Here is a 55,114-nt window from a genome sequence, read left to right as displayed (position 1 = left end):
TGCTGATTCCGCTTGTGGCTGCTGTCGGCGCGGGCCTGTGGGGCAGCTGGGCCAACAGAACCCGCAGGGCCCGGAGCGACGGCCCCGAGCTCGACGGCTACGCGCGCTTCCGCGCGGCCATGGAGAAGTCCCACACCGGTCCGTGACCCGGGAGGCGGCCCTGACAGTGCTCCGACACGCCCGTCCCGTACTGTCGTGACATGCCACGCCGCACCGCGACGATGCTCGCCTCCACCCTGATGCTGATCGCGCTGCTGTGCGCGGGAGTCCTCATCCGCGTGCCGTACGCGGAGATGTCCCCGGGGCCGACGGTGAACACGCTGGGGGACCACGACGGCGAGCCGGTGCTGCAGATCGCCGGGCGCAGGACGTACCCGACGGACGGGCACCTCAACATGACGACCGTCCGCGTCACCAGCGCCGACTACCGGATGAACCTCGTCGAGGCGGTCTACGGCTGGCTCGCGCACGACAACAAGGTCGTCCCGCACGACACCCTCTACCCGGACGGCAAGACCGAGGAGGAGTCGACCCAGGAGAACGCCGAGGAGTTCAGCCAGTCCCAGGAGAGCGCCAAGGTCGCCGCCCTGAAGGAACTCGGCGTCAAGGTGGCCTCGTGGGTGATCGTCTCCACCGTGGTGAAGGACTCCCCGGCCGAGGGCAGGCTGCACGCCGGTGACGTGATCAAGGCCGTCGACGGTACGGAGGTGAAGGCCCCCGGCGACGTGGCGGAACTGGTGACCGAGCACAAGCCCGGCGAAGACGTCGTCTTCACGATCGTGCCCGCGAAGGAGCAGGCCGCCGCCGAGAAGGAGAAGCGGGACCCGGTGCGCACGGAGAAGGTCACGATCACCACCACGACCTCCGACGACGCCGGGGAGAAGCGCGCGATCGTCGGCATCTCGGCCGGCACGGACCACACCTTCCCGTTCACCATCGACATCAAGCTCGCCGACGTCGGCGGCCCGAGCGCCGGCCTGATGTTCGCGCTCGGCATCTACGACAAGCTCACCCCGGGCTCCCTCACCGGCGGCTCGTTCGTCGCCGGCACCGGCACCATCGACGACGACGGCGCCATCGGCCCGATCGGCGGCATCGAGATGAAGACCGTCGGCGCGCGCAGCAAGGGCGCCCAGTACTTCCTGACGCCCGCCGACAACTGCGCGGCCGCGGCGCAGGACACCCCCGAGGGCCTCACGCTGGTCAAGGTCGACACCATCGACGACGCACTCGGCGCCCTGAAGGACATCCGCGCCGGCGACACCGCCGACCTGCCGAAGTGCACGGCCAAGGGCTGATCGGCGGACCCTGCCGGTACGGCGCCGGGGACGCCCTCGCCAGGAGGGCGCCCCCGGCGCCGTAAACCGGGGACGCGGACGTGCACCCGGCGGCGTTTTCGCAATCCCTCAGTCCGCGAAGGTGGCGGCCAAGGCCTCCGCGAGGCCAGGTACCAGCTCGGAGCCGGTGAGGACCTCCGTCGGGGAGTCCTTCTCGCGCAGCCGCAGGGCCGCGTCGCGGGCGCCGTCGCGCAGGACGGCGACGGTCATGCGGACCTCCTGGCGCTCGGGGTGCCGGGCGACCCACTTGGCGAGCGCGGCCTCGTCCAGATCGTCCGGGACCTGGGCCTCGGCGGTCGGTGGCAGCATCAGGCGCTCCACCGTGAGCGCGCAGCCGGCCACCGCCTCGGGCCAGGCGATGGTGCCGAGGAACTCGTCGAGCGGCTTGTCCGTTGGGATTTCGTCCTGCTCGATCGGGGTGAGACCGGCGGCGTCCGGCTCGTCACCCAGGCCGAGCTGCGCCGCCAGCGAGGGTTCCTGGGCCCGCAGCTGCGCGGTGTCTACGAGGGCGAAAAGGCGTGCGGGCTGGTCCCAGCCGAGGCCGGAGGCGTACTCGTCGATCTCGAGCACGGCCCGGGTGAGCGGGTTCGCCGCCATGGGTGTGTTGGACATGGTCACAATCCTGCCTCGTTCGCACCCGGAAGCGGGAACCGAGTAAAGCGTGAGTAAGTTGCATAGGTGAGGGCCTACGATCACGGGGCCCAAGGACGGCCCACGAAAACGGGGGCCTGACAGACAAACAGCGATTTTTCGAGGTGCCACCTTGGCTTTCCAGATGCCGGACCGCGGCGGAGGCCCGACGGGGCCACGGATCAGAGTGGGCCGCCCGTCCCGGCGTGTCCGGACACTGCTCATGACACTGGGTGTCCTTGCCGTGCTCGCCATGGCGTTCACCATGTTCGCGGGCTTCTGGACGGACTGGCTCTGGTACCGGTCGGTGAAGTACTCGTCCGTCTTCACCACCACACTGTTGACCAAGATCGGCCTCTTCTTCGTCTTCGGCCTGCTGATGGCCGTCGCCGTCGGGGTCAACATCTGGCTGGCCCACCGGCTCCGCCCGCCGCTGAGCGCGATGTCGATGGAGCAGCAGAGCCTCGACCGCTACCGGATGGGCATCGCGCCGTACAAGAAGTGGCTGCTGTTCGCGATCACAGCCCTGGTGGGCTTGATCGCGGGCGCGTCCGCGTCCGGTCAGTGGCGCACCTGGCTGATGTGGGTCAACGGCGTGCCGTTCGGGCAGAAGGACCCCCAGTTCCAGCTGGACGTCGCGTTCTACGCCTTCGACCTGCCCTGGTACCGGTTCATGCTCGGCTTCGGCTTCGCCGCCGCGATCCTCTCCCTGATCGCCGCCGCGCTCACGCACTACCTGTACGGCGGGCTGCGCGTCACCAGCCCCGGCGCGCGCGCCACGGCGGCCGCGACCGGCCATCTGTCGGTGCTCATCGGGATCTTCGTCGCCCTGAAGGCGGTCGCCTACTGGCTCGACCGCTACGGCCTGGCGGTCAAGTCCAGCGACTTCAAGGCGACGGACAACTGGACGGGCCTGCGGTACGTCGACGCCAACGCCTACCTGCCGGCCAAGACGATCCTGTTCTGCATCGCGGTCATCTGCGCCCTGCTGTTCTTCTCGACGATCTGGCGGCGCACCTGGCAGCTGCCGCTGATCGGCTTCGGCCTGATGGTGCTGTCGGCGATCCTGATCGGCGGGCTGTACCCGGCGATCGTGCAGAAGTTCCAGGTCCAGCCGAACGAGCAGGCCAAGGAAGCCCCGTACGTCGAGAAGAACCTCGCGGCGACGCGTGAGGCGTACGGCATCGACGGGACCCAGGTCAGCGACTACTCGGGCACGGCCAACACCAAGGACGCCAGCAAGCTGCGGGACGACGTGGACTCCACGGCGAGCATCCGCATCATGGACCCGAACATCATCTCGCCGACCTTCCAGCAGCTCCAGCAGATGCGGAAGTACTACGCGTTCCCGACCAACCTGGACGTCGACCGCTACACCATGGGCGGCACCGAGCAGGACACGGTCATCGGTCTGCGCGAGCTGAACTACGCGGGCATCGACAAGAAGAACTGGATCAACAACCACTTCCGCTACACCCACGGCTACGGCGCGGTCGCCGCGAAGGGCACCGCCGTGGACTCCGAGGGCCGCCCGGTCTTCACCGAGTCCGACCTGCCGTCCAAGGGGCAGCTCGGCCAGTACGAGCAGCGGATCTACTACGGCGAGAAGACCAACACGTACTCGATCGTCGGCGGTCCCCAGAAGGAGATCGACTACTCCGACGACAGCGGTGAGAAGACCTACAGCTACGAGGGCAAGGGGGGCGTCGATCTCGAGAACCCGATGAACCGCGCCGCCTACGCGGTCGCGCTCAACGAGCCGCAGATCCTGTACTCCGGCGCCATCGGCGACGGTTCGCGGATCCTGTACAACCGCACGCCCAAGGAGCGTGTCGAGGCGGTCGCCCCGTGGCTGACCATCGACGGCGACGCCTACCCGGCGGTGGTCAACAACAGGATCGAGTGGATCGTCGACGCGTACACGACGACGAACGGATACCCCTACGCCTCGCGTACGACCCTCGGCGACACCACCGCCGACTCGCTCACCGCGACCAACGACCAGCGTGCCGTCGTGGCCCAGCAGAACCAGGTCAACTACATCCGCAACTCGGTGAAGGCGACCGTCGACGCGTACACCGGCGACGTCAAGCTCTACCAGTGGGACTCCCAGGACCCGGTCCTGAAGACCTGGATGAAGGCGTTCCCCGGCACGGTCGAGCCCAAGAGCGAGATCTCGCGCGACCTGATGGACCATCTCCGGTACCCGCAGGATCTGTTCAAGGTGCAGCGAGAGCTGCTGACCCGCTACCACGTGAAGGACGCCGACACCTTCCTCAGCGGCAGTGAGGTGTGGCAGGTGCCGGACGACCCGACCAACAAGTCGGGCGACGCGGTGCCGCCGTACTACCTGAGCATGAGGATGCCCGACCAGAAGGCCCAGGCGTTCTCGCTGACGACGACCTTCACGCCCAACGGCCGGGACAACCTCAGCGCGTTCATGGCGGTCGACGCCGAGGCGGGCAAGAGTGACTACGGCAAGATCAGGATCCTGAAGCTGCCGACGAGCACGACGGTCAACGGACCCAAGCAGGTGCAGAGCCAGTTCAACTCCGAACAGGACATCGCCGAGTCCATCCGGCTGCTGCGAGGCGGCGACTCGGAGGTGGAGTACGGCAACCTGCTGACGGTGCCGCTGGACGGCGGACTGCTGTACGTGGAGCCGGTGTACGTACGCGGTGGCGGACTCCAGTACCCGCTGCTGCGCAAGGTGCTGGTGAGTTACGGCGGCAACACGGCGTTCGAGGACACCCTCGACGAGGCGCTCAACAAGGTGTTCGGGGCGGAGGGTTCGACGCCGCCGCCCGAGGACACCGGTGAGGGCGACGGCGACACCGCGACACCGCCACCGCCGACGAGCGACAACCCGACCGTCCAGGAGGCCCTCAACGACGCCCAGAAGGCCTTCGAGGCCGGCCAGGAGGCCCTGACGAAGGGTGACTGGGAGGCGTACGGCCGGGCCCAGGAGGACCTTGAGGCGGCGCTGCGACGGGCCGAGGAGGCCCAGTCGAGGGCCGGCGACGCCGGCGGTGGCGGCGCTGCCGGTGGCACCAGCAGCCCCAGCCCCAGCAGTCCGACCAGCCCGAGTCCGAGCGGCAGTCCGCAGGGCAGTTGATCGAAAAGCTCCTCCCGCGTCGTGATACGGTTGCAGAACAACGACGCGGGGTGGAGCAGCTCGGTAGCTCGCTGGGCTCATAACCCAGAGGTCGCAGGTTCAAATCCTGTCCCCGCTACTGAAGTCGACGTGACGTCGGCCATCGCGAAGGCCCGGATCCATTGAGGATCCGGGCCTTCGTGGTGTGCGAACGCATGTGCCGACATGCCATATCGCCGTGCCGCCGTGGGGAGTTGGTGGATCTGTGTTTGACTTATCTCTCTGTGGGCATGTCGACAAAACGCTGAAGTGACCTCACTGGCTGCGGTATACGAGGTGTACCCAGGTTGCAGGTGGTGCGACGATGGACGTTATGGGGGACAAGGCAACTCTGTGCGAGACAGGGCGATTTGTGCAGCCCGCCGGCCAGGAGGAGACCCGGGACGAAACGGGCGAGGCGGTCGAGGAGGCGCGGCAGCGGCTCGCCGCCGAGGCCGGTGACGTCGAGGCGATGAGCGTCCTCGGGGCCATGCTGCTGCGCCGTGGTGATCTCGACGGAGCGGAACCCCACCTGCGCGCCGCGACCGCCGGGGGCGACCGCGCCGCGGCGAACAACCTGGGCGTCCTGCTGCACCAGCGGGGGTACGCCGACGAGGCCGCCGGATGGTGGCGGATCGCCGCCGTCGCCGGCAGCGCGGCCGCCGCGCACGCGCTCGGACGGCATCACCGGGAGCGCGGTGACGAGCCGGCCGCCGAGTACTGGCTGCTGCAGTCCGCCGAGCAGGGGCACGTCCTCGGGGCGTACGCGCTGGCCGATCTGCTGGAACACCGGGGGGACCCCGGCGCGGAGCGGTGGATGCGGGCGGCCGCCGAGCGGGGCCACCGGGAGGCGGCGTACCGGCTCGCCCGCACGCTTGATCGCAGAGCGTTGCGCGCAGGCGGGAGGGGGGCTGACAACGGTGTCGGTGCCGGTGACGGAGCTGCTCCGGCAGCTTCCGCGAACGCGGCGGAGGAGGAGGCCGAGCAGTGGTACCGGCAGGCCGCCGCACGCGGGCACCGGCGTGCCGCGCTGCATCTGGGGGCGATCCTGGAGAAGCGCGGGGAGCTGAAGGAGGCCGGGCGCTGGTATCTGACCTCCGCCAAGGACGGCGAGCCGCGCGCCGCCTGTGCGCTCGGGTTCCTGCTGCGGGACGCGGGGGACGAGGAGAGCGCCGCCGTGTGGTGGCTGCGGGCCGCGCAGGACGGTGACGGCAACGCGGCGAACGCGCTGGGAGCGCTGCACGCCGAGCGTGGCGAGACGCAGACCGCCGAGCGCTGGTACCGGGCAGCCCTGGACGCCGGCGACGTCAACGGCGCCTACAACCTCGGGCTGCTCTGCGCGGAGCAGGGGCGCACCACGCAGGCCGAGCAGTGGTACCGGCGTGCGGCGTACGCCGGGCATCGGGAGGCGGCGAACGCGCTGGCGATCCTGCTGCTCCAGGGCGGCGACGAGACCGGGGCGGAGCCCTGGTTCTCCAAGGCCGCGGAGGTGGGGAGCGTCGATGCCGCCTTCAACCTGGGGATCCTGCACGCGGGGCGGGGCGAGGACGCGGCCGCGCTGCGCTGGTACGAGCGGGCCGCGGCCGCCGGGCACATCGAGGCGGCGTTGCAGGTCGGGATGGCACGGCTGCGGAACGGGGACGAGCGCGAGGCGGAGCGGCATCTGCGGTGCGCGGCGGGGGGTGGCAGCGCGGAGGCGGCGTACCGGCTCGCGGCCGTGCTCGACGCCCGGCGGCCGCCGGTGTCGCCCCATGAGCTCGGGGAGCCGGCACACGACAAGACCGAGTGCGAGGAGTGGTACGAGCGGGCGGCGGCGCAGGGGCATCGGCGGGCGCAGGTGCGGGTCGGGATGCTGGCGGCCGCGCGGGGCGATGTCGTCGAGGCGGCTCGCTGGTACCGGGAGGCGGCCGAGGCGGGGTCGCGGAACGGGGCGTTCAACCTGGGTCTGCTGCTGGCCCGGGAGGGGAGCGAGCCGGAGGCGGCGGTGTGGTGGACGCGGGCGGCCGACGCGGGGCACGGGCGGGCGGCGTTGCGGCTCGCCCTCGTCTACGCGCGTCGGGGCGAGCTGGCCGAAGGGCAGCGCTGGGCCGACCGCGCGGTGTCCCTGGGGCCCCGGGAGGTCGCCGAGCGGGCGGCGCGGCTGCGGGACGCGCTGCGGGAGGAGCTGTCGGCCTGACGCGGGGCAAGGCGCGCGTCGGGCGGGGTGCGGCCTGGTGCTGCCTGTGCACGGTTCCCTGGGCACGGTGACCGGTGCACGGTTAAGTGATTTGCTTCTGTCCGCGTCCTTGACGTAACGTTGCATTCACCGACGCGGGGTGGAGCAGCTCGGTAGCTCGCTGGGCTCATAACCCAGAGGTCGCAGGTTCAAATCCTGTCCCCGCTACTGAAGGCCGAAGGCCGGAGTCCAGCCACTGGACTCCGGCCTTCGGTGTTTGCGCAAGCACCCGCGCCGCCCAGCACCCGAACCGCCCAGCACCCGAGCCGCCCCACCGCCGCACCGCACGGCGCGCAGCAGTCAGCCCCCGGCGGCCAGGAAGGCGCCAGGGGCTGTCCGGAAGGTGGAAGCGAAGGGTCGCGGAGCTACGCCGCCGCGCAGTTCGGGCACACGCCGCGGTACGTCACCTCGACGTCCGAGACCTTGAAGCCGAAGCGCTCCGAGTCGGGGAGGTCGGCCAGCGGGTTGCCCGTGGGGTGGACGTCGCGGATCGCGCCGCACCGGGCGCAGACCAGGTGGTGATGCGGCCGACGCGCGTTCGGGTCGTACCGCTTGGCGCGCTTGTCCGTGCTGACCTCGAGCACCTCACCGAGGGAGACCAGCTCGCCCAGCGTGTTGTAGACGGTCGCCCGGGAGATCTCGGGCAGCTTGGCGACAGCCCTGGCGTGCACCTCGTCGGCGGTCATATGGACGTGTTCGCCGTCGAGGACCTCGGCCACCACACGCCGCTGCGCGGTCATCCGCCATCCGCGTCCGCGCAGCCGTTCCAGAAGGTCACTCATGAGAACCAGCCTAGCAGCAAAGGAACAATTTCCGAACAGGTGTGACTTTGGAGCTCTGCTTGACTTAGACAAAGTCCATTGTAGGATCGAGTCGGCTCCGGCCGAAGGACAGGAAGCCGGCCGACGAGCAGGAACACGCGAAGAATGACCCAGGAGGCGCACGTGACGCAGGGACCGCTTACGACGGAGGCCGGTGCCCCGGTCGCGGACAACCAGAACAGCGAGACCGCGGGCGTGGGCGGCCCCGTGCTCGTCCAGGACCAGCTCCTGCTGGAGAAGCTGGCCCACTTCAACCGTGAGCGCATCCCGGAGCGTGTGGTGCACGCCCGCGGTGCCGGCGCCTACGGCACCTTCACCGTGACCGCCGACGTCACCCCGTACACAAGGGCCAAGTTCCTCTCCGAGGCCGGCAAGCAGACCGAGGTCTTCCTGCGCTTCTCCACGGTGGCGGGCAACCTGGGCGCGGCCGACGCGGTCCGTGACCCGCGCGGCTTCTCGCTGAAGTTCTACACCGAGGAGGGCAACTACGACCTGGTCGGCAACAACACCCCGGTGTTCTTCGTCAGGGACGCCATCAAGTTCCCGGACTTCATCCACACCCAGAAGCGCGACCCGTACACCGGCTCGCAGGAGGCGGACAACGTCTGGGACTTCTGGGGCCTGTCTCCCGAATCCACGCACCAGGTGACCTGGCTGTTCGGCGACCGTGGCATCCCCGCCTCGTACCGGCACATGGACGGCTTCGGTTCGCACACCTTCCAGTGGAACAACGAGGCCGGTGAGGTCTTCTGGGTCAAGTACCACTTCAAGACCGACCAGGGGATCAAGAACCTCACCGCCGAGGAGGCCGAGATCCTCGCGGGCAAGGACCCCGACTCCCACCAGCGCGACCTGCGCGAGTCCATCGAGCGGGGCGACTTCCCGTCCTGGAGCGTGGGCGTGCAGATCATGCCGGCGGCCGACGCTGCGACGTACCGCTTCAACCCGTTCGACCTGACCAAGGTCTGGCCGCACGCGGACTACCCGGTCATCGAGATCGGCAAGCTGGAGCTCAACCGCAACCCGCAGAACGTCTTCGCCGAGGTCGAGCAGTCGATCTTCAGCCCCGCCCATTTCGTGCCGGGCATCGGCCCGTCCCCGGACAAGATGCTGCAGGGCCGTCTCTTCGCGTACGGCGACGCCCACCGCTACCGCGTCGGCATCAACGCCGACCACCTGCCGGTGAACCGTCCGCACGCCGCCGAGGCGCGCACCCACTCCCGTGACGGCTTCCTGTACGACGGCCGCCACGGCGGCGCGAAGAACTACGAGCCGAACAGCTTCGGGGGCCCGGCGCAGACCGGCCGTGCGCTGTGGCAGCCGTTCGGCGGATTCGCCGGCGGCACGGGCAGCCACCCGACCCCGGTGCACGCCGAGGACGACGACTTCGTCCAGGCGGGCAACCTCTACCGGCTGATGTCGGCGGACGAGCAGGAGCGTCTGATCGGCAACCTGGCCGGCGCCATCTCGGGCGTCTCGCGCGACGAGATCGCCGCACGCGCGATCAACAATTTCCGACAGGCGGACCCCGACTTCGGCAAGCGGCTGGAGGCCGCGGTCCAGGCCCTGCGCGGCTGACACAACCAGCACTGGACCGCTTGCCGGGAGGACGGGCCGGCCCCCTGAACGAGGGGGCCGGCCCGTCCGTGCGCGGGCGTGCCCGTTCGCTCAGGCGGGCACCCGCTGCCGTATCGGTGCCCAGCAGCGGATGATGTCGCGGACCGAGACGATGCCGGCGGGTTCGCCGCCGTCCAGGACGATGAGGTGCCGGAAGCCGCCGTGCGCCATGGCGCTGGCCGCCTCCTCCAGGGTCCAGGTCGGGGCCGCGAACACCACGTCGGTGGTCGTGTGGTCGTGGGCGTGCTCGGTGTCGGGGTTCTGGCCGAGCCCTACGGAGTTCAGGATGTCGCGCTCGGTGAGGATGCCGATGCCGCCGGCGTCGGGGTCGTGGACGACGGCCGCGCCGACCCGGCGGGCGGACATCAGCGCGGCGGCCTGGCGCAGGGTGTGGGTGGGGCCGATGGTGAGGACGACTGTGCTCATGGCGTCACGTACGAGCATGGATGGAGCCACCTCCTGAAGTGTCCCCGCAGCTTGTTCATCGTTTCACAAATTCACAAGTGGGGGGACTCTCAGAGTGACAGGTAAAGCACGGGTCAACAAGTAGGCGTTCAGTAACGCTGGTTGAGGTACGACAGCAGCTCGTCGTGGAGTACGCCGTTCGACGCGGCCGCGTTGCCGCTGTGCGGGCCGTGGCGGCCGTCCAGACCGGTGAAGGTGCCGCCCGCCTCGGTGACGATGATCGCGTTGGCCGCCATGTCCCACAGGGACAGCTCCGGCTCGGCGCACATGTCGACGGACCCTTCGGCGACCATCATGTACGGCCAGAAGTCGCCGTACGCGCGCGTGCGCCACACCTCGCGGCCGAGGTCCAGGAAGCCGTTGAGGCGGCCCTGCTCCTCCCAGCCGGAGAGGGAGGAGTAGGCGAAGGATGCGTCCGAGAGCTTGGAGACGCGCGAGACCTGCAGCCGGCTCGCGGAGGTGAGGCTGCGCCCGCTGAAGGCGCCGTTGCCCTTCGCGGCCCACCAGCGGCGGCCGAGCGCCGGGGCGGAGACAAGACCTACGACGGGCTGGTAGCCGCCCTCCGAGGCCTCCATCAGGGAGATCAGCGTCGCCCAGACGGGGACGCCGCGTACGTAGTTCTTGGTGCCGTCGATGGGGTCGATGACCCAGCGGCGGGGTCCCGTGCCCTCGACGCCGTACTCCTCGCCGAGGATCGCGTCGCGTGGGCGGGCGCGCTGGAGGTGGCCCCGGATGAGCTCCTCGGCGGCCCGGTCGGCCTCGGAGACCGGCGTCATGTCGGGCTTGGTTTCGACCAGGAGGTCGAGGGCCTTGAAGCGATCCGTCGTCGCGGCGTCGGCGGCGTCGGCGAGGACGTGGGCCAGACGCAGGTCGTCGAGATAGTCGGGCATGTGAGGAACGGTATCCGCCGTGGTCCTTACGGGGCTACAGGGGGCCGTGGCGGCGCGTTGCGCGGCGCCGGGCGGGGCGCCGCGCGAGCCCTGGCGACCTGCGCGAACCCTTGACAGTGCTTCGGTACGCGTCAAATCTGGGCGCAGAGTCCGTCCCCCCAGGGAGGCGACGATGCCCGCTGCCCGGGAATCTCTGCTGGACGCCGCCTTCACGGCGCTCGCACGGCGGCCCTGGGCCGCCGTGCGGATGGTGGACGTGGCCGCGGCGGCCGGGGTGTCCCGGCAGACCCTGTACAACGAGTTCGGCAGCAAGGAGGGGCTCGCCAGGGCCCTGGTGCGCAGGGAGGCCGACGCCTACCTCGCCGGCGTCGAACGGGCACTGACCGCCCAGTGCGACCCCCGCGACCGGCTGACGGCGGCCGCCGAGTGGACCATCTCGGCCGCCCGCGGCAACGCCCTGGTGCGCGCCATGCTCACCGGCTGCTGGGGCGAGTGGCTGCCCTCACCCATGCTGTCGGCGGTGCCGTCCTCCTGCGCGGTTCCGGCGCAACGGCGGGCGGACCGGCCCCTGCCCTCGCCCGGCGACTTCGTGGCCCTCGTCCGCGACCGTGCCGTGGCGGTGCTGGCCGGACCGGGCGTGCCCCAGGCGGACGCCGCCGAACTGGCCCGCTCCTGCGAGCTGGTCGTCCGGCTCGCGCTGTCCTGCGTGGCCGCGCCTCCAGGTGAAGGCGGCGTCGTGGACCTGGTGCGCGCTCAGTGCGCCTCGATTCACCTCAGTGCGCCGAGCCGGACAGCTGCAGGCCGATGACGCCGATGATGACCAGGCTGATCGAGACGATCTTCAGCGTGGAGACGAGGTCGCCCAGGAAGACCATGCCGTAGATGGCCGTCCCGGCCGCGCCGATGCCGGTCCACACCGCGTAGGCGGGACCCACGTCGAGTCTGCGCAACGCGAGCGTCAGCAGACCGAAGCTGCCGAGCGCGAAGACGGCGAACGCGATCGTCGGCCAGAGTCTGGTGAAGCCGTGCGACAGCTTCAGGCAGACCGCGAAGCCGGTTTCGAGCAACCCGGCCACGATGACCAGCAGCCACGCCATGTGCTGTCCTCCCCGTTTCTTCACGAACTGTGACGGCTTGCAGGCGTCTGTCAGGGTTGGCATCCGGCTTTTGCGATTATGCCCTTACCGAAGCCGACGGTGGACAAACCCCGTATGAAGAGAAACAGCGGGGCGGTCAGTCTCCTTCCGTCTGCTCCCGCGTCGCCAGCAGCCGCCGTAGCGAGTACAGCCGGTCGGCGTCGGCGTGGCCCTCGGTGACCCACTGGTCCAGCGCGCAGTCCGGCTCGTCGTGACTGCACGCGCGCGGGCAGCCCTCCGTGCCGGGCTCCAGGTCGGGGAAGGCGTGGATGACCCGGGACGGGTCGACGTGCGCGAGCCCGAACGACCGTACGCCCGGCGTGTCGATCACCCAGCCGTCCGTGTCCTTCAGCGGCAGGGCGAGCGCCGACGTGGTGGTGTGCCGGCCACGCCCGGTCACCGCGTTCACATGCCCCGTCAGCCGCCGCCGCTCCTCGGGCACCAGCGCGTTCACCAGGGTCGTCTTGCCGACGCCGGAGTGCCCGACGAACGCCGTGACCCTGCCCTCCAGCTGCTCGAACACCCGCTCCGCCGCGTCGCCGTTCTCCAGTTCCTCGCGGCTGGTGACGACGTACGGGATGTCGAGGTCGCCGTACAGCTCCAGGAGTTTGTCGGGCGGGGCCAGGTCCGACTTGGTCAGCACCAGGAGCGGTTCCAGGCCGCCGTCGTAGGAAGCCACCAGGCAGCGGTCGATCAGGCGCGGGCGTGGCTCGGGGTCGGCGAGGGCGGTGACGATGGCGAGCTGGTCGGCGTTGGCGACGACCACGCGCTCGTAGGGGTCGTCGTCGTCCGCGGTGCGGCGCAGCACCGAGGTGCGCTCCGCGATCCGCACGATCCGCGCGAGCGTGTCCTTCTTGCCGGACAGATCGCCGACGAGGGCCACCCGGTCGCCGACCACCGCCGCCTTGCGGCCCAGCTCACGGGCCTTCATGGCCATGACCACGGTGTCGCCGACGAGGCAGGTCAGGCGCCCCCGGTCGACGGTGAGGACCATGCCCTCGGCCGCGTCCTCGTGCTTGGGGCGGATGTGCGTACGCGGCCGGTTGCCCTTGCGGTTGGGGCGGGAGCGGATGTCGTCCTCGTCGGTGTGCTTGCCGTAGCGGCGCATGGCGTGACCCCTAGGCCCCGAGCATCCCGGTCCACAGCTCGGGGAAGTCCGGCAGGGTCTTCGCCGTCGTCGCCACGTTCTCGATCTGCACACCCTCCACCGCGAGGCCGATGATCGCGCCGGCGGTCGCCATGCGATGGTCCTCGTAGGTGTGGAAGATCCCGCCGTGCAGGCGGCGGGGGCGGATGTGCAGGCCGTCGGCGGTCTCGGTGACGTCACCGCCGAGTGCGTTGATCTCCTTGGTGAGCGCGGCCAGGCGGTCCGTCTCGTGCAGCCGCAGATGCGCGACGCCGCGCAGCGTCGAGGGCGAGTCGGCGAGGGCGGCGACCGCCGCGACGCCGGGGGTGAGTTCGCCGACGTCTCCGAGGTCCACGTCGATGCCCCGGATCCCGCCCGATCCGGTGAACACCAGGCCGTAATCGGTCAGTTCACAGGAACCGCCCATTTCGGTGAAGATCTCCCGCAGCCGGTCGCCGGGCTGGGTGGTGCGGGACGGCCAGTCCGGGATCAGCACCTTGCCGCCGGTGACCAGGGCCGCCGCCAGGAACGGCTGGGCGTTGGACAGGTCCGGCTCGATCGTCAGGTCCCGGCCGAGCAGGGCGCCCGGCGTGACCCGCCAGACGTTCGGCTCGCCACCCGACTCCGGGGTGTCGACCTGCGCGCCGACCGCGCGGAGCATGTCGACCGTCATCCGGATGTGCGGTACGGACGGCAGCGTGGAGCCGGTGTGGCGGACCTCCACGCCCTGGTTGTAGCGCGGGCCGGAGAGCAGCAGGGCGCTCACGAACTGGGAGGACGACGAGGCGTCGATCTCGACCGGGCCGCCGTCCAGCGCGCCCCCGCCGTGCACGGTCAGCGGCAGTGTGCCGCGCCCGTCGTCGTCGATCCGGGCACCGAGCACGCGCAGCGCGTCGATGACGCCGTTCAGGGGGCGCTCGTACGACCTCGGGTCGCCGTCGAAGCGGATCGGGCCGTCGGCGAGCGCGGCGACCGGCGGCAGGAAGCGCATCACCGTGCCGGCGTTGCCGACGTCGACGGTGGCCGGGCCGCGCAGGCCGGCTGGGAGCACCCGCCACGCCTCGCCCGTGCCGTCGGGCCCCACGCCCTCCTCGATGCCGACGCCCATCGCCCGCAGGGCACCGGCCATCAGGAGCGTGTCGCGGGAACGCAGCGGACGGCGCAGCCAGCCGGGCTCGGAGGCGAGGGCCGCGAGCACCAGGGCGCGGTTGGTGACCGACTTGGATCCGGGCACATGGACCGTCGCGTCGACGGCTCCGCTCGCGTGCGGGGCGGGCCAGAGGGAGGTGTCTGCGGGGTTCTGCGCCATGGGCCCCACTCTAGTGCCGCAACAGGCAACGTTCGCCCCGTCGCGACGCCCTGCACGCCCTCTCGCCGCACCGGCCGGAAGCCCGAGTACATCCAGTACGAGGGCTTCCGGCCGGCACGCCGACAGGACGCACCGGACGCCGCTCCTCAACGGTCGAACGTCGCCTGCCGCGGCACTAGTGGGCGGCGGTGGTTCGGGTGCGGGTGCGTTGTGGCTGGTCGGGCTCTTCCCGGCGCGCCGGTGTGCGCGCTCACACCTCCAGGAGCCAGCGCCCGCCACCGATCAGCGAGCTCAGCGACACCGCGTGGAAGAAGAAGAGCCACAGCCCGGCCGGCACGTGCGTCAGCCGCGACAGCTGGTCCGCGTCCGAGTCGCCCGCGCCGCCCCGGCGTCGCTTCGCCTGGAGCTCGAACGCCGGACGCACTCCGCCGAGCAGCAGGAACCACACCACCACGTAGGCGAACGCCGCCTGAACCTGGGGCCCGGCAAGCCAGGAGACCAGGAGGAAGGCGCCGCCGGCGAGGAACACGGTGAGCACGCCGTAGGCGTTGCGGATCATCACCAGCATCGCCAGCAGCAGGGCCGTCGCCACCCACAGCAGCAGGGTGATGTGCCCGGAGGCGAGCAGTGCCGCGCCGCCGAGGCCGAGCAGCGGGGGAGCGGTGTACCCGGCGGCCGCCGTGAGGATCATGCCGATGCCGTACGGCTTGCCCCGGCTGACGGTGAGGCCGCTGGTGTCGGAGTGCAGGCGTATGCCGGTCAGGGTGCGGCCGGTGCACAGCGCGATCAGGCCGTGGCCGCCCTCGTGGGCGATGGTGATGGCGTTGCGGGCGACGCGCCACAGCCCGTGCGGGGCGACGACGGCGAGCGCGGCGGCCAGGGTGGCGAGGACGACCCACAGGTCGGGGTCGGGCTGGCTGCCGATGAGTTCGTCCCAGAGTGATGTGGCTGTCGTGCTGTCCATGTTTCCGGGGCGCTCCCTGTCTTCGGCGGCGGTCTGGCAGTGTGGCACGTATGTGCGGACGGTATGCAGCCAGTCGTAGGCCCGAGGATCTCGCAGGAATCTTCGAGGTCGAGAAGTGGGAGCCGGAGGAGTCTCTGGAGCCCGATTTCAACGTGGCGCCGACCAAGGAGGTCTACGCCGTCCTCGACCGTCCCCTGAAAGACGCGGCCGACCCGCGACCGGTTCGGCAGCTGCGCAAGCTGAAGTGGGGCCTCGTCCCGTCCTGGGCCAAGACGCCCGAGGGCGCCGCCCGGATGATCAACGCGCGTGCCGAGACCGTGCACGAGAAGCCCGCGTACCGCCGCGCCTTCGCCGCCCGGCGCTGCATCCTGCCCGCCGACGGCTACTACGAGTGGGTCACCGGAGCGCAGGAGCGGGACCTGGAGGTCGAGGGCAGGAAGAAGCGGCCGCGCAAGCAGCCGTACTTCGTGCTGCCCGCCGACGGCTCCGTCTTCGCGATGGCGGGGCTGTACGAGTTCTGGCGGGACCGGACGCTGCCCGACGACCATCCGCGGGCCTGGTGGGTCACCTGCTCGGTGATCACCACCGAGGCCGAGAGCAGCGAGCTGGCGGTGGCCCCCGCCGAGGGTCCCTGCACGCTGGCCGACATCCACCCCCGGATGCCGCTGATGCTCACCCCCGACCGCTGGGACGCCTGGCTCGACCCGTCCCGCACCGACCCCGACGACCTGCGTGAGCTGCTCGCGCCGCCCCCGCCCGGCCTGATGCGCGCCTACCCGGTGACCACGGCCGTGTCCAACGTCCGCAACAACGGCCCGGAGCTGCTGAAGGAGCTGGAGGGACCGGTGGAGGGCACACTCTTCTGATGTGAGCGCAGATGTGACCGACGTGACCCCTGACGCCGTCGAGACGGTCGAGACCGAGGCGGGCACCGCCCGCGTCACCTGGCACCGGGCGAAGAAGGCCCGGCTCGTTGTGGCCGTCGGCCACGGCGCGGGCGGCGGCATCGAGGCCCGCGACCTGCTGGCACTGGCGGGGGCCCTGCCCCGGCACGGCGTGAGCGTGGCACGGGTGGAGCAGCCCTGGCGGGTCGCCGGGAGGAAGCTGGCGCCGGCGCCGAAGACGCTGGACTCCGGCTGGCGCGGCCTCTGGCCCGCGCTCGCGGCGCCGGGGCTCCCGGTCGTGTCGGGCGGGCGCAGCGCCGGAGCCCGGGTCGCCTGCCGCACGGCGACGGAGCTGGGCGCGGCGGCGGTCCTCGCCCTCGGCTTTCCGCTGCACCCGCCGGGCAGGCCCGAGAGGTCCCGCGCCGCGGAACTGCTCGGCGCGGGGGTGCCCACCCTCGTCGTACAGGGCGGTAACGACCCCTTCGGCAGGCCTGCGGAGTTCCCCGAAGGGGACTACGAGCTGGTCGAGGTGCCGTACGGCGATCATGGCTTCGCCGTGCCGAAAAGGGCGGAGATCGGCCAGGACGAGGCTGTCGCGATCATCACGGACGCGGTGGTGGAGTGGGCCGGGTCCCTGGGGTGAGGTGCCGGGAATGCCGGGGACCTGGCCACTGTTGAGGCGGACAGAAGCGCTGATGACCAGCACCGACGTCGTAGGAGAGGAAGTCCGCCGCATGGGTTCGACCTTCTGCCCGAGCCGCAGCAGCCGCACTGACCTGGACTGGACGGTGCTGCACGCGGCCAAGACCGCCCCCATTCGAGCGGCGGCGGGTGCGGATCGTCGTCTATCCTCCGATTCTGGTGGGACCGGGTTCGGCCCCGCCCAGATCGCTGAGGAGGTGGGTCCGGTCACCGGTAACGACGCAGGGACCGACAACGGCCAGGCGGAGCTGTCCGAGGGCCGGGGCAACAGCGCGGAGACGGACTCGCAGCGCAGTGCGCGCTTCGAGCGGGACGCGCTCGAATTCCTCGACCAGATGTACTCGGCGGCGCTGCGCATGACGCGCAATCCCGCCGATGCCGAGGACCTGGTGCAGGAGACGTACGCCAAGGCGTACGCGTCCTTCCACCAGTTCCGTGAGGGCACCAACCTCAAGGCCTGGCTGTATCGGATCCTCACGAACACGTTCATCAACTCGTACCGCAAGAAGCAGCGCGAACCTCAGCGCAGCGCGGCCGAGGAGATCGAGGACTGGCAGCTCGCCCGCGCCGAGTCGCACATGTCGACGGGTCTGCGCTCCGCCGAGTCGCAGGCGCTCGACCACCTGCCCGACTCGGACGTGAAGGAGGCGCTGCAGGCCATCCCCGAGGAATTCCGCATCGCCGTGTATCTCGCGGACGTCGAGGGCTTTGCGTACAAGGAGATCGCGGACATCATGGGGACACCCATCGGTACGGTGATGTCCCGGCTTCACCGGGGCCGCCGTCAGCTGCGCGGCATGCTCGAGGACTACGCCCGTGAGCGTGGGCTGGTCCCGGCCGGTGCCGGAGAGTCGAACGAAGCGAAAGGCTCGGGCTCATGAGCTGCGGAGAGCCGCACGAGACGGACTGCAGTGAGGTACTCGACCACCTGTACGAGTTCCTCGACAGCGAGATGCCGGACCTCGATCGCGAGAAGTTTCAGCAGCACTTCGAGGAGTGCTCGCCGTGCCTGGAGAAGTACGGCCTGGAGCAGGCCGTGAAGAAGCTGGTCAAGCGGTGCTGCGGCCATGACGACGTGCCCACCGACCTGCGCGCCAAGGTGATGGGGCGGATCGACCTGATCCGCTCCGGGCAGGCCGTGCCCGAGCACGACGTGACGGCCGCTCCGCAGGAGTCCTGACTCCGCGGCTCCGCAGCGGGTACGAGCTCCTCGTCACCCGAATGCATTAATCCGCCGGCCGCCGGCCCCCGCCCCCTCCCCGCCGCCCTAGGCTCCGGACCCTGGGACAGGCACGGGACCGGGGAGGGCGTTCATGGAGGCGGTTCCGGCACGGGCACGCGGGTACGTGGCCTGTGCCGTACTCGGCGCGCTGCTGTGCCTGCTGCCGCTGCCCTCGCTCCGTACGCCCTGGTGGGCGATGACGCTGCTCGCCGTCCTCCACGCCGGCGGGGAGTGGCTCGCCCGCAGGCGCTTTCCGGGCACCTTCTACCCGGTCCTGCTCGCCGCGGTCTTCCTGCTGCCTCCGCCCGCCGCCGCGCTGGTCGCGCTGCCGGGCGCGCTGATGGCGCCCGTCGAGCGGCGGCCCGTACGGCTCCGGCGGATCTGGCGGGCGGCCGAGCTGGCGCTGACCGTGTGGGCGGCGGGGCGGGTTTTCGGGACGCTGGGCGGGCGCGATGCCGTGGTGACGCCCGACGTTCCCCACGCCCTCGGGCCCGCCGCGGCCGCGGTGCTGACCTTCTGCGCGGTGCAGACCCTGCTCGACGGCGGGATCCTCGTCGTCGCCGAACGGGTGTCGCCACGGCGGGCCTGGCGCGGCCTGTTCCCGCGGTCGCTGGCACCGGTCGGCGTGCACGGCCTCGCCGGGCTGATGATGGCCGTGCTGTGGCGCAGCCCGTACGGGCCCGTGGCCGCGCTGCTCGTGCTGCTGCCGATGGGCGTCTCGTGGTGGGCCTTCGCCCAGTACCACCGGGAGCGGGGGGCCCACCAGGCGACCATCCGGGCGCTGGTGCAGGCCGTCGACATCAAGGACGAGTACACCCGCGGGCACAGTGAGCGGGTCGGCCAGGCCTCCATGCTGATCGCGCGCGAGCTGGGCATGGACGACGAGCGGGTCGAGGTGCTGCGGTTCGCCGGGATCCTGCACGACGTGGGAAAGCTCGGGGTGCCCACCCGGCTGCTGCGCAAGGAGGGGCCCCTGACGCCCGAGGAGCGGCGGGTGATCGAACTCCACCCGGAGTACGGGCACGAGATGGTGCGGGGGATCTCCTTCCTCGGCGAGGCCCGGGCCGCCGTACTGCACCATCACGAGCGGCTGGACGGCAGCGGCTACCCCTACGGGCTCGTGGGGACGCAGATCCCCGAGTCCGCGCGGGTGGTCGCGGTGGCCGACGCGTTCGACGCGATGACGTCCACCCGGTCCTACAGCAGGGCCCGGCCCGTCTCCGTGGCCCTGGAGGAGCTCGAGCGGTGCGCGGGGCGGCAGTTCGACCCGGTGATGGTCGACGCGCTGGTACGGGCCGTACGGCGGTCCGGGTGGAACCCCGTCGTCACCGCCGGCGGCGTGCCGTCCCGCCGGGTTCCCCCGCCGCACCCGCCCGTCTCCAGCGGGTCGGGAGCACACCGTTGACCCGCGCCCGAACCCTCCTCCTGATCCGCTGCTCGGCCGCGCTCCTCGCCTCCGCGTCCCTCGGCTTCACCCTGTGGACCGGACTCGAACAGCGCGGCGTCGCCCTGGCCTTCGGTGCGCTCGTCGCCCTCGGGGAGCTGGCCCGCTGGACGGGCCCGCGGGTCAGGGAGGCCGCGCCGCTCGGCGCCGCCGGGGCACTGTCGTACGCGCTGCTCGGGGAGGTCGCCGGGCGGACCAGCGCCCACGGCGCCGCCCAGGTGGTGAGCGTCGTGCTCGCCGCCTCGCTGGCCGGGTGCGTGCCGAACATCGCGCGGGGCGGCGAGCACGTGCTCGACCATCTCGCCCGGCGGGTGCTCACCGTCGGGTTCGCCGCCGTGTGCTTCCAGCCGCTCTACAACCGCGGCACGTTCACGGACTGGAGCGGGCCCGCCTACGCACTGCTGCTCGTGGCGCTGCTCACCCTCACCGCGCTGTGCGACGCCCTGCTCGCCGCCGCCCTCGCGTACTCCCGCACCGGGTGGCCGTTCGGGCCGCTGCTGCGGGACGAGCTGCACCGCATGCTCGGCATCGGGTCGGCGGTGTGCGCCACGGGAGCCGTGATGGCGCTCGGGGTCGCGGTCGTCGGACTGTGGGCGCTGCCCGTGTTCTGTCTGCCGCTGCTGCTGGCACAGGTCTCCCTGCGCCGGTACGCCGCCGTCCGCACGACGTACCGGCAGACCATCGCCTCCCTCGCCCGCGCCACCGAGATAGCGGGGTACACCCCCGCCGGGCACGCCCGCCGGGTCGCAGCGCTCAGCCGGGCCGTCGGGCGGGATCTCGGGCTGACCGGGCCGGAGCTCACCGTGCTGGAGTACGCGGCGCTGATGCACGACATCGGGCAGCTGAGCCTGGTCGACCCGGTGCCGGGCGGCGCCACGGCCGGACTGCCCGGCGCCGAGCAGCGGCGGATCGCGCTCCTGGGCGGCGCGGTCGTACGGCAGACCGGCGTGGACGCCGAGGTCGCCGTGGTGGTCGAGCGGCAGGCGGATCCCTACCCCGAGCAGCCGCCGGCAGCCCGGATCGTGCGGGCGGTCAACGCCTACGAGGAGAAGGTCCGGGACGCGGGTCCCGGCGGGCCCCTGACCGCGCTGGAGGAGCTGCGGCTCGGGGCCGCGGGGGACTACGCTCCCGAGGTCGTCGAGGCGCTGGCCCGGGTGCTGTCGAGGGAGGGTCTGACCCTGCCCTCGGCTGGGTAACCCATGGGTAATGAGCGCCCCTCCAGCCGCACGTGGTTGGATGCCAAGGAGAGGGTGTCCGGGGGCACAGGCCAGCCCACTCCACGGAACTGGCAGGCGGGAATCGTGAGGATCTTCGGCAAGGGACGGCACCGGCCCTCCGCCTCTTGGCGGCAGGCCACCGACAGGGCGTTCACGCTCATCGGGGACGGTCGTTACGAGGACGCGGGCGCGTTGCTGACGCGGGCCGCCGATCTGGAGCCCTGGCTGTCGGAGTCGTGGTTCAACCTGGCCCTGCTGCACAAGTTCCGGCACGACTGGGAACAGGCCCGGGCCGCCGGACTGCGGGCCGTCGCCCTGCTCGACCGGGAGGCCGGCGCACCCGACTGGTGGAACGTCGGCATCGCCGCGACCGCCCTGCAGGACTGGCCGCTGGCCCGGCGCGCCTGGCAGGCCTACGGGCTGCGCGTGCCCGGCGGCGCCACGGACTCCGGCGAGCCGGCCGGCATGGACCTGGGCAGCGCGGCCGTACGGCTGTCGCCCGAGGGTGAGGCCGAGGTCGTGTGGGGGCGGCGGCTGGATCCGGCGCGGATCGAGGTGCTGTCCATCCCGCTGCCGTCGTCGGGGCGGCGCTGGGGCGAGGTCGTCCTGCACGACGGGGTGCCGCACGGGGAGCGGACCACCGCCGCCGGGCACTCCTATCCCGTGTTCGACGAGATCGAGCTGTGGGCGCCGTCGCCCGTGCCGACCTGGGTGGTCCTCCTGGAGGCCGCGACCGAGGCCGACCGGGACGCCCTGGAGCAGCTCGCCGCCGACGCCGGGTTCGCCGCGGAGGACTGGTCGTCCTCGGTGCGGCTGCTGTGCCGGCTGTGCTCGGAGTCACGGATGCCGGCGGACGAGGGGGACGGGGAGCACCTGGATCCCCACGACCACAGCGAGCCGGGGCATCCGGGGCCGCTCGGTCACCGCACGGACGGACAGCTGTGGGTTCCGGAGCGGGAGTGTGGCGTTGCCGCCCCGGCCTCGTTGGTGCGGGGGTTGCTGGACGGGTGGGTTGCCGACAGTCCGGATTCGCGGGATTGGCGGGACCTGGAGGAGGTCTGCTGAAGCCCGTTGCCGGCTGCGGGTTCGCCGCGGTTGATCGCGCAGTTCCCCGCGGCCCTCAGGGGGCGCTGCCCTTTACCCTGTATCAGCATCAGCCAGATTTTCCGAGGAAGGCGTACGTCGGTCATGGCCCAGCAGGACACCGATCAGCAGCACGCGGGCGTGCTCCCCGTGGACGACGAAGGCTTCGTCGTCGACAGCGAGGAGTGCGAGGAGCGGGAGGCGGCCTGGCGTGAGCGGGGCACCTCGCGGCCGATCACCGTGGTCGGCAACCCGGTGCTGCACAAGGAGTGCAAGGACGTCACCGACTTCGGTGAGGAGCTCCAGCAACTGGTCGCCGACATGTTCGCCAGCCAGCGCACCGCCGAGGGCGTGGGCCTGGCCGCCAACCAGATCGGCGTCGATCTGAAGGTGTTCGTCTACGACTGCCCGGACGACGAGGGCGTCCGGCACGTCGGCGTGGTGTGCAACCCCGAGGTCGTCGAACTGCCCGCCGAGAAGCGCCGGCTCGACGACAGCAACGAGGGCTGCCTGTCGGTGCCGACGGCGTACATGCCGCTGGCCCGCCCGGACTACGCCGAGGTGCTAGGGCAGGACGAGCGGGGCAACCCGGTCAAGGTCCGCGGCACCGGATACTTCGCTCGGTGTTTGCAGCACGAGACCGACCATCTCTACGGCTACCTCTACATCGACCGGCTCTCCAAGCGCGAACGTAAGGACGCGCTGCGGCAGATGGCCGAGAACGAGCCCCGCTACCCCGTGGTCGCCAACGACTGACACCTCATCCTTCTCCCGCGCACGGCGCCTGCTCAGGTTCCCCGGCCTGACCAGGCGCCGTTCGTCTGTCCGTCGCACCTTCGATCGCCTGTGCGTCCCGAGTGATCCAGAACCAGTCAGGCTCCAGGAGAATCTCGGCACTGTGGGGTAGTGAATGAAGCAAATCCGTTCCCAGAACGGTCAGTTGTGGTGCTGAATGGGAAGTGCGGGGTTACGCAACGGCGCACGCCCGGCACAGCGGGAGGGGCGTGCCCGACTGGCGGCTGAGAGGGGTTTGTTCGTGCCTGCTTTCCCACACAGCACCACAGCGAGCGCGACCGCGATCGCGGTTCCACCGTCGCTGTCTCTTCCGGTGATCGAGGCGGCGTTTCCCAGGCAATTGCACCCGTATTGGCCCAGGCTCCAGGAGAAGACCCGTACCTGGCTCCTGGAAAAACGGCTCATGCCGGCGGACAAGATTGAAGAATATGCCGACGGCCTGTGCTACACCGATCTCATGGCGGGGTACTACATAGGTGCCCCCGACGACGTCCTGCAGGCGATAGCGGACTACAGCGCGTGGTTCTTCGTCTGGGACGACCGGCACGACCGTGACATCGTCCACCACCGCCCCGTGGCCTGGCGCCGGCTCCGGGCCCGGCTGCACGAGGCGCTCGACTCCCCCGAGAAGCATCTGCACCACCAGGATGCGCTGGTGGCGGGGTTCGCGGACAGTGTGCTGCGTCTGTTCTCGTTCCTGCCCCGTACCTGGAACGAGCGGTTCGCCCGGCACTTCCACACGGTGATCGAGGCGTACGACCGGGAATTCCGCAACCGCACCGAGGGAATCGTCCCGAGCGTGGAGGAATACCTGGCGCTACGCCGGCTCACCTTCGCCCACTGGATATGGACCGATCTGCTGGAGCCGAGCGCCGGACAGGAACTTCCGGATGCCGTGCGGAAGAACCCGGCCTATCGGCGGGCGGCGCTGCTGAGTCAGGAATTCGCCGCCTGGTACAACGACCTCTGTTCACTGCCCAAGGAAATCGCGGGCGACGAGGTGCACAACCTCGGAATCAGTCTCATCACCCATGAGGGGCTGAGTCTGGAAGAGGCGGTCGTCGAAATGCGGCGGCGCATCGAGGAATGCATTGCTGAATTCCTGGACGTCGAGCGGGAGGCGTTGGGGTATGCGGACGCTCTCGCCGACGGCACGGTACGCGGAAAGGAACTGAGCGCCGCCGTGCGCGCCTGCCTGGGGAACATGCGGAACTGGTTCAGTTCCGTCTACTGGTTCCACCACGAGTCCGGCCGCTACATGGTCGACAGCTGGGACGACCGGTCCACGCCCCCGTACGTCAACAACGAAACGGCAGGTGAGAAATGACCGTCGAGTCCGTACAGCCCACTGCCCCGAACCGGGGGCAGGGGCCGGAACTGCGTGAACCGCCCTTCGCGGGCGGCGGGGTCCCGCTTCTCGGGCACGGCTGGAAGCTGGCGCGCGACCCCCTGGCCTTCATGTCCCAGCTGCGCGATCACGGGGACGTGGTCCGCCTGCGGCTCGGCCCCAAGACGGTGTACGCCGTCACCACGCCGGCACTCACCGGCGCCCTGGCGCTCAGCCCCGACTACAAGATCGACGGCCCGCTGTGGGAGTCCCTGGAGGGCCTGCTCGGCAAGGAGGGCGTGGCCACCGCCAACGGCCCCCGGCACCGGCGGCAACGCCGCACCATCCAGCCCGCGTTCCGGCTCGGCGCGATCCCCGCCTACGCGGCGGTCATGGAGGAGGAGGCGCACGGACTCACCACCCGCTGGCGGCCCGGCGAGACCATCGACTGCACCTCGGAGTCCTTCCGGGTCGCCGTGCGCATTGCGGCCCGCTGCCTGCTGCGCGGCGAGTACATGGACGAGCGCGCGGAGCGGCTGTGCGCCGCCCTCGCCACCGTGTTCCGCGGTATGTACCAGCGGATGGTGATCCCGCTCGGACCGCTGTACCGTCTGCCGCTGCCCGCCAACCGTGAATTCAACCGGGCACTGGCCGATTTGCATCTCCTGGTCGACGAGATCGTGGCCGAACGCCGGGCAAGCGGTCAAAAGCCGGACGATTTGCTGACGGCATTGCTGGAGGCGAAGGACGAGAATGGCGAGCCCATCGGGGAACAGGAGATCCACGACCAGGTGGTCGCGATACTCACCCCGGGAAGCGAAACCGTGGCTTCCACGATCATGTGGCTGCTCCAGGTGCTCGCCGAACATCCGGAACACGCCGACCGCATCCGGGACGAAGCAGAATCCGTCACCGGCGGCCGGCCCGTCGCATTCGAGGACGTCCGGAAGCTCACGCACACGAACAATGTCGTCGTGGAGGCGATGCGTTTGCGCCCCGCCGTGTGGATACTGACCCGGCGGGCGGTCACCGACACGGAACTCGGCGGCTATCGCATTCCGGCCGGGGCGGACATCATCTACAGTCCGTACGCGATACAGCGCGATGCGCGATCGTATCCGGACAACCTGGAGTTCGACCCGGACCGGTGGCTTCCCGAACGCGTCAAGGACGTGCCGAAATATGCCATGAGTCCGTTCAGCGTGGGTAATCGCAAGTGCCCGAGCGACCACTTCTCGATGGCCCAGCTGACGCTGATCACGGCGGCGGTGGCGACGAAGTACCGCTTCGAGCAGGTGCCGGGGTCGAACGACGCCACCCGGGTGGGCATCACGCTCCGTCCGCACAAGCTGCTGCTCACGCCGGTGCCGAGGTGAGCGTCGCGCGTGCGGTCAGGCGGCCTGTGGGCCCCTGAACGTGCGCCGGTAGGCGTGGGGGGTGGTCCCGAGCGCGCGGACGAACTGGTGACGCAGCGCCGCCGCGTTGCCGAACCCCGTCCGGCCGGCGATCGCGTCCACCGTCTCGTCCGTCGCTTCCAGCAACCGCTGGGCCAGCAGCACCCGTTGGCGCAGGATCCAGCGGTACGGAGTGGTCCCCGTCTCCTGCTGGAAGCGGCGGGCGAAGGTGCGCGGCGACATCAGGGCGCGGGCGGCGAGCTGCTCGACGGTGACCTCCTGGTCGAGGTTGCGCTCCATCCACACCAGCACCTCGGCGACCGCGTCGCCCTCGGAGCGGGGCAGCGGGCGCTCGATGTACTGGGCCTGGCCGCCGTCCCGGTGCGGCGGCACCACCATCCGCCGGGCGATCCTGTTGGCCACCTCCGGCCCCTGCTCCTTGCGCACGATGTGCAGGCAGGCGTCGATGCCCGCGGCCGTACCGGCGGAGGTGATCACCGGGTCCTCGTCGACGTACAGCACGTCGGGCTCGACGACGGCCCGGGGATACTGCCGCTCCAGCTCGTCTGCGTGCCGCCAGTGCACGGCGCACCGCCGTCCGTCCAGCAGCCCGGCGGCGCCCAGCACGAAGACCCCGGAGCACACGCTGAGCACACGTGCGCCCCGGTCGACGCCCCGGCGCAGGGCGTCGAGCAGGTCGGGCGGGAAGGTCCGCGTCTCGTAGCGGGAGCCGGCCGGCACGGCGATCAGGTCGGCCGTCTCCAGGCGGTCCAGACCGTGCTCGACCTGCATGGAGAAGCCGGCGTTCGACCGCAGCCGGGGCCCCTCGGCGGAGGTGACCGCGAAGTCGTACACCGGCAGTCCGTCGTCGCTCCGGTCGATGCCGAAGACCTCGCATACGACGCCGAGCTCGAAGGGGTTCACACCGTCGACGAGGACGGCGGCCACGTTCTGGAGCATGTGCCCAGTGTGCCCCAGCGGTGGCAGTAAATCGAGGGTCTACGGCAGTCCTGCCACTGTCGGTAAGGAGTATCCGGCGTGAGAGTGGTGTCCATGAACGCGAACCAGATCGAAGCCCTCATCGGAATGCTGGCCGTGGCCGGACTCTTCGCGGTCATGGTCCTCCCCGCCCTCCTCGGCATCGCGCACGAGCGACGCGTCGGCCGGGAGATCAGGGAGGCCCAGGACCGCTTCGGGGAGAAGGAGGATCAGAAGTCCTCGTCCAGGTCGACCGTGCCCTCCACGGCGACCTGGTACGCGGAGGGACGCCGCTCGAAGAAGTTGGTCAGCTCCTGAACCCCCTGCAGCTCCATGAAGGAGAAGGGGTTCTCGGAGCCGTGGACCGGGGCGAAGCCGAGGCGCGTCAGGCGCTGGTCGGCGACGCACTCCAGGTACTGCCGCATCGAGTCGGTGTTCATGCCCGGGAGGCCGTCACCACAGAGGTCGCGCGCGAACTGCAGCTCGGCCTCGACGGCCTCCCGCAGCATGTCGGTGACCTGCTGCTGGAGCTGGTCGTCGAAGAGGTCCGGCTCCTCCTTGCGGACGGTGTCCACCACGTCGAACGCGAAGCTCATGTGCATGGTCTCGTCGCGGAACACCCAGTTGGTGCCCGTCGCCAGGCCGTGCAGCAGACCCCGGCTGCGGAACCAGTAGACGTACGCGAAGGCGCCGTAGAAGAACAGGCCCTCGATGCACGCGGCGAAGCAGATGAGGTTGAGCAGGAAGCGGCGGCGGTCGGCCTTGGACTCCAGGCGGTCCAGCTTCTCGACCTCATTGATCCACTTGAAGCAGAACTCGGCCTTCTCGCGGATGGACGGGATGCTCTCGACGGCGTCGAAGGCCGCCGCCCGGTCCTCCGGGTCGGGGAGGTAGGTGTCCAGCAGGGTCAGATAGAACTGGACGTGCACCGCCTCCTCGAACAGCTGGCGGCTCAGGTAGAGCCGTGCCTCGGGGGAGTTGATGTGCTTGTAGAGCGTCAGCACCAGGTTGTTCGCCACGATCGAGTCGCCCGTCGCGAAGAACGCCACGAGACGGCCGATCAGGTGCTGCTCCTCCGGCGAGAGCTTCGCGAGGTCGGCGACGTCCGAGTGGAGGTCGACCTCCTCCACGGTCCAGGTGTTCTTGATGGCGTCCCGGTAGCGCTCGTAGAAGTCCGGGTAGCGCATCGGACGCAGAGTCAGCTCGAAGCCGGGGTCGAGAAGGTTCTGGGAACGGGTGGACATTACTGGCAGGCCTCGCAGGACTCGGGGTTTTCCAGGGAGCAGGCGACCGCTTCGGGATCGGGCGTCGCCTGTACGGGGATGGTGGCTCGCTCTTGTGCCTGGGCCGCGCGGGCGATCCGGGTCGCCGGGCGCGAGCGCAGGTAGTACGTCGTCTTCAGGCCCGACTTCCAGGCGTAGGCGTACATCGAGGAGAGCTTGCCGATGGTCGGCGTCTCCAGGAAGAGGTTCAGCGACTGGGCCTGGTCGAGGTACGGGGTCCGCGCGGCCGCCATGTCGATGAGCCCGCGCTGCGGGATCTCCCAGGCCGTGCGGTAGAGCCGCCGCACGTCCTCGGGGATCCAGGCGAACTCCTGCACCGAGCCGTTGGCCTCGCGCAGCGCCTCACGGGTGCGCGCGTCCCAGACGCCGAGCGCCTTCAGCTCCCGCACCAGGTAGGAGTTGACCTGGAGGAACTCGCCGGACAGCGTCTCACGCTTGAAGAGGTTCGAGACCTGCGGCTCGATGCACTCGTACACACCGGCGATCGAGGCGATCGTCGCGGTGGGCGCGATGGCCAGCAGCAGGGAGTTGCGCATGCCGACCGCGGCGATCCGCTCGCGCAGGGCGGCCCAGCGCTCCGGCCAGGCAGGCTCGACGCCGTAGTGGTCGGGGTGGAGCACACCGCGGGCGGCGCGGGTCCTGTCCCACGCCGGCAGCGGCCCGTTGCGCTCGGCGAGGTCGGCGGACGCCTCGTACGCGGCGAGCATGACGCGCTCGGCGATGCGGGTGGAGAGGGCCTTCGCCTCGGGTGAGTCGAACGGCAGGCGCAGCTTGAAGAAGACGTCCTGCAGGCCCATCGCGCCGAGGCCGACCGGACGCCACCGGGAGTTGGAGCGGCCCGCCTCCTCGGTCGGGTAGAAGTTGATGTCGACCACGCGGTCGAGGAAGGTGACGGCGGTGCGGACGGTCGCGTCCAGCCGCTCCCAGTCGATGCCGTCGCCCACGACGAACGCGCCCAGGTTGACCGAGCCCAGGTTGCACACGGCCGTCTCCCCGTCGCTCGTGACCTCCAGGATCTCCGTGCAGAGGTTCGAGGAGTGGACGACGTGGCCGGGCTCGGCGGTCTGGTTGGCGGTGCGGTTGGCGGCGTCCTTGAAGGTCATCCAGCCGTTGCCGGTCTGCGCGAGGGTGCGCATCATCCGGCCGTACAGCTCGCGGGCGGGCAGCGCCTTCTTCGCCAGGCCCTTCTCCTCGGCCTCGCGGTACGCGGCGTCGAACTCCTCGCCCCACAGGTCGACCAGCTCGGGCACGTCCGACGGCGAGAACAGCGACCACGGGGCGTCCGCGTTCACCCGGCGCATGAACTCGTCCGGGATCCAGTGCGCGAGGTTGAGGTTGTGCGTACGGCGGGCGTCCTCACCGGTGTTGTCCCGCAGCTCCAGGAACTCCTCGATGTCGGAGTGCCAGGTCTCCAGGTAGACCGCGGCCGCGCCCTTGCGCCGGCCGCCCTGGTTCACGGCGGCGACCGAGGCGTCCAGCGTCTTCAGGAACGGGACGATGCCGTTGGAGTGGCCGTTGGTGCCGCGGATCAGCGAACCACGGGAACGGATCCGGGAGTACGACAGCCCGATGCCCCCGGCGTGCTTGGAGAGCCGGGCGACCTGGTGGTAGCGGTCGTAGATGGAGTCCAGCTCGTCCAGGGGGGAGTCCAGGAGGTAGCAGGACGACATCTGGGGGTGGCGGGTGCCGGAGTTGAAGAGGGTCGGGGAGGAGGGGAGGTAGTCCAGACGGCTCATGAGCCCGTAGAGCGCGGCGACTTCGTCCACCGACCGGGGGGTGTCGTCCTCGGCGAGGCCGGCGGCGACGCGCAGCATGAAGTGCTGGGGCGTCTCGACGACCTTGCGGGTGATCGGGTGCCGGAGCAGATAGCGGCTGTGCAGCGTGCGCAGGCCGAAGTAGCCGAAGCGGTCGTCGCCGGCCGGGTCGATCAGGGCGTTCAGACGGTCGGCGTGCAGGCGTACGAAGTCGGCCGTGCGGTCGGCGATGAGGCCTTCCCGGTGCCCCACGGCGACGGACTCCGTGAAGGTCGTGACGCCCTGGGAGGCGGCCTCCGCGGCGATGGAGACGGTCAGCAGCCGGGCGGCGAGCCGGGAGTAGGCGGGGTCCTCGGAGATCAGGCCGGCGGCGGCCTCCGTGGCCAGCTCACGCAGTTCGCTCTCGTCGGCCCGCGCGGAGCGGCCGCGCAGCGCGGCGGCGGCGACCCGGCCGGGGTCGGCGTCGGGGAGGTCGGCGGTCAGCTCGGCCAGGGTCCGCAGCAGCGCGGTTTTTGGACCGTCGGATTCCACTTCCACCGTTGTCGCTTCGGCCGGTGCGGCTGGCGCGATGGTCACGTGGGGCTCTCCCTCGCTCGGCACAGGGGCCTCGCCGAGGGCAGGGGGCAGCACACGAGCGCACGGGGCGTCGCGTCCACCGGCCCATTCCACGAGACCCGGACGTCAGGACACCCGGACCGGACGGCCGGGCGCACTGTCGGCAGGTCCTCGGACTGAACAGGCGTGCGCGCCCTGTTCAGGGCGGGTGCACGCAAGTACACCGTTGCGGGACAGTTCCGGATTCGCACCGGATTCCCCTGCGGCGACAGCGAGCATGAGCATACATCTAGTGCCGGGCGCCGAAGGCACCCCCATATGTTGTGTCGCCGACAACTTCAGAGCGTCAACTGGTAGGTGAGGAGCGTGATGTCGTCAAGGTGCGCGAGAGGGTTCCAGTCGCGCTCCGGAGTGCGCACGAAGCCCAGACGTTCGTAGATGCGGTGGGCTGTGTGCATGGTGCGCTGGGTGGAGAGGACGATGCCGGTGCAGCCGTCCGTGGTGCGTGCGCGGTCGATGCAGGCGCGCACGAGGGCCTCGCCCACGCCCCGGCCGCGGGCCTCCCGGGCGACGGCGAGCATACGGATCTCGGCCTCCGCGGGGCGGGCCACGTCGGCCATGGGGCCGCCGGACGGGACGAAGGTCACGCCGCCGAGGACGCGGCCGTTGTCTGCGGCCACCAGGACTTCGGCTGCGGCGGCTCGCTTGGCGACGTTTCTGAGTTCGCCGAGGTATTCGTCACTCTCGCCGAAGTCGAGCAGGCCGTCCTGGAGGTAGGCCTGGGCCGTGATGTCGCCGAGGGGGGCGTGGTCGGTGGGCAGTGCGGGGCGGATGACGAAGTCCATGGGGGGGAGTGTGCACGACAGCGGGCCGCCGTTGTGCTTGATGCCGGCGGCCCGCTGCGGGTGGTGGGGTGGCTGGTCGCGCCACGCGGCGGCGCCGCGTGGCGATACGGCCCCGCGCCCCTTGCGGGCGTTGTCTCGCGTTCTCTAGTGACCTGCCCCCGCGGTCGCCGGCGGCAGTTCCACCTGGACGCCCGGGTCGCCCGCGTCCGCCGTGTAGTCCCCGGGCTTGGTCTCGTCGACGCCCTCGGGGGCCTTCACGGCCTTCAGGACGAAGGTGAGGACCACCGTGACCACCAGGTTCAGGACGAACGCCGTGAGGCCGATGTAGCCGATCTCCCCGATGCCGGGGATCTCCGCCGACGAGCCGCCGAAGTGCTTCTGCGTCGGGGAGGCGACGCCGTACGCGGCGACCGTGCCGTAGATCATGCCGACCGCCCAGCCGGCCAGCAGGGCCCAGCGGTGGAACCAGCGCGTGAACAGGCCGCCGACCAGTGCGGGCATGGTCTGGAGGATCCAGATGCCGCCCAGCAGCTGGAAGTTGATGGCGACCGTCTTGTCCATGCCCAGGACGAACACGAGGGCGCCGACCTTCACCAGCAGCGACACCAGCTTGGAGACCTTGGTCTCCTGCGCGGGTGTGGCGTCCGGCTTGAGGAAGTCCCTGTAGATGTTGCGGGTGAAGAGGTTGGCCGCCGCGATCGACATGATGGCCGCCGGGACCAGCGCGCCGATGCCGATCGCCGCGAACGCGACGCCGGTGAACCAGTCCGGGAACATGTTCTCGAAGAGCTGGGGGATCGCCAGCTGGCCGTTCTCCACCTTGACGCCGGCCGCGATCGCCATGAAGCCCAGCAGACCCAGCAGACCCAGCATCAGCGAGTACAGCGGCAGGATCGTGGAGTTGCGGCGGATCACGTCCCGGCTGCGGCTGGAGAGCACGGCCGTGACGCTGTGCGGGTACATGAACAGCGCGAGTGCCGAGCCCAGTGCCAGCGTGGCGTACGTCCACTGCGAGGCGGCGTTCGGCACGAGCCCGCCCGCGCCGGCCGCCTCGTACTTGTCGCTCGCCGCGCTGAAGATGTCGTCGAAGCCGCCCAGCTTGATGGGGATGTAGATGATGGCGACGGCGATGACGATGTAGATCAGCGCGTCCTTGACGAACGCGATCAGGGCCGGCGCCCGCAGACCGGACGAGTACGTGTACGCGGCCAGTACGCCGAAGGCGATCAGCAGCGGCAGGTCCTTGATGAACCAGTTGGTGTCCTCGCCGCCGCCGATGCCCATCACGTCCAGCACGGCCTGGATGCCGACCAGCTGGAGCGCGATGTACGGCATGGTCGCGAGGATGCCGGTGACCGCCACCGCCAGGGACAGGCCCTTGGAACCGAAGCGGCCGCGGACGAAGTCGGAGGTGGTGACGTAACCGTGCTTGTGCGATACCGACCACAGGCGTGGCAGGAAGGCGAACATCAGCGGGTAGATGAGGATCGTGTACGGGACGGCGAAGAAGCCGGCCGCGCCCGCCGCGTAGATCGCCGCCGGCACGGCGACGAAGGTGTAGGCCGTGTAGAGGTCGCCGCCGAGCAGGAACCAGGTGATCCAGGTGCCGAACGACCGGCCGCCCAGGCCCCATTCGTCGAGGCTGTGCTCGTTCTCGGCCTTGCGCCAGCGCGAGGCCAGGAAGCCCATCACCGTGACGGCGAGGAAGAAGAGGAGGAAGACGGCGAGTGCGACGCCGTTCACGCCGTCCTTCATGCCCCGGCACCTCCCTGGGCCTTGCGGGCGCGCTGGTCACGCTGCCACAGCCAGTACGCGATCATGGTGAGGCCGGTGGAGATCACGACCCAGGCCATCTGGTACCAGTAGAAGAACGGGATCCCGATGAACGTCGGGTCCGTCTTCGCGTACGAGCTCACCCAGAGCATGGACACGAACGGTGCTATCAGGCAGAGGGCGACGACAACGCGCACAGGCGTCACCACCGGCCCTCTGGTCACATCTGGGGCTTTAGACATCGAACGGCTCCGTCCCCTCGCTGATCACCTGGTGTAACGCGCAGGCAATCTAGGTCACGGTGTCCCGTCACCGGAAGCCCTTGTTCAGATACCGGTACCTCAGCAGCGGCGAAAAGCCCTGCCGTGGGTCGTTTTCCCGCCGGTCCGTCCGCATCCGCTCGAACTCCCGCCGGGTGGGCACCTCGGCGTCGGGGTGGTCCGTGCGGACATACGCGACATGGCGGTCGTAGGCCGACTCGTCGGTCAGCTCACGGACGTACCGGCGACCCCGCCGGTCACCCGGCGCAGAGCAGTGCCGACGGTGGCACGGCGGACCTCCTCCTTCTCCTCCCGCGTGGCGATCAGGCCGGCCGGTGCCACGAGCTTCGACGCGACGTACGGCGCCTCGCTGGGCGTGGAGACGGAAGGACCGTGGGGCAGGTGGTGTGACCTGCGCCGTGCCGCGGGCAGGATCACGCCTCGGGCCGCCTGAGCCGGGCCACGAACTTGTAGCGGTCGCCGCGGTAGACCGAGCGCACCCACTCCACCGGCTTGCCCTCGCGGTCCAGCGAGTGCCGGGACAGCATCAGCATCGGCAGGCCGACGTCGGTGCCGAGCAGGCCGGCCTCCCTGGGGGTGGCCAGCGAGGTCTCGATGGTCTCCTCGGCCTCCGCGAGGTGGACGTCGTACACCTCGGCGAGGGCGGTGTAGAGGGACGTGTACTTGACGAGGCTGCGGCGCAGGGCCGGGAAGCGCTTGGCGCTCAGGTGGGTGGTCTCGATGGCCATCGGCTCTCCGTTGGCCATGCGCAGCCGCTCGATGCGCAGGACCCGGCCGCCGGGGGTGATGTCGAGCAGTTCGGCGAGCCGGTCGTCCGCGGTGATGTAGCCGATGTCCAGCAGCTGCGAGGTGGGTTCGAGGCCCTGGGCGCGCATGTCCTCGGTGTACGAGGTGAGTTGCAGGGCCTGCGAGACCTTCGGTTTGGCGACGAACGTGCCCTTGCCCTGGATCCGCTCCAGCCGGCCCTCGACCACCAGCTCCTGAAGGGCCTGGCGCACGGTCGTGCGGGAGGTGTCGAACTCCGCGGCCAGTGTGCGCTCGGGCGGGACCGGCGTGCCGGGCGGCAGGGTCTCCGTCATGTCGAGCAGATGCTTCTTCAGGCGGTAGTACTTGGGCACGCGTGCGGTGCGGACGGGCGTCCCGTTCTCGTTCTCCGCACTGCTGACCTCAGTGCTCATGCTCCGCCTTCCCGGCTCACGTACCGACCCGACCGACGTCCGCCGGTCGCGGCTCACATCGTGGCACGACCGCGCGCGAGAGGCTCCCCGCACGCTCCGTGATCCCCCCTGTATACCGTCGGCGGCCTCGATGGTCTAGTCCACGAAGGTCATGTGGTCTACCCCGCAGTGGGTGGAGGAGTCGTGGTTTTCGAGGGGTTCTTACTTAAAGGTTCCTGCATATGTAGGTCCCATAACGGCTGGTCGGGCCGTACACGAGACCCTTGACACGCCCTATGGTCTGGGCCAAGCTCCCCGGTACTGGTCTACACCATTGGTCCAGGTCCCGGCCCCAGGGCGGTACGTCAGTCACCGCGGGGACGAGGGGGGTTTGTGGCATCCCTGAGGAGGGTGGCGTGAAGCGCAAGCTGATATCCGCGATCGGTGTCGCGGCGATGATGGTCTCCATTGCGGCGTGCGGCGGCGACAAGGGCGACGAGGGCGAGGGCAAGGCCGGGGCGGACGGCTACGCGGGCCAGACGCTCACGGTCTGGGTGATGGACGGTTCCTCGCCGGACCAGTGGCAGAAGGACGTAGCCGCCGCCTTCGAGGCGAAGACCAAGGCCAAGGTCAAGTTCGAGATCCAGCAGTGGAACGGCATCCAGCAGAAGCTGACCACCGCCCTGTCCGAGGAGAACCCGCCGGACGTCTTCGAGATCGGCAACACCCAGACGCCGGCCTACGCCAAGACCGGCGGACTCGCCGACCTCGCCGACCTCAAGTCCGAGATCGGCGGCGAGTGGACCGAGTCGCTGAACAACTCCTCGGTGTTCGACGGCAAGCAGTACGCGGCGCCCTGGTACTTCGCCAACCGTGTCGTCCTCTACAACAAGAAGATCTGGGCCGACGCCGGCCTCAAGGACACTCCCAAGACCCGCGACGAGTTCTACGACGCGCTGAAGACGATCGGCGACAAGACCGACGCCGAGCCGATCTACCTGCCCGGCCAGAACTGGTACCACTTCGTCGGCCTGGTGGTCGGCGAGGGCGGCGAGCTGGTCAAGAAGGACGGGGACAAGTACGTCTCCAACCTCGGCGACCCGAAGGTCGCCGCCGCCGCGGAGACCTACAAGAAGTTCCAGGCCCTCTCCAAGGCGCCCAAGGACAAGGACGAGGCCACCCCGCAGCAGGGCGAGGTCTTCGGCAAGGGCAACGTGGGCGCGTTCATCGGCATGGGCTGGGAAGCCGGCATCGCGATCGAGGCCAACCCGGAGATCGAGAAGGAGATCGGCTACTTCACGATCCCCGGTGCCACGGCCGACAAGCCCGAGGGCGTCTTCCTCGGCGGCTCCAACCTCGCGGTCGCCGCGGGCAGCAAGAAGCAGGAGCTGGCCAAGGAGTTCCTGAAGATCGCCCTGAGCGACGAGCACGAGGGCCGGCTGGCCAAGCTCAACGGCGTCATCCCCAACAAGGAGTCGCTGCAGACCAACCTCAAGGGCAACGCCGCCGCCGAGGCCGCCGCGCCCGCCGCAGCGGGCGGCGGCACCACGCCGCTGATCCCGGAGTGGGCCGCGGTCGAGAACGCGCCCAACCCGATCAAGACCTACCTGACCGCCGTGCTGAACGGCAAGACGCCGGCCGAGGCCGCCAAGCAGGTCGAGGACGAGTTCAACAAGCGCCTGGCGCAGCAGCAGTAACGAGTGCTCCAGCCGGGGCGGAGGCAGGCCGAAGCGGCAGGCCCCCGCCCCGGCGATCGTAGGCAGGTCGAGAAGAGAGATCGCGAGCATGACCGTGCAGACCGAACGGCCGCCCTCCGGTCCGGTGCAGATCCGCAAGCCGGACGGCGGGTCACCACCCGGGCCCACGTGGCGCGGCGGTGCCCTCGCCCCGTATCTGCTGCTGCTGCCGGCCTGCGCGGCCACCGTGCTGCTGCTCGGCTGGCCGCTGCTGAAGGACGTCCTGCTGTCCTTCCAGAACCTCAACATGGCGCAGCTGATCCAGCACGTCACCGAGTGGAACGGCATCGACAACTACAAGGAGACCCTCACCGGAGGGGACTTCTGGCGGGTCACCCTGCGCTCGATCCTGTTCACGGCGGTGAACGTCGCCCTGATCATGCTCTTCGGTGCCCTGGTCGGACTGCTGCTCGCCCGCCTCGGCAAGCGGATGCGCGTCACGCTGATGATCGGGCTGGTGCTGGCCTGGGCGATGCCGGTGGTCGCCGCGACCACCGTCTACCAGTGGCTGTTCGCCCAGCGCTTCGGCGTCGTCAACTGGGTGCTGGACAAGCTGGGCTGGCACTCCATGGCCGACTACAGCTGGACCAGCAGCCAGATGTCGACGTTCTTCGTCGTCACCGTGCTGATCGTCTGGATGTCGATCCCCTTCGTCGCGCTCAACCTCTACGCGGCGACCACCACCGTCCCGGACGAGCTGTACGAGGCCGCGGCACTCGACGGGGCCGGCGGCTGGCGGATCTTCACCACCGTCACGTTCCCGTTCCTGCGCCCGTTCCTGTACGCCACCACGTTCCTGGAGATCATCTGGGTCTTCAAGGCGTTCGTGCAGGTCTACGCCTTCAACGGCGGCGGTCCCGACCGGATGACGGAGATCCTGCCCGTCTACGCCTACATCGAGGGCGTGGGCAACCAGCACTACGGAATGGGCGCGGCGATCGCCGTCCTGACCATCCTGATCCTGCTCGCTCTGACCGCGTACTACCTGCGGATCGTGCTCAAGCAAGAGGAGGACGAGCTGTGAAGCGCTCGCTCTTCGGCCGCCTGTGGCCCAACGTCACGGCCGTCGTCCTGTTCGTCGGCTTCGTCTTCCCCGTGTACTGGATGTTCGCCACGGCGTTCAAGCCGACCGGCGACATCATCTCGGAGAGCCCGGTGTGGTTCCCGACCGACATCACCTTCGAGCACTTCAAGACCGCGACCGACGCCGACAACTTCTGGACGTTCGTCACCAACTCGCTGGTCGTCACCGTGCTCGCGGTCGTCTTCTCGCTGCTCATCGCGCTCGCCGGGGCGTTCGCCCTGGCCCGGATGCGGTTCAAGGGCCGGCGCGGCTTCATCGTCGGCTTCATGATGGCGCAGATGGCGCCGTGGGAAGTCATGGTCATCGCGATCTACATGATCGTGCGGGACGCGTCGATGCTGAACAGCCTGGTTCCGCTGACGCTCTTCTACACGATGATGATCCTGCCCTTCACCATCCTGACGCTGCGCGGCTTCGTCGCCGCGGTGCCGCGGGAGCTGGAGGAGTCGGCGATGGTCGACGGCTGCACCCGCGGCCAGGCCTTCCGCAAGGTCATCTTCCCGCTGCTCGCGCCCGGCCTGATGGCCACCTCGATGTTCGGCTTCATCACCGCCTGGAACGAGCTCCCCCTCGTGCTGGTCGTCAACAAGGAGGCCGGGGCACAGACGCTGCCGCTGTGGCTCACCAGCTTCCAGACCGTCTTCGGCAACGACTGGGGCGCGACGATGGCGGCCTCCTCGCTGTTCGCGATTCCGATTCTGATCCTCTTCGTCTTCCTGCAGCGCAAGGCGGTCAGTGGTCTGACCGCCGGCGCGGTGAAGGGATAACACCCTCGATGACCACATTCGCCAGCGACACCGACACACTGACGCGTGACGCGCTGACGGTCCTCCAGCCCGGCTTCACCGGCACGGCCGCCCCCGACTGGCTGCTGCGCCGGCTCGGCGAGGGCCTCGCCTCCGTCGGCCTGTTCGGCCGCAACATCGCCACACCCGAGCAACTGACCACCCTGACAGCCCAGTTGCGCGCGGAACGGGAAGACGTCCTGGTCGCCATCGACGAGGAGGGCGGCGACGTCACCCGCCTGGAGGTGCGGACCGGATCCTCCTTCCCCGGCAACCACGCGCTCGGCGCGGTGGACGACGTGGAACTCACCAGGGAGGTGGCCGCCGAACTGGGCCGCCGCCTCGCCGCCTGCGGGGTCAACTTCAACTGGGCCCCGTCGGCGGACGTGAACTCCAACCCCGGCAACCCCGTCATCGGCGTCCGGTCCTTCGGCGCCGACCCGGCGCTGGTCGCCCGGCACACCGCGGCGTACGTCACCGGACTCCAGTCGGCGGGCGTGGCGGCCTGCACGAAGCACTTCCCCGGCCACGGCGACACCACCGTCGACTCCCACCACGCCGTCCCCCGCATCGACGCGGACCCGGCCGTGCTCGGCGGACGCGAACTGGCCCCGTTCCGCGCCGCGATCGCCGCGGGCTCGCGGGCGGTGATGAGCGCCCACATCCTCGTCCCCGCACTGGACCCGGACCGTCCGGCGACACTGTCGGGCAAGGTGCTCACGGACCTGCTGCGCGGCGACCTCGGCTACGACGGCCTGATCGTCACCGACGGCATGGAGATGCAGGCCATCTCCGCCACGTACGGCATCGAACGCGGCAGCGTCCTGGCCGTCGCGGCGGGCGCCGACGCCATCTGCGTGGGCGGCGGCCTGGCCGACGACGAGACGGTACGGCGCCTGCGGGACGCCCTGGTGGCGGCGGTGCGCGCCGGGGAGCTCCCCGAGGAGCGGCTGGCGGACGCGGCGGAACGGGTCCGCAGGCTCGCGGGCTGGTCGGCGTCGGCGTCGGGTGCTCGGTCCACGGGGCGGGCCGGGGCGGACGGCGAGGTGGGCCTGCGTGCGGCCCGGCGCGCGCTGAAGGTCACCGCCACGGAGGCCTTCACGCCGCTCACCGCGCCTCCCTACGTCGCCGCCCTCACTCCCGTCGCCAACATCGCCGTGGGCGACGAGACCCCGTGGGGCGTGACGGCGGAGCTGGCCGCCCTGCTGCCGGGCACGGAAGCGGGCACGTTCGCCGGGCAGGTCGCGGGCGGCGCCGCCCTCGCGGCGGCGGGGGAGCGCCGCATCGTGGCGGTGGTCCGCGACGAGCACCGGCATCCGTGGATGGCCGCGGCCCTCGACACGCTCCTGCGTGCCCGCCCGGACACGATCGTGGTCGAGATGGGCGTTCCCCAGGCGGCGCCCCGGGGTGCCCTGCACATCGCGACCTACGGCGCGGCCCGGGTGTGCGGGCAGGCGGCCGCGGAGGTCATCGCCGGGGTGTGACCGAGGTGCGCGGCACTCCTCCTTTGGACGTCACCTTCCCGGGAGAGGAGGATCGGAGAGGGGGGAGATTCGCACCAGGGCCGTGCCCGGAGGTGACGCCGCGATGACACACACCAACCAACCCCCACGCCACTCCGCCGGCGCCTTCGGCACGAGAGGGGCACCGTGGGCGCTCAGCGCCTCCGACGTGGCGATTCTTCTGTTGCGGCTGGCGGTGGGCCTGATCCTGGCGGGGCACGGTGCGCAGAAGCTGTTCGGCTGGTTCGGCGGGGCGGGGCTCGACGCCACGGCGAAGGGCTTCGCCCAGCAGGGGTACGAGCCGGGCACCTTCTTCGCCGCCCTCGCGGGTGTGTCCGAACTCCTCGGCGGTCTGGGGCTGGCGGTCGGGCTGCTCACCCCGCTGGCCGCGGCGGCCGCGGTCGGGGTGATGTTCAACGCCATGACCGTGGCGCCCCAGTTCAGCCTGTGGCCCGACGGGCCTCCGGCGTTCGCCTACCCCATGCTCATCGCTCTCGCCGCGCTCACCATCGCCGCGGTGGGCCCCGGCCGCCTCTCTCTCGACGTCCTCTTCCCCTGGCGGGACGGCGGCTGGGTCCCGTTCGGCATCGCGCTGGGCCTGGGGGTGCTGGCGGGAGCACTGGTCCTGGCTCTGTGAGCACCGGAGGGCCGGCCCGGGCCGGGCCAGGGCCGGTCTGCGTTTGCCGTCCGCCGGCCCTCCGGACGACGAGGCGATGGCCGGGAGGACCCGGGTCTCCTAGATCCCCTGCCACTGCGGCTTGTTGGCGTACGTGTGCCGGAAGTAGTCCGCCAGCTTCAGCTTGGACGCGGCGGCCTCGTCGACCACCACCGTGGCATGCGGATGCAACTGCAACGCCGACGCCGGGCACACGGCCGCGACAGGTCCCTCCACCGTCGCCGCGACCGCGTCCGCCTTGCCCTCACCCGTCGCCAGCAGCACCAGGTGCCGCGCCTCCAGGATGGTCCCGATGCCCTGCGTGATGACGTGGTGCGGCACCTGGTCGATCTCGCCGCCGAAGAACCGCGCGTTGTCGACACGCGTCTGCTCGGTCAGCGTCTTGATCCGGGTACGCGAGGCCAGCGAGGAGCACGGCTCGTTGAAGCCGATGTGCCCGTCGGTCCCGATCCCCAGCAACTGCAGATCCACGCCACCGGCCCCGGTCAGCGCCGCGTCGTACGCCGCGCACGCGCCCGTGATGTCGTCGGCCGTGCCGTTCGGGCCCATGAACGCGTCCATCCCGATCCCGAGCGGCTCCAGCACCTCGCGCCGCAGCACCGACCGGTACGACTCCGGATGCTCGGCCGGCAGTCCCACGTACTCGTCGAGCTGCGCTATCCGGGCCCGGGAGGTGTCCACCGCGCCGGACCGCACCTTTGCCGCCAGCGCCTGGTAGACGGGCAGCGGCGTCGAGCCGGTGGCCACGCCGAGCAGGGCGCCGGGCTTGCGCCTGAGCAGCTGCGCCATGGCCTCGGCGATCAGCTCGCCGCCCGCCTCGGCGTCGGGAACGATGACAACTTCCACGCTGGGCCTGCCGATCTGGAGAGGGGGGACTCGAGGGGCACCCCGGAAGGGGTCATGTGGTTTAGACCAATCTAACAGAGAGGGCTGACGCTTCCCAGGTGAGGACAAGCCCCTGGGAAGCGTCCTTCGGGGAGGCGTGAGCCGCTGTGGGGGCGTGCAATGGTGCCGAGCGCCACGCACGCCGGCGTTCAGCACCGCGGCCGACGCAGCCGACGCCGACGCAGAGGAACCCCACATGCCCGCCACGCCTCACTACCCTCACGACCCCCACGCCCCCCACAACGAGGTCCCCGGCCGGATCATGGCGCGTGAGATGCGGGAGCAGCCCGCGGTACTGCGCCGGATCCTGGACAAGGGCGCCCCCGCCATTCGCCGGGTGGCCGAGGACATCGCCGCCCGCGCCCCCCGCTTCGTCCTGCTGGCCGCCCGCGGCACCTCCGACAACGCCGCCCTCTACGCCAAGTACCTCCTGGAAGTCCGCCTCGGCCTGCCCTGCGGCCTCACCTCCATGTCCACCGTCACGGCCTACGGCGCCCGTCCCGACCTCACCGACGTCCTCGTCGTCACCGTCAGCCAGTCCGGCGGCTCCCCGGACCTGGTCGCCTCCACGCGGGCCGCCCGCGAGGCCGGCGCGATCACCCTCGCCGTGACCAACAACCCGGACTCCGCGCTGGCCGGCGTGGCCGAGTACCACATCGACATCCTGGCGGGACCGGAGAAGGCGCTCCCCGCGACCAAGACCTACACGGCCTCCCTCCTCGCCCTCTATCTGTTCGTCGAGGGCCTGCGCGGCGGCGACGGCGCCCCGGCCCAGATGCTGCCGGGCCTCGCCGGGGACCTGCTCGCCCGGCACGACGAGGTCCGCACCCTGGCGGCCCGCTACCGCTTCGCCGAGCGCATGGTGATCACCGCCCGCGGCTTCGGCTACCCCACGGCCAAGGAGGCCGCTCTGAAGCTGATGGAGACCAGCTACATCCCGGCCCTGTCCTACTCCGGCGCCGACCTGTTGCACGGCCCGCTCGCCATGGTCGACAACGTCTCGCCGGTCATCGCGGTCGTCACCGACGGCAAGGGCGGGGAGGCCCTGCAGCCCGTCCTCGACCGGCTGCGCGGGCGGGGCGCCGACCTGGTCGTGATCGGGCCCGCCGGTGAGGTCGGGCGTGCCAGTGCCGGCTTCGTGCTGCCCACGGAGAACGTCGCCGAGGAGGTCCAGCCCGTCCTGGAGATCATCCCCCTCCAGCTCCTGGCGTACGAGGTCACGATCGCCCGTGGCCAGGACCCGGACGCTCCCCGGGCGCTGGCCAAGGTGACGGAGACGCGCTGAGTCGTCGCCGTCGCCGTCGCCGTCGCCCGCCGCACCGCCGCACCGGTCAAGGGCGTGTCCCCGCGGGGGCGCGCGACGGCGCGAGCCGCGCGGAACCGGGGCTCTCGCGGAAATTGCCATGGCCATCTGGCCCCGCAGCTGAGCCGGGCGGGTTAGGCTGCGAAGCGCCAACAACACACAGCCTCCGACAACAAGCCGCCTTGACGCATGGACACGCGTAGTGGTCTAGTCCACAATGCGGGGAGGCGACGCAGAAACGAACGAAGAGCCTCCGTCTTCCCCGCACAGGAAGGCGGACCGAGGAACCGGTGCTCTCTGCCCTGACTGCCCCGGCTCCTCATCCTTCGGCCGACAGGGACCGCACACCCCGTGGCCGATGCTGCTCCGGGCTGCGGTGCCGGGAGGGTTGAGGGTCCCTCCCAGGCGCCGCGGCCCGCGGGTGTTCTCAGCCCCGCACAGGCACTTTTAGGACCTGCACAAACCGCCGGGTACGCTCGCAGACGTGCCCTCCATGAACGAACTGGTCCGCCAGCACACCGCCCTCGACGACTCCGACCTCGAGTGGCTCCACCTGCTGGTCTCGGAGTGGCAGCTGCTGTCCGACCTCTCCTTCGCCGACCTGGTCCTGTGGGTACCCACCCGCGACGGCACACGCTATGTCTCCGTGGCCCAGATGCGGCCCAACACCGGCCCCACCTCCTACCAGGACGACATGGTCGGGCACCTCGTCCCGCGCGGCCGCCGCCCCATGCTGGACGCGGCGCTCGACGAGGGCCGGATCGTGCGTGAGGGCGACCCGGAGTGGCGCGAGGAGGTCCCGGTCCGCGTCGAGTCCATTCCGGTACGGCGGGACGGCCGCGTCCTCGGTGTCATCGCCCGCAACACCAACCTCCTGACCGTGCGCACCCCGAGCCGTCTGGAGCTGACGTACCTCCAGAGCGCCTCGGACCTGGCGCAGATGATCGCCGCCGGCGCCTTCCCGTTCGCGAACCAGCAAGTGGACATGGACGCCTCGCCCCGCGTCGGCGACGGCCTGATCCGGCTCGACGCGGACGGCATCGTCCAGTACGCCTCCCCGAACGCCCTCTCCGCCTACCACCGCATGGGCCTCGCCGCCGACCTCCTCGGCCACCACCTCGGCCGTACGACCGCCGAACTCGCCCCGAGCCGGGGCCCCGTGGACGAGGCGCTGGCCAAGGTGGCCAGCGGCTGGGCGCCCCGCGAGTTCGAGATCGAGGCCCACGACGGGGTCATCCAGTTCAGGGCCATCCCGCTCAAACCCAAGGGCACCCGTATCGGTTCCCTCGTCCTGCTCCGGGACGTCACCGAACTGCGCCGCCGTGAGCGGGAGTTGATCACCAAGGACGCCACCATCCGGGAGATCCACCACCGGGTGAAGAACAACCTCCAGACGGTGGCCGCCCTGCTGCGCCTCCAGGCCCGGCGCATCGAGTCCGAGCGCGGCCGCGCGGCCCTGGAGGAAGCGGTCCGCCGGGTCGGCTCGATCGCGATCGTGCACGAGACGCTGTCTCAGAACCTGGACGAGCGTGTGGAGTTCGACGAGATCGCCGACCGGGTGCTGGCGATGGTCGCCGAGATCTCGCCCGGCAAGGTCGCCGGCCGGCGCACCGGCCGCTTCGGCATCCTCGACGCCGAGGTCGCCACCCCGCTGTCGATGGTGCTCACCGAGGTGCTGCAGAACGCGCTGGAGCACGGCTTCCGCGAGGGCGACACCGGCACGGTGGAGGTGTCGGCGGTGCGCGGCGGCACGACGAAGGAGACCCGCCTGCTGGTCACCGTGCAGGACGACGGGGTCGGCCTGCCCGAGGGCTTCGACCCGCACACCTCGGGCAATCTCGGCCTGCAGATCGTACGGACGCTGGTGGAGGGCGAGTTGGGCGGTGCGTTCGACATGGTCCCGGGGCCGGAGCGGGGCACCCAGGTCATCCTGGACATCCCGGTACGCGCGCAGAAGTGACCGGCCGCCGCGGGCGAGCAGGCGGGACGGCCGGGCCGGTTCTCCTGGGTCCGATCCACCCGGCACAGCAAAAAGCCCCGGACCTGGAGGTCCGGGGCCAGTCGCTCGCTGCGTAAGCGCATCGGGGGTACTGCGCGCTGCGGCTCGGGAGCGGGAGATGCGTACTCGCTGTACGCGCCGCCAAGCTCAGGCTGTCAGCGGGGTGGGTATGTCAGGCGGAGGCCTGACGAGCCCGGTTGCGGGCGGCGCGGCGCTTCATGGCACGGCGCTCGTCCTCGCTGAGACCACCCCAGACGCCGGAGTCCTGACCGGACTCGAGCGCCCACTGCAGACACTGCTCAATCACAGGGCAGCGACGGCAGACGGCCTTGGCTTCCTCGATCTGCAGCAGCGCAGGACCGGTGTTGCCGATGGGGAAGAAGAGCTCGGGGTCTTCCTCGCGGCAAACGGCGTTGTGACGCCAGTCCATGGCTGCTACCTCTCCTTGGTATTACGTGAAGTTGCTTGTGAATGTGAACGCTTTCACGAATCCCTCAACAAGTGAAGGGCCGACCGCCGAGTCTTCCTCGGCGTGGTCCTTGGCTGGAGAGGGGTTCCGGTGATCTGTGGAGGCCGGTGTTGCGGGCCGTCCCGATCGCCACGTAGAGACTCGCAAACCTCGGCGGCGGATACAACCCCTTCCGGAAAGTTTTTTTGGATTCCTCGGTGTCGACTAGGTCACAGCCGTACTTCCATGGGGTGGATCCTGGCCTAAACGTTCGAGTGAAAGGACTTTAGCCCCTTCTGCTCACACAATCACACGCAGTGCACGACGTACGCCTGTGAACGTCACGCTGGTACGCAGCCCCAGGTGGTCACCGTCCATCTGAAGGGGGAGCGGCGCCTTCGAATGCAAGGTGAACTCACTCAGATCGTGCAAGGAGAGGGCGTGCTTGCCATGGGGTCCGCGCTCGGGGGACGAAGTGAGCAACTGGGTGCCATACCGGGCAACCGAGGCCGTGGACATCCGGCTGAGGCCGAACACATCCAGCCCCGTGTCGAACGAGGCTCTGGGTGAGGCGTACATCGGGCGGTTCCCGAGGAACGTCCAGGGGGCGGTGTTCGACGCTATGCACAGAAGCAGCTCCGACACCGCGTCCTCGCCCGGCCGCTCCATCGTGATCGTGCCCTGCCGGCGGCTCGGCTCGCCCACCAACTGGCGCAGCACCTGGCGGACGTAGAGCGCGTGCGTCGACTTCCTGCCACGCTCGCGCTGCTGCTCGACGCGGCCGACCACGCCGGCGTCGAAGCCGAGTCCGGCGTTGAAGGTGAACCAGCGGGAGGGCACCGCCTCGTCCTCGGTACCCGGCGTGCCCGAGGTCAGTCCGAGTCCGACGGTGCGCTCGCTGCCCTCGCGCAGCGCGTCCAGCAGGGCGCCGGTCGCCTCGACCGCGTCGTTGGGCAGGCCCAGGGCGCGCGCGAAGACGTTGGTGGAACCGCCGGGCACCACGGCGAGGCCGGGGACATGCCCCGGGGCGGGGCCGTCGTGCAGCAGGCCGTTGACGACCTCGTTGACCGTGCCGTCACCGCCGAGCGCGACCACGAGGTCGATGTCGTCGCTCTCCGCCGCCTGCCGGCCAAGGTCGCGCGCGTGCCCGCGGTACTCGGTGGTGACCGCCTCCAGTTTCATCTCGCTCGCCAGCGCATGAATGAGGACATCGCGCGTACGTGCGCTTGTGGTGGTTGCCGCCGGATTGACCACGAGAAGTGCACGCATGCCTCGCAGGGTACCTACTGGGTGGTACCGGGCACAGGCCGGGCCGGGGATCCGGCGGAGATCACGGCGTGAGCCCTGTGCACGGGGCCGACCGGATCCGTGCACGGCCGACCCGGAATCGTGCACAGGGCGTGCCCCGGGGCCTTCCGGGGCGCCGCAGGGGCGAGGGCTACCCTTCAGGGGTGAGCTCTCAGCAGAACCCCACCCCCGCTTCCGAGGCCGCCGCAGAGGCCGGCCGCCGTCCCGTCCGGCTGACCGTCGCGGCGGCGCTGGTCGCGCTGGAGGGGCTCGCGCTGGTGGCCGGCGGCGCGTGGATCCTCGTCCTCGGACTGACCGGGAACCCCGACGACCGGCAGCAGGCCGTGACCGGGGGCGTCACGTTGATCGTGCTCGCCCTGCTGCCGCTGCTCGCCGCGCGCGGACTGCTCGGGCGGCGCGGCTGGAGCCGTGGCCCGGCGGTCATCACGCAGATCATCTCGCTGCCCGTGGCCTACAGCCTGCTCCAGGCCGACAGCATGGCCATCCCGGGCGGGATCGCCCTGGCGGCGGTCGCCGTGGGGTCCCTGATGCTGCTTCTCAACCCGGAGACGACGCAGGCCCTGGGGATCCGGGGACCCGGCAACGCGGGGAAGTGACCGGGGCGGCCAGGCCCCGCAGCACCGCGCGGCAGACGGGCCGCGGCCCGTCTACTCCTCCACCAGCAGCTTCTCCCGCAGCTGGGCCAGGGTGCGGGCCAGCAGACGGGAGACGTGCATCTGGGAGATGCCGACCTCCTGCGCGATCTGCGACTGGGTCATGTTGCCGAAGAAGCGCAGCAGCAGGATCCGCTTCTCGCGAGGCGGGAGGTCCTCCAGGAGCGGCTTGAGCGACTCCCGGTACTCCACGCCCTCCAGCGCCTCGTCCTCCGCGCCGAGGGTGTCGGCGACGGCCGGGGACTCGTCGTCGGTGTCGGGGACGTCCAGCGACAGCGTGGAGTACGCGTTGGCGGACTCCAGGCCCTCCAGGACCTCCTCCTCCGAGATCGCCAGCTTCTCGGCGAGCTCGTGGACCGTGGGGGAGCGGCCGTGCAGCTGGGAGAGCTCCGCGGTCGCCGTCGTGAGCGACAGGCGCAGCTCCTGGAGCCGGCGCGGCACGCGCACCGCCCAGCCCTTGTCGCGGAAGTGCCGCTTGATCTCGCCGACGACCGTGGGGGTCGCGTACGTCGAGAACTCGACGCCGCGGTCCGGGTCGAAACGGTCGACCGACTTGATCAGGCCGATGGTGGCGACCTGGGTGAGGTCGTCCAGCGGCTCACCGCGGTTGCGGAAGCGGCGCGCGAGGTGCTCGACGAGCGGCAGGTGCATCCGGACCAGCTGGTTGCGCAGCTCCGCGTACTCGGGGCTGCCGTCCTTCAGTCCGCGCAGCTCCACGAACAGGGCGCGCGCACCGCTGCGGTCCTGCGGGTCGTGGTGCGCGGGCTGTGCGTTGCGCGTGACCGCCGGCTCGGGCGTGGCATGCGCGTCGTGCTGCGCGTCGGGCACGTTGTGCACGTCCTGCTCCGCGTATCGCTCGTGCTCGCTCATCGTCCCGCCCGTCGCCCTTCCCCGAGCCCCCGTCTCCGCCCCCGCTCCCGACTTCGCTGGAGCGGGAGGACTCCCATGGGCAGGAGACGCTCCGATCCGCTGTCCCGCAGGAGCGCTCCGCGCGGTGCCCTCCTGGTCCCGCTGCCCGTCGTCCAGCAGGCCGGCCTCCGTGGTGTCGGAGCCGTCCTGCGGATGCGGTCGGGCCTGCTCGGGGATGCCGTCGATGCCGTCGGACATGCGACGGGCACCGACCGGGCCGTCCCCCGCGTTCCCGGCTCCGCTCGAGCCGGGAACACCTCCGGGCACCCCCGTCGGCAGCTCCCGTGTGCCGCGCTCTTCGTCCCGCACCGGCCCGTCCCCGTTCCTCACGCCGGCCCGGGTCCCGCGCCGCGCTGTTTGTAGAGACTGATCGAAACGGTCTTGTCCTCGTCCACGGCGGAGGAGACCTTGCCTGCCAGGGCGGACAGCACGGTCCAGGCGAAGGTGTCCCGCGACGGGGCGTGACCGTCGGTCGTGGGCGCCGAGACGGTCACCTCCAGCGAGTCGTCGACGAGCCGGAAGACACAGCTCAGCACCGAGCCGGGCACGGCCTGCTGGAGCAGGATCGCGCAGGCCTCGTCCACCGCGATGCGCAGGTCCTCGATCTCGTCGAGGGTGAAGTCCAAACGGGCTGCGAGGCCGGCCGTGGCCGTCCGCAGCACCGACAGGTAGGCACCCGCGGCCGGCAGCCGGACTTCCACGAAGTCCTGGGTCGCGGGCTCGCCTGCGATCTGGGACACCCTCACCTCCAAGGTGGTACAAGCTCTACGGGGCCGAGGGTCGCCCCTCGGGGTAACGCGAAGTGTGTTCAGCGGTGACGCTACCGCGCTCGGAACCTACCTGTCCCCGGGACCCCAACCCCTTGTTGTCACTCATAGTAAACACATGAACACGCACAGTGGCTAGAGGGTGGGCGCCCCCAATTGGGAAGAGCGCGCGCCGGGTTGACGTACCCAGACGTCAGGCGCCCGAACCGTCGCTTCCGGGGTCACGAAACGGTCACGCCAGGACGTGGTCCACAAAGCACCACCGCCAATTCTCCCCCGGTTCGAACGTCCGCATCACCGGATGACCGGACTCCTTGAAATGCTCTGTCGCGTGCCGGCCCTCTGAGGAATCGCAGCAGCCGACATGGCCGCAGGTCAGGCACAGTCGCAGTTGCACCGGATGCGAGCCGTCCGCCAGGCACTCGGGGCAGGTGTCGGTCAGGGCCTCGGGTTCCGGGTGCGGCAGCTCGTCGGCGTGCGTGCACTGTTTCATGATTGCCAGGTTACGACGGGCGCGCGGCAGGCCGCGCGGAAAACGAGGGCGGGCGAGAACCATGGACGTGATGCCACTGCTCTTGCTGGTGGCGGGCAGTGCCGGGATCGCCGCGGCCGGCCGGCGCACCCCCGTGCCGGCGCCGCTGCTGCTGGTCGCTGCCGGACTCGTCCTGTCGTACGTCCCCGGAGTCCCGGACTACCACCTCGACCCGCACATCGTGCTGCCGCTGATCCTGCCGCCGCTGCTGCACGCCGCGGCCACCGACAGTTCCTACCTCGATCTGCGCGCGCAACTGCGGCCGGTCGCGCTGCTGTCGGTCGGCTACGTGCTCTTCGCGACCTTCGTCGTCGGCTGGGCCGTCTATGTGATCGTCCCGGGGCTGCCGCTGACCGCCGCGCTGGTGCTGGGCGCGGTGGTGGCGCCGCCGGACGCGGTCGCGGCCACGGCGATCGCCCGCCGGGTCGGGCTGCCGTCCCGGATCACCACGATCCTGCAGGGCGAATCCCTGGTGAACGACGCCACCGCGATCACCGCCTACCGCGTGGCCCTCGCGGCCGCCGTCGGTGAGGGCGCGACCTGGGCCGGCGGCATCGCGGAGTTCCTGATCGCGGCGATCGGCGGCATCGTGGTCGGCATCGTCCTCATGGTGCCGATCCACTGGCTGCGCACCCACCTCAAGGAGCCCCTCCTCCAGAACACCCTCTCCCTGCTGATCCCGTTCGTCGCGTACGCCACCGCCGAGGCGGTGCACGCCTCCGGCGTCCTCGCGGTCGTGGTGGTCGCCCTGTATCTCGGCCATCGCGCGTGGCAGGTCGATTTCGCCACCCGCCTCCAGGAGACCGCGGTCTGGAAAATGGTCGCCTTCGTCCTGGAGTCGGTGGTGTTCGCCCTCATCGGACTCCAGCTGCCGGTGGTCCTGGAGGGACTGGGCGAGTACGAGGGGCTGGAGGCCGCCTGGTACGCGGTCGCCGTCTTCCTGGTCGTCGTCGTGACCCGGTTCGTATGGGTGTACCCCTCGGTCTGCCTGCCCCGCATGCTGTCGGCGCGGATCCGGGAGCGGGAGATGAGTGCCCCGGGGGGCACGGGCTCCGTCTGGAAGGGCGCCTTCATCATCTCCTGGGCCGGGATGCGCGGTGTGGTCTCGCTGGCCATCGCCTTCTCGATCCCGCGGGTCATGGAGGGTGGCGAGCCCTTCCCGGGCCGCAACCTGATCCTCTTTCTGACCTTCACGACGGTCATCGGTACCCTCGTCGTCCAGGGCCTCAGCCTGCCGCCACTGATCCGGCTGCTCAAGCTGCCCGGCCGGGACGTCCAGGCCGAGACGCTCGCCGAGGCCAATGCCCAGGCGCAGGCCTCCCGGGCCGCCGAGCGGCGTCTGGAGGAACTGCTCGCCGACGAGCGCAACGCCCTGCCCGAACCGCTCGCCGCCCGGCTTCGGGCGGTCCTGGAGCGCCGCCGCAACGCCGTCTGGGAGCGCCTCGGCCAGTCCAACCCCATCACCGGTGAGACCGCCGACGACACCTACCGCCGCCTGGCCGGGGAGATGATCAGCGCCGAGCGCGAGGTGTTCGTCAGGCTGCGCGACGGTCGCTTCATCGACGACGAGATGCTGCGGACGCTGCTGCGCCGGCTGGACCTGGAGGAGGCCGCGGCGTACCGGGAAGCGGAGTAGCGGCGTCTGGTCAGGGGAAGGGGCGGCCGGTGATCACGGCCGCCACCGTGCTCCCGCGCGGGAAGGCGCCCTCCTCGGCGAGGGCGACAAGTCCGTACAGCATTTTGGCGACATACACACGCTCGACGGCCAGCCCGTGCCGCTCCTCGAAGTCCGCGGCGAAGGCGTCCAGTTCCGGGCCGGTACGCGCGTAGCCGCCGAAGTGGAAGCGGTCGTCGAGGTGCCAGTCGCCGCGCGGCCCGCCGAAGGCCGCCTCCTGCAAGGAGCGTATGCCCGTGCTCAGGAAGCCGCCCTTGAGCACCGGTATGCCGAGCGCCCGGCCGCCAGGGCCCAGTCCCGCCGCCAGTCCCGCCAGGGTGCCGCCCGTTCCGCAGGCGATCGCCACGACGTCCGCCTGCCCGCGCAGTTCCGCACCGAGCGCCGCGCAGCTCCGTACGGCCGTGGCGTTGCTGCCGCCTTCGGGGACCACCCAGGCGTCCTCGGCGTCCACCGCGCGCAACAGGACGGCGAGAGTGCGGGGGTCGGCCTTGCGGCGATAGGTCGATCTGTCGATGAAGTGCAGCCGCATGCCGTCGGCCGCGCACCGGGCAAGGGAGGGGTTGAGGGGCCGGTCGGCGAGTTCCTGGCCGCGGACCACGCCGACGGTGGCAAGACCGAGGAGGCGGCCCGCGGCGGCGGTGGCGCGCAGATGGTTGGAGTAGGCGCCGCCGAAGGTGAGGACCGGGCGGCCGTGCGCCGCGGTCACGTTGGGGGCGAGCTTGCGCCACTTGTTGCCGACGAGGTCGGGGTGGATCAGGTCGTCGCGCTTCAGCAGCAGCCGTACGCCGTGCCGCGCGAAGCGGTCGTCACGCACCTCCCGCAGCGGGGAGGGGAGCCGCGGGTGCAGGGTGGCGAGGGCGTCGGGGCTGGTCACCCGGTCATTGTCGCCCGTGGCCTACTTCAGCCGCTCGGCGATGCGCCCCCGCATCGCGGACATCGTGAACCCGCGCGGGTCCACCTTTCCCGGCTGCCACTCCAGGTGGCCGATGACCGACCGGTGCGTCCAGCCGTGCGCGCGGCAGACCGCGGCCGCGGCCCGCTCGATGGCCTCCAGCTGCGCCTCGGGCCAGGGGTCCTTGCCGTCGCCGAGGTTCTCGCACTCGAAGCCGTAGAAGTGACGGTTGCCGTCGGTGTTCGCCTCGTTGTCCGGCGGCAGTGCCTTCTCCGCGATCACCGCGCGCAGCACGTCGTCGTCGCCGAGGCCCGCGTGGTTGGCGCGGCCGTAGCCGACAAGGTGGACCCTGCCGTCCTTCGTGATCACGCCGTGGCACAGCGGGCCGGGCAGGCCCGCGTATCCCTTGCGGCAGAGTTCCACGGTCGCGGCGCTGCCCCGGGTCACGGTGTGGTGGATCATCACGCCGTGCACGGGGGCCCAGGGGCCCTTGTGGTTGCGGTTGTGCTCTCTCCAGTTGCCCACCTCGACGACGGTGAGCCCCTCGCCCCGGAGGCAGTCGAGGAACCGGTTCGCGGACAGGGGTGAGGCCATGAGTGCCTCCTTCACGGCGCGACGACCGCCCGGCGCGGCCGCCTCGTACATGCTGCTTGTACCGAACCGGGAAGAAGCGGAACCTCTCGTTCGTACAGCGAGCGAGCTGTTTCGGCCAGCGGGGTGGGCAGCAGCCGTTCGAGGTGAAACCCCGTAACTGTTCGAGGTGAAACCCCCGCGTTCCCATGGGGAGTTGATCCATTCCCGCTCTTTCGGGTAATAGCACGATCACGGTCCGTGCTGGAAGGCTTCTCCGCGGAGATCGGTGCCCGGAGCAATGCGTTGCCAGGGCAGGACCGGGAGGGCAATTCCTTATGTCGGTAGGCGAAGAGGTCCGCACGGAGCAGACCAGGCCGCAGCAGAGTCTGGGCACGGCGGCCGCGCGGAACCTGGCCACCACGACCAAGTCCGTACCCCAGATGCAGGAGATCAGCTCGCGCTGGTTGCTGCGCATGCTGCCGTGGGTGGATGTACAGGGCGGCACGTACCGCGTGAACCGGCGGCTCAGTTACGCCGTGGGAGACGGACGCATCACCTTCGTGAAGACCGGCGACCGTGTCGAGGTGATCCCCGCGGAGCTGGGCGAACTGCCGGCGCTGCGGTCCTACGAGGACGAGGAGGTACTGACCGAGCTCGCCCGGCGCTGCGAGCAGCGCGAGATCGCCGCGGGCGAGGTGATCGCCGACTTCGGCAACCAGACCGACGAGGTGTACCTGCTGGCGCACGGCCGCGTGGAGAAGATCGGCACCGGCCCGTACGGTGACGACGAGAGCCTCGGCGTCCTCGCCGACGGGGCCTACCTGGGCGAGCAGGCACTCCTCGACCCGGACGCCATCTGGGAGTTCACGGCCCGCGCCATCACCCCCTGCACGGTCCTCGTGCTCTCCCGGCAGGACGTCGAGCAGCTCGCCGAGCGCGCGGACACGCTGCGTGAGCACCTGGAGGAGCAGCGCGCGATTCCGGAGCAGCGCACCAACAAGTACGGCGAGAAGGAGATCGACCTCGCGGCCGGTCACGAGGGCGAGCCGGACATCCCGCACACCTTCGTGGACTACGAGTCGCGGCCCCGCGAGTACGAACTGAGCATCGCCCAGACCGTGCTGCGCATCCACTCGCGCGTGGCCGACCTGTACAACCAGCCGATGAACCAGACCGAGCAGCAACTCCGTCTCACGGTGGAGGCGCTGAAGGAGCGCCAGGAACACGAGCTGGTCAACAACCGTGAGTTCGGGCTGCTCACCAACTGCGAGTACGACCAGCGGATCCAGCCGCACGACGGTGTGCCGGGCCCGGACGACATGGACGAGCTGCTCAGCCGCCGGCGCGGGACCAAGATGTTCCTCGCCCACCCGCGCGCGATCGCCGCGTTCGGCCGTGAGCTCAACAAGCGGGGCCTGGTGCCGGAGACGATCGACGTCGGCGGCAACCGCATCCCGACCTGGCGCGGTGTCCCGATCTACCCGTGCAACAAGATCCCCGTCACCGAGGCCCGCACCACCTCGATCATCGCGATGCGTCTCGGCGAGGCGGACCAGGGTGTGATCGGTCTGCGGCAGTCCGGCATCCCGGACGAGCTGGAGCCCAGCCTGTCGGTGCGGTTCATGGGCATCAACGAACAGGCCATCATCAAGTACCTCGTGACGGCCTACTACTCGGCGGCGGTCCTGGTGCCGGACGCGCTCGGCGTGCTGGAGAACGTCGAGATCGGCCGCTGGCGGTGACCTGCCCGGTCCGTGTGCCGTGTCCCCGCCCGGCAGGGCGGGGGCACCGCGGGGTATGCGCCGGGCCGGAACGTGGGCGCCGCGGTCCGCGGACCTTCGGAGAGGGGACCGCGATCTCATGACCGAGTCCGTGACCGAGCCGGCGGCCCAGTCGCAGGTCCCGGCCGTGCGGCGCCCGGCCGGGGTGCCCGAAAGGCGGAGTCCCATCACGAACCGGACGGACAGCGGGCCGGGGCCGCTCGACGGTCCCGAGGCGGCAGTGATCCTGGAGCGTGCGCGGGCGTCGGTGGACCCCGAGCTGCGCTCGGCGATCGAGGCGCTGCCCAGGGGGATGCGCCGGGTCGCGCGCTACCACTTCGGCTGGGAGCACGCGGACGGCACACCGGCGGCCGGCAACGCGGGAAAGGCCATCCGGCCGGCGCTCGTCCTCGTGGCGGCAGCCGCGCTCGGCGGTTCCCGGGCGCGGGCGAGCGCCGTACGGGCGGCCGCGGCGGTGGAGCTGGTCCACAACTTCACGCTGCTGCACGACGATGTGATGGACCGGGACACCACGCGCCGGCACCGGCCCACCGCCTGGACGGTGTTCGGGGACAACGACGCGATCCTCGCCGGGGACGCCCTCCAGGCGCTCGCCCTGCGACTGCTCGCCGAGGACCCGCACCCGGCGTCCGCGGCCGCCGCGGCCCGGCTCGCGTCCTGTGTCATCGAGCTGTGCGAGGGCCAGCAGGTCGACACGGCCATGGAGCGGCGCGGCCCAGCGGAGGTCACCCTCGACGAGGTGCTCGCCATGGCCGAGGCCAAGACCGGGGCGCTGCTGGGGTGCGCGTGCGCCATCGGCGGGCTGTACGCCGGGGCGGACGCGGCCGATGTCGAGGCGCTGGACGCGTTCGGCCGGGAGGCCGGGCTCGCCTTCCAGCTCATCGACGACGTCATCGGCATATGGGGCGACCCGAGCCGCACCGGCAAGCCGGCCGGGGCGGATCTGGCGGCCCGCAAGAAGTCCCTGCCCGTGGTCGCCGCGCTGTCCTCCGGGACACCGGCCGCGGTGGAACTCGCCGCGTTGTACGAAGCGCCCTACGCGGGCGGTGACCTGGAGCCCACGGTGCTTGCGGTGGAGCGGGCGGGTGGACGGGACTGGGCGCAGGTCCAGGCGTCCGAGCGGATGGCGAACGCGATGCAGGAGCTGTCCCGGGCGATTCCCGACCCGGAGTCGGCGGGCGGGCTGCTGGCGCTCGCCGAGTTCGTCACCCGGCGCAGTACCTGAGCGCCGGTGTCGCGCGAGGAAACCCGGGCCGGGCCGGGGTATGC

53 protein-coding genes, 2 tRNA genes and 1 riboswitch (1 of these 56 running past the window's edge) are annotated in these 55,114 nt (G+C 70.6%); of the genes, 30 read left to right on the top strand and 25 right to left on the bottom strand.

The annotated features are described in order from the left end of the window. Window positions 1-146, top strand: partial view of a hypothetical protein gene (locus ACGF8A_RS08325; RefSeq protein ID WP_189696432.1) — the 3' portion only. It extends 19 nt beyond the left edge of the window; only the last 146 of its 165 coding nucleotides appear in the window; the start codon falls outside the window, past its left edge; the stop codon is at window positions 144-146. Between the two features lie 54 nt (window positions 147-200). Then, window positions 201-1,298, top strand: a complete 1,098-nt coding sequence (locus ACGF8A_RS08320) for a PDZ domain-containing protein (protein ID WP_393105527.1) — start codon at window positions 201-203, stop codon at window positions 1,296-1,298. A 108-nt stretch (window positions 1,299-1,406) separates the two neighbouring features. Here the strand turns inward: ACGF8A_RS08320 and ACGF8A_RS08315 are convergent, their stop codons facing one another. Then, complete coding sequence (locus tag ACGF8A_RS08315; RefSeq protein WP_393105525.1) at window positions 1,407-1,949, bottom strand: PPA1309 family protein; 543 nt, start codon at window positions 1,947-1,949, stop codon at window positions 1,407-1,409. A 163-nt stretch (window positions 1,950-2,112) separates the two neighbouring features. Here ACGF8A_RS08315 and ACGF8A_RS08310 point away from each other — a divergent pair, with 163 nt between their 5' ends. The 4 genes from ACGF8A_RS08310 to ACGF8A_RS08295 all read left to right on the top strand — a co-directional run bounded on the left by ACGF8A_RS08310 (window position 2,113) and on the right by ACGF8A_RS08295 (window position 7,483). Continuing rightward, window positions 2,113-5,082, top strand: coding sequence for a UPF0182 family protein (locus tag ACGF8A_RS08310; protein WP_393105724.1), 2,970 nt, complete (start codon window positions 2,113-2,115; stop codon window positions 5,080-5,082). Window positions 5,083-5,126: 44 nt separating this feature from the next. Beyond that, a tRNA-Met gene (locus ACGF8A_RS08305) sits at window positions 5,127-5,200 on the top strand. A 225-nt stretch (window positions 5,201-5,425) separates the two neighbouring features. Next, window positions 5,426-7,276, top strand: a complete 1,851-nt coding sequence (locus tag ACGF8A_RS08300; protein ID WP_393105523.1) for a sel1 repeat family protein — start codon at window positions 5,426-5,428, stop codon at window positions 7,274-7,276. 133 nt (window positions 7,277-7,409) lie between these two features. Then, a tRNA-Met gene (locus tag ACGF8A_RS08295) sits at window positions 7,410-7,483 on the top strand. A gap of 197 nt (window positions 7,484-7,680) precedes the next feature. Here ACGF8A_RS08295 and ACGF8A_RS08290 read toward each other — a convergent pair. Next, a complete protein-coding gene (locus ACGF8A_RS08290; RefSeq protein ID WP_393105521.1) occupies window positions 7,681-8,097 on the bottom strand; it encodes a Fur family transcriptional regulator in 417 nt (138 codons plus the stop codon). A 162-nt stretch (window positions 8,098-8,259) separates the two neighbouring features. Here ACGF8A_RS08290 and ACGF8A_RS08285 point away from each other — a divergent pair, with 162 nt between their 5' ends. Then, complete coding sequence (locus ACGF8A_RS08285; protein ID WP_393105519.1) at window positions 8,260-9,714, top strand: catalase; 1,455 nt, start codon at window positions 8,260-8,262, stop codon at window positions 9,712-9,714. Between the two features lie 90 nt (window positions 9,715-9,804). Here the strand turns inward: ACGF8A_RS08285 and ACGF8A_RS08280 are convergent, their stop codons facing one another. Then, complete coding sequence (locus ACGF8A_RS08280) at window positions 9,805-10,197, bottom strand: cyclic nucleotide-binding/CBS domain-containing protein (protein WP_393105517.1); 393 nt, start codon at window positions 10,195-10,197, stop codon at window positions 9,805-9,807. Window positions 10,198-10,307: 110 nt separating this feature from the next. Further along, window positions 10,308-11,108 (bottom strand): histidinol-phosphatase, encoded by an 801-nt coding sequence (gene hisN, locus ACGF8A_RS08275; RefSeq protein ID WP_393105515.1) that lies wholly within the window; start codon window positions 11,106-11,108, stop codon window positions 10,308-10,310. Between the two features lie 172 nt (window positions 11,109-11,280). Here hisN and ACGF8A_RS08270 point away from each other — a divergent pair, with 172 nt between their 5' ends. Beyond that, window positions 11,281-11,916, top strand: coding sequence for a TetR/AcrR family transcriptional regulator (locus ACGF8A_RS08270; RefSeq protein WP_393105513.1), 636 nt, complete (start codon window positions 11,281-11,283; stop codon window positions 11,914-11,916). Here ACGF8A_RS08270 and ACGF8A_RS08265 read toward each other — a convergent pair. The 4 genes from ACGF8A_RS08265 to ACGF8A_RS08250 form a co-directional block, all read right to left on the bottom strand. Next, window positions 11,882-12,205: a DMT family transporter gene (locus ACGF8A_RS08265; protein ID WP_393105511.1), complete on the bottom strand. Its 324-nt coding sequence runs from the start codon at window positions 12,203-12,205 to the stop codon at window positions 11,882-11,884. The genes ACGF8A_RS08270 and ACGF8A_RS08265 overlap by 35 nt on opposite strands. Window positions 12,206-12,341: 136 nt before the next feature. Further along, entirely contained in the window at window positions 12,342-13,352 is a 1,011-nt protein-coding gene (gene rsgA, locus ACGF8A_RS08260) for a ribosome small subunit-dependent GTPase A (protein ID WP_393105509.1), read from the bottom strand. Between the two features lie 10 nt (window positions 13,353-13,362). Next, window positions 13,363-14,679, bottom strand: a complete 1,317-nt coding sequence (gene aroA / locus ACGF8A_RS08255; protein WP_393105507.1) for a 3-phosphoshikimate 1-carboxyvinyltransferase — start codon at window positions 14,677-14,679, stop codon at window positions 13,363-13,365. 250 nt (window positions 14,680-14,929) lie between these two features. Next, a complete protein-coding gene (locus ACGF8A_RS08250; RefSeq protein ID WP_393105505.1) occupies window positions 14,930-15,643 on the bottom strand; it encodes a M50 family metallopeptidase in 714 nt (237 codons plus the stop codon). A 50-nt stretch (window positions 15,644-15,693) separates the two neighbouring features. Here ACGF8A_RS08250 and ACGF8A_RS08245 point away from each other — a divergent pair, with 50 nt between their 5' ends. From ACGF8A_RS08245 to ACGF8A_RS08200, 10 genes are all read left to right on the top strand, one after another. Beyond that, window positions 15,694-16,509: an SOS response-associated peptidase gene (locus ACGF8A_RS08245; RefSeq protein ID WP_393105503.1), complete on the top strand. Its 816-nt coding sequence runs from the start codon at window positions 15,694-15,696 to the stop codon at window positions 16,507-16,509. Window position 16,510: 1 nt separating this feature from the next. Next, a complete protein-coding gene (locus ACGF8A_RS08240) occupies window positions 16,511-17,170 on the top strand; it encodes an alpha/beta family hydrolase (RefSeq protein WP_393105501.1) in 660 nt (219 codons plus the stop codon). Between the two features lie 256 nt (window positions 17,171-17,426). Beyond that, window positions 17,427-18,110 (top strand): RNA polymerase sigma factor SigR, encoded by a 684-nt coding sequence (gene sigR / locus ACGF8A_RS08235; RefSeq protein ID WP_393105721.1) that lies wholly within the window; start codon window positions 17,427-17,429, stop codon window positions 18,108-18,110. After that, a complete protein-coding gene (gene rsrA, locus ACGF8A_RS08230; RefSeq protein ID WP_393105499.1) occupies window positions 18,107-18,409 on the top strand; it encodes a mycothiol system anti-sigma-R factor in 303 nt (100 codons plus the stop codon). The genes sigR and rsrA overlap by 4 nt, the downstream gene beginning before the upstream one ends. Window positions 18,410-18,542: 133 nt before the next feature. Continuing rightward, a complete protein-coding gene (locus tag ACGF8A_RS08225) occupies window positions 18,543-19,856 on the top strand; it encodes an HD-GYP domain-containing protein (RefSeq protein ID WP_393105497.1) in 1,314 nt (437 codons plus the stop codon). Beyond that, window positions 19,853-21,091 carry an HD-GYP domain-containing protein gene (locus tag ACGF8A_RS08220; RefSeq protein ID WP_393105495.1) on the top strand — a complete coding sequence of 413 codons (1,239 nt, stop codon included), beginning with the start codon at window positions 19,853-19,855 and terminating at the stop codon, window positions 21,089-21,091. The genes ACGF8A_RS08225 and ACGF8A_RS08220 overlap by 4 nt, the downstream gene beginning before the upstream one ends. A 105-nt stretch (window positions 21,092-21,196) precedes the next feature. After that, window positions 21,197-22,177 carry a tetratricopeptide repeat protein gene (locus ACGF8A_RS08215; RefSeq protein ID WP_393105493.1) on the top strand — a complete coding sequence of 327 codons (981 nt, stop codon included), beginning with the start codon at window positions 21,197-21,199 and terminating at the stop codon, window positions 22,175-22,177. Window positions 22,178-22,300: 123 nt separating this feature from the next. Continuing rightward, complete coding sequence (def, locus tag ACGF8A_RS08210; protein ID WP_393105491.1) at window positions 22,301-22,951, top strand: peptide deformylase; 651 nt, start codon at window positions 22,301-22,303, stop codon at window positions 22,949-22,951. Window positions 22,952-23,231: 280 nt separating this feature from the next. Next, window positions 23,232-24,317 (top strand): epi-isozizaene synthase, encoded by a 1,086-nt coding sequence (gene cyc1, locus ACGF8A_RS08205; protein ID WP_393105719.1) that lies wholly within the window; start codon window positions 23,232-23,234, stop codon window positions 24,315-24,317. After that, window positions 24,314-25,693, top strand: coding sequence for a cytochrome P450 (locus ACGF8A_RS08200; protein WP_393105489.1), 1,380 nt, complete (start codon window positions 24,314-24,316; stop codon window positions 25,691-25,693). The genes cyc1 and ACGF8A_RS08200 overlap by 4 nt, the downstream gene beginning before the upstream one ends. 15 nt (window positions 25,694-25,708) lie before the next feature. Here ACGF8A_RS08200 and ACGF8A_RS08195 read toward each other — a convergent pair whose 3' ends face one another. Then, a complete protein-coding gene (locus ACGF8A_RS08195) occupies window positions 25,709-26,671 on the bottom strand; it encodes a GlxA family transcriptional regulator (RefSeq protein ID WP_393105487.1) in 963 nt (320 codons plus the stop codon). A 78-nt stretch (window positions 26,672-26,749) separates the two neighbouring features. Here ACGF8A_RS08195 and ACGF8A_RS08190 point away from each other — a divergent pair, with 78 nt between their 5' ends. Further along, window positions 26,750-27,007 carry a hypothetical protein gene (locus tag ACGF8A_RS08190; RefSeq protein ID WP_393105485.1) on the top strand — a complete coding sequence of 86 codons (258 nt, stop codon included), beginning with the start codon at window positions 26,750-26,752 and terminating at the stop codon, window positions 27,005-27,007. On the opposite strand, the gene ACGF8A_RS08185 is transcribed toward ACGF8A_RS08190, so the two are convergent. From ACGF8A_RS08185 to ACGF8A_RS08150, 8 genes are all read right to left on the bottom strand, one after another. Then, window positions 26,920-27,933 (bottom strand): ribonucleotide-diphosphate reductase subunit beta, encoded by a 1,014-nt coding sequence (locus tag ACGF8A_RS08185; RefSeq protein WP_393105483.1) that lies wholly within the window; start codon window positions 27,931-27,933, stop codon window positions 26,920-26,922. The genes ACGF8A_RS08190 and ACGF8A_RS08185 overlap by 88 nt on opposite strands. Further along, a complete protein-coding gene (locus ACGF8A_RS08180; RefSeq protein WP_393105481.1) occupies window positions 27,933-30,302 on the bottom strand; it encodes a ribonucleoside-diphosphate reductase subunit alpha in 2,370 nt (789 codons plus the stop codon). The genes ACGF8A_RS08185 and ACGF8A_RS08180 overlap by 1 nt, the downstream gene beginning before the upstream one ends. Before the next feature lie 123 nt (window positions 30,303-30,425). Continuing rightward, a riboswitch (cobalamin riboswitch) is annotated at window positions 30,426-30,603 on the bottom strand. A gap of 16 nt (window positions 30,604-30,619) precedes the next feature. Further along, window positions 30,620-31,126: a GNAT family N-acetyltransferase gene (locus ACGF8A_RS08175; protein WP_393105479.1), complete on the bottom strand. Its 507-nt coding sequence runs from the start codon at window positions 31,124-31,126 to the stop codon at window positions 30,620-30,622. A gap of 144 nt (window positions 31,127-31,270) precedes the next feature. Next, window positions 31,271-32,881: a monocarboxylate uptake permease MctP gene (gene mctP, locus ACGF8A_RS08170; protein ID WP_393105477.1), complete on the bottom strand. Its 1,611-nt coding sequence runs from the start codon at window positions 32,879-32,881 to the stop codon at window positions 31,271-31,273. Next, the gene (locus ACGF8A_RS08165; protein ID WP_393105475.1) at window positions 32,878-33,141 is read right to left on the bottom strand and encodes a DUF3311 domain-containing protein; all 264 of its coding nucleotides are present in this window, start codon (window positions 33,139-33,141) and stop codon (window positions 32,878-32,880) included. Before ACGF8A_RS08165 ends, mctP begins: the two co-directional genes overlap by 4 nt. A gap of 67 nt (window positions 33,142-33,208) precedes the next feature. After that, window positions 33,209-33,388, bottom strand: coding sequence for a YbdD/YjiX family protein (locus tag ACGF8A_RS08160; protein ID WP_393105717.1), 180 nt, complete (start codon window positions 33,386-33,388; stop codon window positions 33,209-33,211). Beyond that, a complete protein-coding gene (locus ACGF8A_RS08155; protein WP_393105473.1) occupies window positions 33,385-33,597 on the bottom strand; it encodes a hypothetical protein in 213 nt (70 codons plus the stop codon). Before ACGF8A_RS08155 ends, ACGF8A_RS08160 begins: the two co-directional genes overlap by 4 nt. Beyond that, complete coding sequence (locus ACGF8A_RS08150) at window positions 33,594-34,358, bottom strand: GntR family transcriptional regulator (RefSeq protein ID WP_393105471.1); 765 nt, start codon at window positions 34,356-34,358, stop codon at window positions 33,594-33,596. The genes ACGF8A_RS08155 and ACGF8A_RS08150 overlap by 4 nt, the downstream gene beginning before the upstream one ends. A 395-nt stretch (window positions 34,359-34,753) precedes the next feature. Here ACGF8A_RS08150 and ACGF8A_RS08145 point away from each other — a divergent pair, with 395 nt between their 5' ends. From ACGF8A_RS08145 to ACGF8A_RS08125, 5 genes are all read left to right on the top strand, one after another. Continuing rightward, on the top strand, window positions 34,754-36,034 hold the full coding sequence (locus tag ACGF8A_RS08145; protein WP_393105469.1) for an extracellular solute-binding protein: 1,281 nt from the start codon (window positions 34,754-34,756) through the stop codon (window positions 36,032-36,034). A gap of 88 nt (window positions 36,035-36,122) precedes the next feature. Then, on the top strand, window positions 36,123-37,097 hold the full coding sequence (locus ACGF8A_RS08140; protein WP_393105467.1) for a carbohydrate ABC transporter permease: 975 nt from the start codon (window positions 36,123-36,125) through the stop codon (window positions 37,095-37,097). After that, window positions 37,094-37,924, top strand: a complete 831-nt coding sequence (locus ACGF8A_RS08135; RefSeq protein WP_393105465.1) for a carbohydrate ABC transporter permease — start codon at window positions 37,094-37,096, stop codon at window positions 37,922-37,924. Before ACGF8A_RS08140 ends, ACGF8A_RS08135 begins: the two co-directional genes overlap by 4 nt. Window positions 37,925-37,932: 8 nt before the next feature. Next, window positions 37,933-39,426, top strand: a complete 1,494-nt coding sequence (locus ACGF8A_RS08130; RefSeq protein WP_393105463.1) for a glycoside hydrolase family 3 protein — start codon at window positions 37,933-37,935, stop codon at window positions 39,424-39,426. A gap of 103 nt (window positions 39,427-39,529) precedes the next feature. Next, window positions 39,530-40,081 carry a DoxX family protein gene (locus tag ACGF8A_RS08125; RefSeq protein WP_393105461.1) on the top strand — a complete coding sequence of 184 codons (552 nt, stop codon included), beginning with the start codon at window positions 39,530-39,532 and terminating at the stop codon, window positions 40,079-40,081. A gap of 99 nt (window positions 40,082-40,180) precedes the next feature. Here ACGF8A_RS08125 and nagB read toward each other — a convergent pair whose 3' ends face one another. Next, window positions 40,181-40,966: a glucosamine-6-phosphate deaminase gene (nagB, locus tag ACGF8A_RS08120; protein ID WP_393105459.1), complete on the bottom strand. Its 786-nt coding sequence runs from the start codon at window positions 40,964-40,966 to the stop codon at window positions 40,181-40,183. Window positions 40,967-41,201: 235 nt separating this feature from the next. Here nagB and ACGF8A_RS08115 point away from each other — a divergent pair, with 235 nt between their 5' ends. Beyond that, the gene (locus ACGF8A_RS08115) at window positions 41,202-42,290 is read left to right on the top strand and encodes an SIS domain-containing protein (protein WP_393105457.1); all 1,089 of its coding nucleotides are present in this window, start codon (window positions 41,202-41,204) and stop codon (window positions 42,288-42,290) included. 511 nt (window positions 42,291-42,801) lie between these two features. Then, on the top strand, window positions 42,802-44,268 hold the full coding sequence (locus tag ACGF8A_RS08110; RefSeq protein WP_393105715.1) for a PAS domain-containing sensor histidine kinase: 1,467 nt from the start codon (window positions 42,802-42,804) through the stop codon (window positions 44,266-44,268). A gap of 211 nt (window positions 44,269-44,479) precedes the next feature. Here ACGF8A_RS08110 and ACGF8A_RS08105 read toward each other — a convergent pair whose 3' ends face one another. Then, on the bottom strand, window positions 44,480-44,737 hold the full coding sequence (locus ACGF8A_RS08105; protein ID WP_003992873.1) for a WhiB family transcriptional regulator: 258 nt from the start codon (window positions 44,735-44,737) through the stop codon (window positions 44,480-44,482). Window positions 44,738-45,055: 318 nt separating this feature from the next. Next, window positions 45,056-46,024 carry a diacylglycerol/lipid kinase family protein gene (locus tag ACGF8A_RS08100; RefSeq protein WP_393105455.1) on the bottom strand — a complete coding sequence of 323 codons (969 nt, stop codon included), beginning with the start codon at window positions 46,022-46,024 and terminating at the stop codon, window positions 45,056-45,058. 182 nt (window positions 46,025-46,206) lie between these two features. On the opposite strand from ACGF8A_RS08100, the gene ACGF8A_RS08095 reads away from it, so the two are divergent. Continuing rightward, a complete protein-coding gene (locus ACGF8A_RS08095) occupies window positions 46,207-46,659 on the top strand; it encodes a hypothetical protein (RefSeq protein ID WP_393105453.1) in 453 nt (150 codons plus the stop codon). Window positions 46,660-46,710: 51 nt separating this feature from the next. Here the strand turns inward: ACGF8A_RS08095 and ACGF8A_RS08090 are convergent, their stop codons facing one another. The 3 genes from ACGF8A_RS08090 to ACGF8A_RS08080 form a co-directional block, all read right to left on the bottom strand. Next, a complete protein-coding gene (locus tag ACGF8A_RS08090) occupies window positions 46,711-47,934 on the bottom strand; it encodes an RNA polymerase sigma factor SigF (protein ID WP_393105451.1) in 1,224 nt (407 codons plus the stop codon). 17 nt (window positions 47,935-47,951) lie between these two features. Next, window positions 47,952-48,365 carry an anti-sigma regulatory factor gene (locus tag ACGF8A_RS08085; protein ID WP_004925829.1) on the bottom strand — a complete coding sequence of 138 codons (414 nt, stop codon included), beginning with the start codon at window positions 48,363-48,365 and terminating at the stop codon, window positions 47,952-47,954. 259 nt (window positions 48,366-48,624) lie between these two features. Continuing rightward, on the bottom strand, window positions 48,625-48,885 hold the full coding sequence (locus ACGF8A_RS08080) for a UBP-type zinc finger domain-containing protein (protein ID WP_393105713.1): 261 nt from the start codon (window positions 48,883-48,885) through the stop codon (window positions 48,625-48,627). Between the two features lie 61 nt (window positions 48,886-48,946). Here ACGF8A_RS08080 and ACGF8A_RS08075 point away from each other — a divergent pair, with 61 nt between their 5' ends. Further along, entirely contained in the window at window positions 48,947-50,560 is a 1,614-nt protein-coding gene (locus ACGF8A_RS08075; RefSeq protein ID WP_393105449.1) for a Na+/H+ antiporter, read from the top strand. A gap of 10 nt (window positions 50,561-50,570) precedes the next feature. Here ACGF8A_RS08075 and ACGF8A_RS08070 read toward each other — a convergent pair whose 3' ends face one another. Both ACGF8A_RS08070 and ACGF8A_RS08065 read right to left on the bottom strand, forming a co-directional pair. Next, window positions 50,571-51,473 (bottom strand): 1-aminocyclopropane-1-carboxylate deaminase/D-cysteine desulfhydrase, encoded by a 903-nt coding sequence (locus ACGF8A_RS08070; RefSeq protein WP_393105447.1) that lies wholly within the window; start codon window positions 51,471-51,473, stop codon window positions 50,571-50,573. Window positions 51,474-51,494: 21 nt separating this feature from the next. Continuing rightward, window positions 51,495-52,085 carry an N-acetylmuramoyl-L-alanine amidase gene (locus ACGF8A_RS08065; RefSeq protein WP_393105445.1) on the bottom strand — a complete coding sequence of 197 codons (591 nt, stop codon included), beginning with the start codon at window positions 52,083-52,085 and terminating at the stop codon, window positions 51,495-51,497. A 314-nt stretch (window positions 52,086-52,399) separates the two neighbouring features. On the opposite strand from ACGF8A_RS08065, the gene ACGF8A_RS08060 reads away from it, so the two are divergent. Next, window positions 52,400-53,806: a family 2B encapsulin nanocompartment shell protein gene (locus tag ACGF8A_RS08060; RefSeq protein WP_393105443.1), complete on the top strand. Its 1,407-nt coding sequence runs from the start codon at window positions 52,400-52,402 to the stop codon at window positions 53,804-53,806. 118 nt (window positions 53,807-53,924) lie between these two features. Continuing rightward, the gene (locus ACGF8A_RS08055; protein WP_393105441.1) at window positions 53,925-55,070 is read left to right on the top strand and encodes a family 2 encapsulin nanocompartment cargo protein polyprenyl transferase; all 1,146 of its coding nucleotides are present in this window, start codon (window positions 53,925-53,927) and stop codon (window positions 55,068-55,070) included. The last annotated feature ends 44 nt before the right edge of the window (window positions 55,071-55,114 follow it).

It is taken from the genome of Streptomyces sp. NPDC047706, assembly GCF_043204795.1.
Classification (GTDB): Bacteria; Actinomycetota; Actinomycetes; order Streptomycetales; family Streptomycetaceae; genus Streptomyces.
The sequence above is the reverse complement of the archived record's forward strand: the minus strand, read 5'-3'. Positions and strand labels throughout refer to the sequence as shown.

What these genes read in the sequence shown, in the direction of transcription:
- ACGF8A_RS08320 (WP_393105527.1), top strand. Translation starts at nt 201, where the DNA reads ATGCCACGCCGCACCGCGACGATGCTCGCCTCCACCCTGATGCTGATC.
- ACGF8A_RS08315 (WP_393105525.1), bottom strand. Translation starts at nt 1,949, where the DNA reads ATGTCCAACACACCCATGGCGGCGAACCCGCTCACCCGGGCCGTGCTC.
- ACGF8A_RS08310 (WP_393105724.1), top strand. Translation starts at nt 2,113, where the DNA reads ATGCCGGACCGCGGCGGAGGCCCGACGGGGCCACGGATCAGAGTGGGC.
- ACGF8A_RS08300 (WP_393105523.1), top strand. Translation starts at nt 5,426, where the DNA reads ATGGACGTTATGGGGGACAAGGCAACTCTGTGCGAGACAGGGCGATTT.
- ACGF8A_RS08290 (WP_393105521.1), bottom strand. Translation starts at nt 8,097, where the DNA reads ATGAGTGACCTTCTGGAACGGCTGCGCGGACGCGGATGGCGGATGACC.
- ACGF8A_RS08280 (WP_393105517.1), bottom strand. Translation starts at nt 10,197, where the DNA reads ATGCTCGTACGTGACGCCATGAGCACAGTCGTCCTCACCATCGGCCCC.
- hisN (WP_393105515.1), bottom strand. Translation starts at nt 11,108, where the DNA reads ATGCCCGACTATCTCGACGACCTGCGTCTGGCCCACGTCCTCGCCGAC.
- ACGF8A_RS08270 (WP_393105513.1), top strand. Translation starts at nt 11,281, where the DNA reads ATGCCCGCTGCCCGGGAATCTCTGCTGGACGCCGCCTTCACGGCGCTC.
- ACGF8A_RS08265 (WP_393105511.1), bottom strand. Translation starts at nt 12,205, where the DNA reads ATGGCGTGGCTGCTGGTCATCGTGGCCGGGTTGCTCGAAACCGGCTTC.
- rsgA (WP_393105509.1), bottom strand. Translation starts at nt 13,352, where the DNA reads ATGCGCCGCTACGGCAAGCACACCGACGAGGACGACATCCGCTCCCGC.
- aroA (WP_393105507.1), bottom strand. Translation starts at nt 14,679, where the DNA reads ATGGCGCAGAACCCCGCAGACACCTCCCTCTGGCCCGCCCCGCACGCG.
- ACGF8A_RS08250 (WP_393105505.1), bottom strand. Translation starts at nt 15,643, where the DNA reads ATGGACAGCACGACAGCCACATCACTCTGGGACGAACTCATCGGCAGC.
- ACGF8A_RS08245 (WP_393105503.1), top strand. Translation starts at nt 15,694, where the DNA reads ATGTGCGGACGGTATGCAGCCAGTCGTAGGCCCGAGGATCTCGCAGGA.
- rsrA (WP_393105499.1), top strand. Translation starts at nt 18,107, where the DNA reads ATGAGCTGCGGAGAGCCGCACGAGACGGACTGCAGTGAGGTACTCGAC.
- ACGF8A_RS08225 (WP_393105497.1), top strand. Translation starts at nt 18,543, where the DNA reads ATGGAGGCGGTTCCGGCACGGGCACGCGGGTACGTGGCCTGTGCCGTA.
- def (WP_393105491.1), top strand. Translation starts at nt 22,301, where the DNA reads ATGGCCCAGCAGGACACCGATCAGCAGCACGCGGGCGTGCTCCCCGTG.
- ACGF8A_RS08200 (WP_393105489.1), top strand. Translation starts at nt 24,314, where the DNA reads ATGACCGTCGAGTCCGTACAGCCCACTGCCCCGAACCGGGGGCAGGGG.
- ACGF8A_RS08195 (WP_393105487.1), bottom strand. Translation starts at nt 26,671, where the DNA reads ATGCTCCAGAACGTGGCCGCCGTCCTCGTCGACGGTGTGAACCCCTTC.
- ACGF8A_RS08185 (WP_393105483.1), bottom strand. Translation starts at nt 27,933, where the DNA reads ATGTCCACCCGTTCCCAGAACCTTCTCGACCCCGGCTTCGAGCTGACT.
- ACGF8A_RS08175 (WP_393105479.1), bottom strand. Translation starts at nt 31,126, where the DNA reads ATGGACTTCGTCATCCGCCCCGCACTGCCCACCGACCACGCCCCCCTC.
- mctP (WP_393105477.1), bottom strand. Translation starts at nt 32,881, where the DNA reads ATGAAGGACGGCGTGAACGGCGTCGCACTCGCCGTCTTCCTCCTCTTC.
- ACGF8A_RS08165 (WP_393105475.1), bottom strand. Translation starts at nt 33,141, where the DNA reads ATGTCTAAAGCCCCAGATGTGACCAGAGGGCCGGTGGTGACGCCTGTG.
- ACGF8A_RS08150 (WP_393105471.1), bottom strand. Translation starts at nt 34,358, where the DNA reads ATGAGCACTGAGGTCAGCAGTGCGGAGAACGAGAACGGGACGCCCGTC.
- ACGF8A_RS08140 (WP_393105467.1), top strand. Translation starts at nt 36,123, where the DNA reads ATGACCGTGCAGACCGAACGGCCGCCCTCCGGTCCGGTGCAGATCCGC.
- ACGF8A_RS08130 (WP_393105463.1), top strand. Translation starts at nt 37,933, where the DNA reads ATGACCACATTCGCCAGCGACACCGACACACTGACGCGTGACGCGCTG.
- ACGF8A_RS08125 (WP_393105461.1), top strand. Translation starts at nt 39,530, where the DNA reads ATGACACACACCAACCAACCCCCACGCCACTCCGCCGGCGCCTTCGGC.
- ACGF8A_RS08115 (WP_393105457.1), top strand. Translation starts at nt 41,202, where the DNA reads ATGCCCGCCACGCCTCACTACCCTCACGACCCCCACGCCCCCCACAAC.
- ACGF8A_RS08110 (WP_393105715.1), top strand. Translation starts at nt 42,802, where the DNA reads ATGAACGAACTGGTCCGCCAGCACACCGCCCTCGACGACTCCGACCTC.
- ACGF8A_RS08105 (WP_003992873.1), bottom strand. Translation starts at nt 44,737, where the DNA reads ATGGACTGGCGTCACAACGCCGTTTGCCGCGAGGAAGACCCCGAGCTC.
- ACGF8A_RS08100 (WP_393105455.1), bottom strand. Translation starts at nt 46,024, where the DNA reads ATGCGTGCACTTCTCGTGGTCAATCCGGCGGCAACCACCACAAGCGCA.
- ACGF8A_RS08080 (WP_393105713.1), bottom strand. Translation starts at nt 48,885, where the DNA reads ATGAAACAGTGCACGCACGCCGACGAGCTGCCGCACCCGGAACCCGAG.
- ACGF8A_RS08075 (WP_393105449.1), top strand. Translation starts at nt 48,947, where the DNA reads ATGGACGTGATGCCACTGCTCTTGCTGGTGGCGGGCAGTGCCGGGATC.
- ACGF8A_RS08065 (WP_393105445.1), bottom strand. Translation starts at nt 52,085, where the DNA reads ATGGCCTCACCCCTGTCCGCGAACCGGTTCCTCGACTGCCTCCGGGGC.
- ACGF8A_RS08060 (WP_393105443.1), top strand. Translation starts at nt 52,400, where the DNA reads ATGTCGGTAGGCGAAGAGGTCCGCACGGAGCAGACCAGGCCGCAGCAG.
- ACGF8A_RS08055 (WP_393105441.1), top strand. Translation starts at nt 53,925, where the DNA reads ATGACCGAGTCCGTGACCGAGCCGGCGGCCCAGTCGCAGGTCCCGGCC.